Annotated in this window: 56 protein-coding genes and 1 tRNA gene (2 of these 57 cut by a window edge); 28 read left to right on the plus strand and 29 right to left on the minus strand. The window is 53.7% G+C overall.

The genetic code is table 11. The features are described from left to right. The 4 genes in view from ABJV08_RS01680 to ABJV08_RS01695 are tightly spaced (at most 24 nt apart) and all read right to left on the minus strand, a layout consistent with a single transcriptional unit that may run on beyond the window. Positions 1–759, minus strand: partial view of a class I SAM-dependent methyltransferase gene (locus ABJV08_RS01680; RefSeq protein WP_348039106.1) — the 5' portion only. 432 nt of this gene lie to the left of the window's left edge; only the first 759 of its 1,191 coding nucleotides appear in the window; it begins with the start codon at positions 757–759; its stop codon lies beyond the left edge, outside the window. A 24-nt stretch (positions 760–783) separates the two neighbouring features. Continuing rightward, positions 784–1,140, minus strand: a complete 357-nt coding sequence (locus ABJV08_RS01685) for a hypothetical protein (RefSeq protein WP_348039105.1) — start codon at positions 1,138–1,140, stop codon at positions 784–786. 4 nt (positions 1,141–1,144) lie between these two features. Next, positions 1,145–1,711 (minus strand): ureidoglycolate lyase, encoded by a 567-nt coding sequence (locus ABJV08_RS01690; protein ID WP_348039104.1) that lies wholly within the window; start codon positions 1,709–1,711, stop codon positions 1,145–1,147. Further along, positions 1,708–2,361 carry a cytochrome b gene (locus tag ABJV08_RS01695; protein ID WP_348039103.1) on the minus strand — a complete coding sequence of 218 codons (654 nt, stop codon included), beginning with the start codon at positions 2,359–2,361 and terminating at the stop codon, positions 1,708–1,710. Before ABJV08_RS01695 ends, ABJV08_RS01690 begins: the two co-directional genes overlap by 4 nt. Positions 2,362–3,461: 1,100 nt before the next feature. Here ABJV08_RS01695 and ABJV08_RS01700 point away from each other — a divergent pair. The 4 genes from ABJV08_RS01700 (at position 3,462) to ABJV08_RS01715 (ending at position 7,274) form a co-directional block, all read left to right on the plus strand. Continuing rightward, the gene (locus ABJV08_RS01700; protein ID WP_348039102.1) at positions 3,462–4,022 is read left to right on the plus strand and encodes an ATP-binding protein; all 561 of its coding nucleotides are present in this window, start codon (positions 3,462–3,464) and stop codon (positions 4,020–4,022) included. After that, complete coding sequence (locus ABJV08_RS01705) at positions 4,022–4,714, plus strand: hypothetical protein (protein WP_348039101.1); 693 nt, start codon at positions 4,022–4,024, stop codon at positions 4,712–4,714. Before ABJV08_RS01700 ends, ABJV08_RS01705 begins: the two co-directional genes overlap by 1 nt. A 475-nt stretch (positions 4,715–5,189) precedes the next feature. Continuing rightward, positions 5,190–5,381, plus strand: coding sequence for an SOS response-associated peptidase family protein (locus ABJV08_RS01710; RefSeq protein ID WP_348039100.1), 192 nt, complete (start codon positions 5,190–5,192; stop codon positions 5,379–5,381). 330 nt (positions 5,382–5,711) lie between these two features. Continuing rightward, entirely contained in the window at positions 5,712–7,274 is a 1,563-nt protein-coding gene (locus tag ABJV08_RS01715; protein ID WP_348039099.1) for a hypothetical protein, read from the plus strand. A gap of 267 nt (positions 7,275–7,541) precedes the next feature. On the opposite strand, the gene ABJV08_RS01720 is transcribed toward ABJV08_RS01715, so the two are convergent. From ABJV08_RS01720 to ABJV08_RS01755, 8 genes are all read right to left on the minus strand, one after another. Beyond that, entirely contained in the window at positions 7,542–9,704 is a 2,163-nt protein-coding gene (locus ABJV08_RS01720) for a DUF262 domain-containing protein (RefSeq protein ID WP_348039098.1), read from the minus strand. A gap of 289 nt (positions 9,705–9,993) precedes the next feature. Continuing rightward, positions 9,994–13,494: a DNA methyltransferase gene (locus ABJV08_RS01725; RefSeq protein WP_348039097.1), complete on the minus strand. Its 3,501-nt coding sequence runs from the start codon at positions 13,492–13,494 to the stop codon at positions 9,994–9,996. A 144-nt stretch (positions 13,495–13,638) separates the two neighbouring features. Continuing rightward, positions 13,639–13,848, minus strand: a complete 210-nt coding sequence (locus ABJV08_RS01730) for a hypothetical protein (protein ID WP_348039096.1) — start codon at positions 13,846–13,848, stop codon at positions 13,639–13,641. A 329-nt stretch (positions 13,849–14,177) separates the two neighbouring features. Further along, entirely contained in the window at positions 14,178–14,912 is a 735-nt protein-coding gene (locus ABJV08_RS01735; RefSeq protein ID WP_348039095.1) for a hypothetical protein, read from the minus strand. 301 nt (positions 14,913–15,213) lie between these two features. Beyond that, positions 15,214–15,408, minus strand: a complete 195-nt coding sequence (locus ABJV08_RS01740; RefSeq protein WP_348039094.1) for a helix-turn-helix domain-containing protein — start codon at positions 15,406–15,408, stop codon at positions 15,214–15,216. 118 nt (positions 15,409–15,526) lie between these two features. After that, complete coding sequence (locus ABJV08_RS01745; protein WP_348039093.1) at positions 15,527–16,648, minus strand: hypothetical protein; 1,122 nt, start codon at positions 16,646–16,648, stop codon at positions 15,527–15,529. After that, positions 16,645–17,877 (minus strand): integrase arm-type DNA-binding domain-containing protein, encoded by a 1,233-nt coding sequence (locus ABJV08_RS01750; RefSeq protein WP_348039092.1) that lies wholly within the window; start codon positions 17,875–17,877, stop codon positions 16,645–16,647. The genes ABJV08_RS01745 and ABJV08_RS01750 overlap by 4 nt, the downstream gene beginning before the upstream one ends. Positions 17,878–18,054: 177 nt before the next feature. Continuing rightward, positions 18,055–18,141: transfer RNA gene (locus tag ABJV08_RS01755), tRNA-Leu, on the minus strand. Positions 18,142–18,385: 244 nt separating this feature from the next. Here ABJV08_RS01755 and ABJV08_RS01760 point away from each other — a divergent pair. Next, positions 18,386–19,321 carry a complex I NDUFA9 subunit family protein gene (locus tag ABJV08_RS01760; RefSeq protein WP_348039091.1) on the plus strand — a complete coding sequence of 312 codons (936 nt, stop codon included), beginning with the start codon at positions 18,386–18,388 and terminating at the stop codon, positions 19,319–19,321. 21 nt (positions 19,322–19,342) lie between these two features. Here ABJV08_RS01760 and ABJV08_RS01765 read toward each other — a convergent pair whose 3' ends face one another. Further along, positions 19,343–20,137 carry an undecaprenyl-diphosphate phosphatase gene (locus ABJV08_RS01765; RefSeq protein WP_348039090.1) on the minus strand — a complete coding sequence of 265 codons (795 nt, stop codon included), beginning with the start codon at positions 20,135–20,137 and terminating at the stop codon, positions 19,343–19,345. A 265-nt stretch (positions 20,138–20,402) separates the two neighbouring features. On the opposite strand from ABJV08_RS01765, the gene ABJV08_RS01770 reads away from it, so the two are divergent. From ABJV08_RS01770 to ABJV08_RS01795, 6 genes are all read left to right on the plus strand, one after another. Continuing rightward, positions 20,403–21,869, plus strand: a complete 1,467-nt coding sequence (locus ABJV08_RS01770; RefSeq protein WP_348039089.1) for an NAD(P)-dependent oxidoreductase — start codon at positions 20,403–20,405, stop codon at positions 21,867–21,869. A gap of 26 nt (positions 21,870–21,895) precedes the next feature. Next, positions 21,896–22,876, plus strand: coding sequence for a DUF2059 domain-containing protein (locus ABJV08_RS01775; RefSeq protein ID WP_348039088.1), 981 nt, complete (start codon positions 21,896–21,898; stop codon positions 22,874–22,876). A gap of 1 nt (position 22,877) precedes the next feature. Further along, complete coding sequence (gene gltB / locus ABJV08_RS01780; protein WP_348039087.1) at positions 22,878–27,404, plus strand: glutamate synthase large subunit; 4,527 nt, start codon at positions 22,878–22,880, stop codon at positions 27,402–27,404. Between the two features lie 28 nt (positions 27,405–27,432). Continuing rightward, positions 27,433–27,768: a VOC family protein gene (locus ABJV08_RS01785; RefSeq protein WP_348039086.1), complete on the plus strand. Its 336-nt coding sequence runs from the start codon at positions 27,433–27,435 to the stop codon at positions 27,766–27,768. 110 nt (positions 27,769–27,878) lie between these two features. Continuing rightward, positions 27,879–28,313 carry a hypothetical protein gene (locus ABJV08_RS01790; protein WP_348039085.1) on the plus strand — a complete coding sequence of 145 codons (435 nt, stop codon included), beginning with the start codon at positions 27,879–27,881 and terminating at the stop codon, positions 28,311–28,313. An 87-nt stretch (positions 28,314–28,400) separates the two neighbouring features. Next, on the plus strand, positions 28,401–29,072 hold the full coding sequence (locus ABJV08_RS01795) for a glutathione S-transferase family protein (protein ID WP_348039084.1): 672 nt from the start codon (positions 28,401–28,403) through the stop codon (positions 29,070–29,072). 71 nt (positions 29,073–29,143) lie between these two features. Here ABJV08_RS01795 and ABJV08_RS01800 read toward each other — a convergent pair whose 3' ends face one another. Together ABJV08_RS01800 and ubiG are read right to left on the minus strand one after the other, a co-directional pair. Then, the gene (locus tag ABJV08_RS01800) at positions 29,144–29,584 is read right to left on the minus strand and encodes a GNAT family N-acetyltransferase (protein ID WP_348039083.1); all 441 of its coding nucleotides are present in this window, start codon (positions 29,582–29,584) and stop codon (positions 29,144–29,146) included. After that, positions 29,584–30,315: a bifunctional 2-polyprenyl-6-hydroxyphenol methylase/3-demethylubiquinol 3-O-methyltransferase UbiG gene (gene ubiG, locus ABJV08_RS01805; protein ID WP_348039082.1), complete on the minus strand. Its 732-nt coding sequence runs from the start codon at positions 30,313–30,315 to the stop codon at positions 29,584–29,586. Before ubiG ends, ABJV08_RS01800 begins: the two co-directional genes overlap by 1 nt. 68 nt (positions 30,316–30,383) lie before the next feature. Between ubiG and ABJV08_RS01810 the strand changes: the two genes are divergently transcribed. The 6 genes from ABJV08_RS01810 (at position 30,384) to ABJV08_RS01835 (ending at position 37,019) form a co-directional block, all read left to right on the plus strand. Further along, positions 30,384–31,652: an aspartate kinase gene (locus tag ABJV08_RS01810; protein ID WP_348039081.1), complete on the plus strand. Its 1,269-nt coding sequence runs from the start codon at positions 30,384–30,386 to the stop codon at positions 31,650–31,652. After that, positions 31,649–32,011: a hypothetical protein gene (locus ABJV08_RS01815; RefSeq protein ID WP_348039080.1), complete on the plus strand. Its 363-nt coding sequence runs from the start codon at positions 31,649–31,651 to the stop codon at positions 32,009–32,011. The genes ABJV08_RS01810 and ABJV08_RS01815 overlap by 4 nt, the downstream gene beginning before the upstream one ends. 1 nt (position 32,012) lies before the next feature. Beyond that, the gene (locus ABJV08_RS01820) at positions 32,013–33,017 is read left to right on the plus strand and encodes a nitronate monooxygenase (RefSeq protein ID WP_348039079.1); all 1,005 of its coding nucleotides are present in this window, start codon (positions 32,013–32,015) and stop codon (positions 33,015–33,017) included. A gap of 106 nt (positions 33,018–33,123) precedes the next feature. Further along, entirely contained in the window at positions 33,124–33,669 is a 546-nt protein-coding gene (locus tag ABJV08_RS01825; RefSeq protein WP_348039078.1) for a PH domain-containing protein, read from the plus strand. Then, on the plus strand, positions 33,666–35,180 hold the full coding sequence (locus ABJV08_RS01830) for a PH domain-containing protein (protein ID WP_348039077.1): 1,515 nt from the start codon (positions 33,666–33,668) through the stop codon (positions 35,178–35,180). The genes ABJV08_RS01825 and ABJV08_RS01830 overlap by 4 nt, the downstream gene beginning before the upstream one ends. A gap of 63 nt (positions 35,181–35,243) precedes the next feature. Beyond that, positions 35,244–37,019 (plus strand): DUF885 domain-containing protein, encoded by a 1,776-nt coding sequence (locus ABJV08_RS01835; protein ID WP_348039076.1) that lies wholly within the window; start codon positions 35,244–35,246, stop codon positions 37,017–37,019. Here the strand turns inward: ABJV08_RS01835 and ABJV08_RS01840 are convergent. The 10 genes from ABJV08_RS01840 to ABJV08_RS01885 form a co-directional block, all read right to left on the minus strand. Further along, entirely contained in the window at positions 37,016–37,636 is a 621-nt protein-coding gene (locus tag ABJV08_RS01840; protein WP_348039075.1) for a hypothetical protein, read from the minus strand. The genes ABJV08_RS01835 and ABJV08_RS01840 overlap by 4 nt on opposite strands. Positions 37,637–37,690: 54 nt before the next feature. Then, positions 37,691–38,239: a demethoxyubiquinone hydroxylase family protein gene (locus tag ABJV08_RS01845; RefSeq protein ID WP_348039074.1), complete on the minus strand. Its 549-nt coding sequence runs from the start codon at positions 38,237–38,239 to the stop codon at positions 37,691–37,693. Further along, positions 38,223–38,708, minus strand: coding sequence for a disulfide bond formation protein B (locus ABJV08_RS01850; RefSeq protein WP_348039073.1), 486 nt, complete (start codon positions 38,706–38,708; stop codon positions 38,223–38,225). Before ABJV08_RS01850 ends, ABJV08_RS01845 begins: the two co-directional genes overlap by 17 nt. A 9-nt stretch (positions 38,709–38,717) precedes the next feature. Continuing rightward, positions 38,718–40,082, minus strand: coding sequence for a S41 family peptidase (locus tag ABJV08_RS01855; RefSeq protein ID WP_348039072.1), 1,365 nt, complete (start codon positions 40,080–40,082; stop codon positions 38,718–38,720). Between the two features lie 127 nt (positions 40,083–40,209). Then, on the minus strand, positions 40,210–41,406 hold the full coding sequence (locus tag ABJV08_RS01860) for a peptidoglycan DD-metalloendopeptidase family protein (RefSeq protein ID WP_348039071.1): 1,197 nt from the start codon (positions 41,404–41,406) through the stop codon (positions 40,210–40,212). Between the two features lie 5 nt (positions 41,407–41,411). After that, complete coding sequence (locus ABJV08_RS01865; protein ID WP_348039070.1) at positions 41,412–41,834, minus strand: 23S rRNA (pseudouridine(1915)-N(3))-methyltransferase RlmH; 423 nt, start codon at positions 41,832–41,834, stop codon at positions 41,412–41,414. A 12-nt stretch (positions 41,835–41,846) separates the two neighbouring features. Continuing rightward, positions 41,847–42,170, minus strand: a complete 324-nt coding sequence (gene rsfS / locus ABJV08_RS01870; RefSeq protein WP_348039313.1) for a ribosome silencing factor — start codon at positions 42,168–42,170, stop codon at positions 41,847–41,849. A 92-nt stretch (positions 42,171–42,262) separates the two neighbouring features. Continuing rightward, entirely contained in the window at positions 42,263–42,904 is a 642-nt protein-coding gene (locus tag ABJV08_RS01875; RefSeq protein WP_348039312.1) for a nicotinate-nucleotide adenylyltransferase, read from the minus strand. Next, positions 42,901–43,344 carry a hypothetical protein gene (locus tag ABJV08_RS01880; RefSeq protein ID WP_348039069.1) on the minus strand — a complete coding sequence of 148 codons (444 nt, stop codon included), beginning with the start codon at positions 43,342–43,344 and terminating at the stop codon, positions 42,901–42,903. The genes ABJV08_RS01875 and ABJV08_RS01880 overlap by 4 nt, the downstream gene beginning before the upstream one ends. Continuing rightward, positions 43,344–44,597, minus strand: coding sequence for a glutamate-5-semialdehyde dehydrogenase (locus ABJV08_RS01885; RefSeq protein WP_348039068.1), 1,254 nt, complete (start codon positions 44,595–44,597; stop codon positions 43,344–43,346). The genes ABJV08_RS01880 and ABJV08_RS01885 overlap by 1 nt, the downstream gene beginning before the upstream one ends. 244 nt (positions 44,598–44,841) lie before the next feature. Between ABJV08_RS01885 and ABJV08_RS01890 the strand changes: the two genes are divergently transcribed. Both ABJV08_RS01890 and ABJV08_RS01895 read left to right on the plus strand, forming a co-directional pair. Then, positions 44,842–46,032, plus strand: coding sequence for a M23 family metallopeptidase (locus tag ABJV08_RS01890; protein WP_348039067.1), 1,191 nt, complete (start codon positions 44,842–44,844; stop codon positions 46,030–46,032). Further along, positions 46,025–46,447, plus strand: coding sequence for a polymer-forming cytoskeletal protein (locus ABJV08_RS01895; protein WP_348039066.1), 423 nt, complete (start codon positions 46,025–46,027; stop codon positions 46,445–46,447). The genes ABJV08_RS01890 and ABJV08_RS01895 overlap by 8 nt, the downstream gene beginning before the upstream one ends. A 35-nt stretch (positions 46,448–46,482) precedes the next feature. Here ABJV08_RS01895 and ABJV08_RS01900 read toward each other — a convergent pair whose 3' ends face one another. Continuing rightward, entirely contained in the window at positions 46,483–47,991 is a 1,509-nt protein-coding gene (locus ABJV08_RS01900) for a YifB family Mg chelatase-like AAA ATPase (RefSeq protein ID WP_348039311.1), read from the minus strand. Positions 47,992–48,170: 179 nt separating this feature from the next. On the opposite strand from ABJV08_RS01900, the gene ABJV08_RS01905 reads away from it, so the two are divergent. From ABJV08_RS01905 to dapE, 9 genes are all read left to right on the plus strand, one after another. Beyond that, positions 48,171–48,899 carry an alpha/beta hydrolase gene (locus ABJV08_RS01905; protein ID WP_348039065.1) on the plus strand — a complete coding sequence of 243 codons (729 nt, stop codon included), beginning with the start codon at positions 48,171–48,173 and terminating at the stop codon, positions 48,897–48,899. Positions 48,900–49,009: 110 nt separating this feature from the next. Then, on the plus strand, positions 49,010–49,345 hold the full coding sequence (locus ABJV08_RS01910; RefSeq protein WP_348039064.1) for a PGPGW domain-containing protein: 336 nt from the start codon (positions 49,010–49,012) through the stop codon (positions 49,343–49,345). A gap of 107 nt (positions 49,346–49,452) precedes the next feature. Next, positions 49,453–49,587 (plus strand): 50S ribosomal protein L34, encoded by a 135-nt coding sequence (gene rpmH / locus ABJV08_RS01915; RefSeq protein ID WP_082788408.1) that lies wholly within the window; start codon positions 49,453–49,455, stop codon positions 49,585–49,587. Between the two features lie 7 nt (positions 49,588–49,594). Further along, entirely contained in the window at positions 49,595–50,044 is a 450-nt protein-coding gene (rnpA, locus tag ABJV08_RS01920; RefSeq protein WP_348039063.1) for a ribonuclease P protein component, read from the plus strand. Between the two features lie 2 nt (positions 50,045–50,046). Continuing rightward, positions 50,047–50,259 carry a membrane protein insertion efficiency factor YidD gene (gene yidD, locus ABJV08_RS01925; protein WP_348039062.1) on the plus strand — a complete coding sequence of 71 codons (213 nt, stop codon included), beginning with the start codon at positions 50,047–50,049 and terminating at the stop codon, positions 50,257–50,259. A 54-nt stretch (positions 50,260–50,313) separates the two neighbouring features. Continuing rightward, positions 50,314–52,173 (plus strand): membrane protein insertase YidC, encoded by a 1,860-nt coding sequence (yidC, locus tag ABJV08_RS01930; RefSeq protein WP_348039061.1) that lies wholly within the window; start codon positions 50,314–50,316, stop codon positions 52,171–52,173. A 25-nt stretch (positions 52,174–52,198) separates the two neighbouring features. Next, positions 52,199–52,822: a ribosome biogenesis GTP-binding protein YihA/YsxC gene (gene yihA, locus ABJV08_RS01935; RefSeq protein ID WP_348039060.1), complete on the plus strand. Its 624-nt coding sequence runs from the start codon at positions 52,199–52,201 to the stop codon at positions 52,820–52,822. A 72-nt stretch (positions 52,823–52,894) separates the two neighbouring features. Continuing rightward, a complete protein-coding gene (locus tag ABJV08_RS01940) occupies positions 52,895–53,566 on the plus strand; it encodes a glutathione S-transferase family protein (RefSeq protein ID WP_348039059.1) in 672 nt (223 codons plus the stop codon). A 10-nt stretch (positions 53,567–53,576) separates the two neighbouring features. Next, a complete protein-coding gene (gene dapE / locus ABJV08_RS01945; protein ID WP_348039058.1) occupies positions 53,577–54,719 on the plus strand; it encodes a succinyl-diaminopimelate desuccinylase in 1,143 nt (380 codons plus the stop codon). On the opposite strand, the gene ABJV08_RS01950 is transcribed toward dapE, so the two are convergent. The 3 genes in view from ABJV08_RS01950 to ABJV08_RS01960 are tightly spaced (at most 25 nt apart) and all read right to left on the minus strand, a layout consistent with a single transcriptional unit that may run on beyond the window. Continuing rightward, positions 54,720–55,280 (minus strand): Smr/MutS family protein, encoded by a 561-nt coding sequence (locus ABJV08_RS01950; RefSeq protein WP_348039057.1) that lies wholly within the window; start codon positions 55,278–55,280, stop codon positions 54,720–54,722. A 3-nt stretch (positions 55,281–55,283) separates the two neighbouring features. Next, positions 55,284–56,516 carry a murein transglycosylase A gene (locus ABJV08_RS01955; protein WP_348039056.1) on the minus strand — a complete coding sequence of 411 codons (1,233 nt, stop codon included), beginning with the start codon at positions 56,514–56,516 and terminating at the stop codon, positions 55,284–55,286. 25 nt (positions 56,517–56,541) lie between these two features. Beyond that, a protein-coding gene (locus tag ABJV08_RS01960; RefSeq protein ID WP_348039055.1) for a Tim44/TimA family putative adaptor protein crosses the window boundary here: on the minus strand, positions 56,542–57,060 show its 3' portion. Its footprint extends 153 nt past the window's final position; the window shows 519 of its 672 coding nt (coding positions 154–672); the start codon falls outside the window, past its right edge; its stop codon occupies positions 56,542–56,544.

The raw sequence follows: 57,060 nt of genomic DNA on the forward strand, positions 1-57,060 counted from the left end.
GCTGAAGTGAATGGGGACACCCATGGATTCCGCTCTAGCATGACCATAGCGCAACATCGGTGCGCCCAGATCGATCGCCTGGATTTCAGCATCGGGATAGGCAGCCGCGATCGCGATGGTACTCTGTCCAATCGAACAACCGAGATCCAGGATGCGCTTGGGTTGAAAGTCGGGATAGAAATCCTTTACGTGGCTGGCCAACGTATGACCCCGGCCATCGTTTTTCCAACCGCCGTTCATATTCCGCAAATATGTGGACGAGAATCGGTCGTAAAGAGCGCCAGCCCGGAAATCATCTTCTGCCGTATCGACCGTATAGCTGCCCGGCATCCGGTGATGGTCTAATGCACCAATATAGCGCGGAATCTCGAGATCAGGATTCAGCGTAAGGCTGCCTTTCGGGGCCTTGCTATGCTGTTCAACCTTCTCCGCCAGTTCATCATATTGACGGTCAATGGAACCATCGATCGAACGCCAGATGCGGTCTTGATAATGGAGCGACAGAGTGAGCCAATATTGGTGCAATGGATGGGCTTCCAACGGCTTCCGGACTTGGGCGCTGCTGGTCAGCTCACCCCCAGTTGCCGCTTCCGCCTCGGGCACGATGACTTCATCAAGCAGCCGGCGGTCCAAAGGGTCTACATTGCGATTGGTCCACGCGCGCATCGCCAGAAAATGGTCTTCCATCGCCTGTTCGTCGTGCGTTGCCTGCGGCATAATCGCATGACCAAAATGGCTGTGGTTTAGCTGCTTCTCCATGGGTAGTTCCTTTCGTCTCTAAATCTAGTCGGATGCCACTTCGTTTAACACACCGTCATACGCCGTTTGCTCGGTGAGAGAATCAGGCATCAGACGCTCCAAGGCTGAACCCAAAACACGATCATAGATCGCTTGCCTGTATGCCCCGCGATGCTGGTTGACCTGCCCATCCGGCGAGAAGCGATCAACATCGCCCGGGCCGTGCAAACCGGCCGCCTCAAGCATCCGTTCATTAGCATCAAGCCGATCCTTGAGAACCATTACCTCGCCCAAGAGCGACAAGACCATCCCGGCCAACGCATCCTGTGTTTCATCCTCGAACACGACTGGCTGACTGCCTTTGGACCGGCTTGTGCGCTCCTGGTTTTTGCGTTCAACCATATTTCTACTCCGTCAAATCAAATTGGAACAATGTGCCCGTGCGCGCGGCGATATCCTTCTTGTCTAGATCCGGACCGAAGGCTTCTTCCGTCACCGCGTCCTTTGCTTTCAAATCATAGCCGGTCTGGCTGGACAGCAGGACGATCATCTCCGTTTCGGGTTCCATCGCAAAGGGAAATTCATGCCAGGTACCGAGATGCAATTGGAAACCTGCGGAGCCGTCGAACAGAAACGCCTTTACGGCTGACAAGTCAGGCAAATCATCGTCGCCCGGCGGGGCCATGACCGCAACAAACGGCTTTCCACCAAGCGGAATAAACGCTTGAGTATGCTGAAAGTGCCGCTCCATATAGCGCACTTCTCCGGGTCGGCGGTCAAGGTTTGCCAGAGAGACTTCCACCGGATGTTCGCAGGTGAATTTCACCGGATAGGACATCGCCACCGCGCCTTTATAAAAGTCGACCGCCATTGGCTCCACGCCGCTGGCGCTGCCGATGATCTGGCCGAACGGCGACAAAGCTTCGGCACTTGCCTTGGTCAAGGGTAGATGGATGACCGTCTGGTCGCTCATGATTGTTTTCCCAACATCCTACGCAACACATTATCATTCAGAACAAAGTGATGCCGCAAAGCAGCCAATATATGCAAGGTCAATATCCCGCCAGCACCATAGGCCAGCCAGCGATGGGCCGAAGCGATTGATGAATAGCGCAGCAAATCCGGGCCTTCATAAGACACCGCAGGCAAGAGCCGGGGAATCATGCCGCCCGTCCCAAAGCCGTCATGGCCGAAGAACCAGATCTGCGTGGGGCCAAAGGCCGGGATATCGGCCAGCGATGACAAGGCCGCCCAGCCAAGCAACGGAATGGCGATCAAGCAAATATAGAGTGCCCATTGTACTATGCGGGACATGCGTGCCTGCCACTGCGGCACGCCCGCAGGCAAAGCCGGTGCCGGGTGTTTCAGTCGCCAGAGAAAACGGACAGCCACCAAAGCGATCAGAAGCAGTCCCAATGTCTGGTGTATTTGACTAGCCAATATGTGGGTCTGGTAAACCTCTGGATCAGGATTTCCATAGCTGTTCGCCATAATATATCCGGCCGGAACAAGCACCAAGATCGCGATGGCCACCGTCCAGTGCAGCCATCGCGCGGTGGCAGTCCATCCGGCGGGTTGTTGTTCAGAAATGTCCATATCCATCAAATCTATAATATGCTTCAACGTCTAAAGCAGTCTCGCTGGATACAGCGGCTAGCAACAATCTTGTCCGCTCACCGGATAAAGGGCGTGCTGACTAGAGAGGCAGGCTATGAGGTGGTTTCTTGACCAACCGCTTTCTTTTGGCTGAAGAAGAAAGTGGCCACTCCGTATGGCGGACCATCGGTTTCAAGCTTTCGGATTTTGCGTCTCGACCGCAAAGATTTTGTTGGCGAGACAAGCCTGCAAATTCTGGCTTGGATCATCGAGGATTTGCCAGTCGTTTCCTCAATTGCAGTGTTTCGATCAAGACGAAATGCCCGGCAGCCTTTACGCAGCTCGCACCATCCAGCAATAAGCCAACCATCGGTGAACGCTTGAATGGCAAAAGGCCTAACACCTCGATCAGATTGGTTTCCGATTGCATCTTCATAAATCAGACGCAGAACGATCCGCTCACGGATCGCACGCCGGATCATTTTCGCTGACGGGGCGGCGGAGCCATCTCGCCTGCTCGCAATTATTGGCGCATTCTCGAGCATTTTCTTGTCTGGATCAGGCAACGCTGTTTGGATTTTGATTCGAACCTCAAACTGCCAAAGACCCTGACGACGGACTTTTTTAAACTCAATAGTTTATGGATATATCTGGTGCCAGAAGAGGACACGATTAAACATTATAATATATTGTAATGTAGTATAAATAGTTACACGGCAATTTGGTATGCCCCCTTATATGCCCCCAAATGCTCTCAGCGAGATTAAATTCTGGAAATTCGTGGGTCCTTCCTAGAGATTCACTGATACCATAGCGGGAGGAGACCGCTAAAGTCGTGCACTGGCGAGTAAAAAAAATCGAGACAGAGCGACGACAGGTACATTAAAACATCTCTCTTTAGGGTTATTGCAGTCCCTAGCCAGCGCCTCCCATGGGCGCAAAAACGGACAACAGATTAACTTTGAATTGATCAATGTCTGGCCCTTGCAAGTTTGAGCTACCGATCTCCAGAAAAACGGGTAGCGGTTTATTCAATCAGACGGCACTCATGATTAAAACCTCGCTTGACTTAGGAGTCTACGGTAGTCTTGAAATCAAGTTTACCATTGTAAAAGAGAATATGACCTATGACGCCAGATAGACTCGAGCTGCTTTTGGAAGGCAGGCAGGAGACCGATGCAATAGAGTTTAAGGCTGCAATTCCATGGCATAAAAACACTTTTGTTAAGGATATTCTTGCAATCGCCAATGTTATAAATGGCGGATCAATTATCGTTGGTGTTGAAGATGAAACATTTGCTCGTCAAGGCGTAGGAGAAGATTTGATGGCGACCTACAACGTTGACAAAATGAGGGATCAGATTGCTCCATTTGCCGATCCGAGAGTGATTTTCACAAAACAAATAATGGAAGACCGACAGGGCCTTAGTTACGTTGTTATCGAAGTGTCATCGTTTGATGATATTCCGGTCATTTGCGCTCGTGACGGACTCGATGTCCAGAGAGGCGTAATTTACTACAGAAGCAGAGCAAGGCGACCTGAAAGTGCACGAATCTCTAACACAGCAGATATGAGAGACGTAATTGAGGCGTCAATCGCTCGACGAACTAGACAGCTAAGGCGAATTGGATTCACAGCCGAACCAGGCGAACAATATGACTTTGATGCTGAACTAGGGGGCCTCTGATGAAAGAAGGGCTGCTTGAGCTAATATGCAACTCTGGTTATTGGAGAGTAAATTTAAGGCCATTGAATTTACCTGACGAACCGCTTTTGCTTGGACGCTGTCAGGAAGTCGTTGAAAAGGCACGAGTCTCTATAAGGGGGTGGGATTTTCCGCACATCAATTATCGAAACGATGACGCGGGCGGGTATGAACGTGGAGCAGAATTTATAGAAAATTGGACCGAATGGTCAGGATTTAATGAGTTTTGGAGAATGTACAAAAGTACGCAGTTTCTTGCTTATGTTGCGCTTAGAGAAGACACAAAACCTAATGATCATGATAATCCACAAATACCGATATTGAACATTGTAGGCACAGTGTACCAAATTACGGAAATCTTAGAATTTTGTCATCGTTTGTACAAAGCTGGCCTGTATCAAGGCGGGGTGAGTCTTGGGCTCTCTTTATATGGGGCTGAAGGTCGAATGTTGAGCGCTGGCCAAAATGGAATTCCCTTTCATGATCTTAAGCAAACTCATGCAGAACAGATTGAAATTAACAAGTCTCTTGGCCCTGAGCGCCTAGCCGAAGAACACATGAAAATTGCGATTGATATTTGTGTTGAGCTTTTTGATCATTTTGGCTGGAATCCAGATTCGACACAGTTACAATCTTATCAGGAAGGTTTCTATCGACAGGATTATAGATATTGACTGGAGCTAGTTTCGCCTAACCGGCTTTATTGCCGCCAATTTGAGCGATACAGCTAAGGTCCGCTTTCGGGATGACACAATCACAAGGCCGGCCGTTGGGACCCTGTCACTTGACCGTATTTTGAGGTCATTTCGAACAAATAGATGTACGATCGAAAATATGCCTCTGAAGAGCTTACATGGGTCGAGTATCGAGAGATGCTCGATATCACGACGCCGCTCAAACCTAACCTCCACCCGAACTACAACATAGCTCGAACACAGATCTTGCCGGTAGCCGTCAATGAAAGCAACGAGCATTTGTTGAAACCCATGCAATAGAGCTTAATCCCAACATGGTCGAAAGATCCAACTCGATCCTATTCATTGTTCAATGCCCGGGCAGAGACTCTAATAGAAAAGCCGTCGTTCAAGAACCTTCTCAAGTCATGTCGATGCGCAGTGTTTGTTTCCGGTTTTCATGAGTGGGAGCGGAGTGGCAAAGCCGAGCCGGTTCACCGTGTCCAACGCCGATGGCAGGCCGATGATCTTGGCCAGGCTATGGGCCGACATTGGATTTCTGGAAACGACAACCTATTCTATCATCACGACAGCTGCGACAAAAGCCTTTGAACCAATCCACAATCGCTTGCCAGCGATCCTAGAACGCGAACAGGTTTCGACATGACTTCACGGCGGCTGGAATGATGCTGAGCTAATGACACAATCTCATGGTTGTGATTTGGATGTTGTGCCGACTAGCAATAATGTCGGGAATTTTCGGAATAACTATGATGAACTTTTAGATGCGATTTAGTCACCTACCGTTTGGGAATCAGTTTGCGTTCGCAACATCCCGAAAGCGGAAATGCGATTTTGGTTTCTGTCTTACGTGAATTGTATCGTGATCGCTTCTCTCACCCGTCTTCGAGCAATTTGGGCGGCAAACTTGCGATGCATCCAGGAAAGATATCAAAACAATCAAGCGTGTATGCATCAAGTCTGATAGGCTTTAAAAATGACCAATACTGCTCGACAGAATGAAGATCCGGACCGGCTTAGAGCCAAATTGGCAACTTCACTTTCGTTTTCGGACGATGTCCGGTTTTTTCGCCTAATCTGGGCGTTGAATGCGCTTCAAACCGGTCGTGTCGAAGAAGCGCGCCCATTCCTAGCTTCCTATCCACAGGAGGCTGCAACCGAAGGGATAATAGGAAAGCACGCCATCTACCCTTGGGAGCTTGAAACTCTAGCAAACGAACTGCTTACAACCCCGAAACACGCCTACTACCGCTTCTTCGATTACAGCTCTTGGAATGCGATTAGTGAGACAGTTAATCTCGTGCGAGAGCTTTCAGGCGCAGAATACACCGCTAATCCCGATAAGCCGCACATCCTAGTCGAGATGGGTCGAATTGGAGCACGGCAGTTTCCTTGGCAACGTGGCTTTTTCGGCATTCCGCAGATTTATCGAAATACGTTTATTTATGGTCAAGGCGAGTGCGCAAATTACCTTAATGAAAACTTCCAACTTACAGCGTTTGACATGACGCTTGTTGGATTTGCGCTTACCAGTGTTTTCTATGCAAGCCCAGCGATCCACCCCGCCGATGATCTGCACTTGATTCATGAGTTCGGCATTGATGCCGATACGCTAGCGCGCGCTATAGCTCGTATCTCATGTCCGCTGAGTGACCTAAGGTACGACGCTACGCAACTTCGCAACACTGACGCCGAAATAGCCTACAAACCGAGTATTTTCCGACAGTATCCATGTGTCCACGTCGGCCATCGTAATCGAACAATGATCGCGCCATTGCCAGATCTAATAATGGACCGCGTAACGAATGGACTCTTCTATGATGTTATTGGCGGTGGGGGTGCTGTCCGCGAGGAGATCGGCCAACGCTTTGAAGAGTACAGCTTGACTCTTTTGCGTGGAATGCTGACAGACGCAACATTCGAACCGGAAGTCACCTACTCAACGCAACTAGGTCCGGTTGCCACGCCAGACATCCGAGTGCTCGCGGATGACGGAACAGTTCAACTAGTTATCGAGTGCAAAGCGTCTCGCATGAGCGTAAACGCGCGGTTCGGTGAAGCGCCGGAAGAGGATCGCGGTTACGAAGAAATCGCGAAAGGCGTCATGCAGCTTTGGCGATTCTTTGCCCATTGCGGAAAAGAGAATGGTCCCAATCGCCTCGTGGACAACCCTCAGGGTATGATCCTCACTTTGGACGAGTGGTTTGCGGGACGCGCAACTGTTATTCCTGAGATTATGGAGCGAGCCGGTGAACTCGCTGATGGCAGCGCACATCCTATTTCGCTGGAAGACCGACGATCTGTAGCCTTTTGCACGGTCTCAGAACTTGAAAGCGTATTGAAGACAGCAACGATTGCTTCACTGCTTGAAACGGTAGAAATCGGATCAGGTGATCGCGCTGGATGGATTTTTTCGACGCTTCATCGAGAAGCCAAAGCCGAGAAGACAGAACAGAAGGAATATCCTTTCGAGCAAGCGCTCGGCGAACTCCTTCCATGGTACGCCCTCCTCGGCGAACTGCGCGACGACGAAAATTGATTTCAAGACCGAAACACGGATTTCAAAATCACTCGCATCCCGCGATTTACTGCTCCTCTTGTGAACTTGCGGATCACGCGTTCATACTTCGCCTGTGAAAGGCATACCGAATGCGGACATCAGCTAGCTGGTGGTTTTTAAGCTCGTGAACCTATCGATTTATACAAATCAATTAGAACGGCAACGAGACAGTCACCAACAATTTCCATCCATTGCACTGCCCTTATTTCCGTTGCTCGTTACATTTTTATCGTGACGATCATCAGGTCACCGTTTCATTACCTCAAATCTTTTGGCCAAAAATGAAGGTACTTCTCTCAATGGCATTTCGGGTGAAGAATTGCCGCTACGAACATATAATTTGTCGGCCTCCACTCCTTTTTTGTCTTTTATCGAGAGGATAAGCGGCTCATCGGCGGGTCGAACATCAATTTTACAAATCTCAGTTCCATCTACTTCGGGGAAAGAGACCCTTAGTTTTGTACCCGAAAAGATTTGCCCAAATGCCTCAGAGAACAAATTCCGCAAGTGAAGCTCAAAGCGATCATTGTCAGCATCACCCAAGCAGGAAAAATCCTGGTCCAACCCAACAGCTACTCCAGCATCTGATACTCCAATTAGTAATGTCCCACCTTCATAGCTATTAGCAAACGCGGCCACAGTCTTAATGACAACAGCTTCCATCACCTTGTTGACCCGGCCTTCGGTGACATCCCAACGCAACGTCTGCTTGAATTCGAGTTCGGCACTTTCTCCTTCGGTAATCATTTCCTCGAGAGTGATTGGTGCATTAGGCACTTCGGTCTCAGTAATAGAAGAAAGAAACGAATTTAGTTCATTCGCAAGCAAAGCACGGCGAGCCCTTAAGAACCCCTCGTAGTTTTCTACAGCCCAAAGATCTGTATCGATTGGAATACACTGCTTCGACAATGCATCGGGGTTTCGATCCAGTATTTCACTTAAATACTCCTGCGCCGTCGTTGCACTCTTTGCTCGATTTGCAGTTTGCGTCAGGATCGCACGATTTGTCAGCTCCTGAGCTAACGAGTACTTAATGCGGTTTTTGACACCATATCCAGCTGCTTTGAGCTTGGAAAACGGAAAAATGTGATCGTTTTCTAATGAGTATTTTTTACCCATTGGCTGACGCAATCTGACACCTGTTGTTAGACAATAAGCGTCGCGGCTTTTAAAATACCAACGCATCATAGCGTAGAGTGGATGCGAAATAGTGCGCCCTTCGAATTCTTCAGGTAAAATTTCCAGCGATCGTTCATCTTGGATTACCCGCAGCAACTCATCAAAAGGCTGCGGTAACTCATTGACTATTCGCAAATCACGGTCCAATTTCTGCGGTAGCTGACTGATATATCTTGTACGAATTTGTGAGTAATAAAACCACTTAACAATTTTACGAATTTCTAGCTCACTAAGGTGCTCAACTCCTGTTTTTGCGTCTGCTTTTTGAAAGCAGTAGGCAATTATCGGAATCAAAGCATAGACCGAGTTTATCTCAACTGAATGGTCTACGAAAGCGTGCGATTGCATGATGTTTGCGACGTAATCGAGGATGCTGTGTTCCAGCCGTTCCCATGCATCTCGTATAGGAACATTGTTCGCATCGTCATGCAACAACGCCATATTCGAGCCCGAATGATGAACGCATGCAAGTAAGGCGTAAACAATAAAATCAAGCTTGAATACGAAGCCTCTTGCCTCAAGTTCGACAAGTTTCTTTTTGAATATATCTCGCGCTTCCGGCCAGTATCCCGAAATCTGAGCGAGGGCGAGTTCCGCTTCAGTGAGTGAAACGCCGCCAGAATTGACCTTGTAAAATATGTCGATAGCCTGACGAACGCTAGCTTTAACCGGGATCGTCTGCTCGGGGAAATCCCAGTTTAAAATACTTTCAATACGCCTAATGTTTCCTGAAACTAGGCGTGCAAAGTCTTTGGTGACGTCGGCGCCTCGTGTTTCTAGACCTTTCAGTATGTCTTGATCCCAGACTTCATCTTTAAATATCGCCGTGATGTTTTGCCAAAGTGGATCATTTTCCATCTTCAGTTTTTTGTAATATTCAAGCTCAAGTGTTTCTACATTTACATATAGTCCGCGTGTGTCATTCAAAATCTCAGGCGCGGTATAGTAAGGTGGCAAATTTCCTCTGACCAACATGTAGAGTGTCGTCAATCGCTGTTGCCCGTCTAGTAAAATACGAACCGCTCCTTGCTCCTCGGTATATTTATGCGGCCCCTTGAGTTGTGGAGGAGTGTTGGTTTCCCATGTAAGCATGGTACCGGTCGGGTATTCTTTGATCAACGAATCGATCAGCTGTTTAGCGTCGTTACGTTTCCATACATATTCACGTTGAAATGCGGGCACGAAGAGTTGGTTATCGTCAATCTTGTCTAGTGCTGTAGATATTTTCATCCATGCTCTCTCTAATTATATGAAAACGCTATGTGGTACCGGCTGGCTATTCAAACATTGGGCCCGGAGAAGTCTCAATCTTCGGTCGATGATCGCCAAGAAGCCTTTCAACTAGAGATTTTAACTCTTTGGCACGCCCGGTCTTCCTGCTACCCAGTTCGGCAAGAATCGAAGTCAATTCCGAAGCATCCGCACTGGAATTGTTAACGTACTTTTCAAGTTCTTCGATCAATATGTGCCCGAAAGGGCGCCCCGACCTACCACCACTACATTTCAACAGAAAATCCCATCACGCCGCATATCTCCCATCCTTGAGCCGCCGAGCCATTCCGATACCGGTCAGCGCATCCAGCACCGGCCGGACAGTCGCGGCGCGTTTGCCTTTGAAGCTTCGCGCGATATCTTGCGGGGCAAGCGGAGTACCGGCTTGGGTGAGAATGCCTTGCACTGCCCTGACTTGTTCGGGCAGACTTTTGGGCCAGGGGATGGTATTGTCGGGCAATACGGACGTAGCTTCGCCAAAATCCATCGCTTCGTTGAACGGCGCTTTGTAGCCGGGGTCCTGATACTCAGGGCGCGGATAGCGGATCAGCCCGCGTGCCTCCTCGGCGACCCGTTCCTTGTTGAGCGCCAACAGCCGCGAGAGGATTTCCTCATTGGTAAGCGCTCCCGCCGCATGGTCCGCACCCCAGCCATAGGCCTGCGCCACCAACGCATCGATGGCATCATGATGTTGCCGAATGAGCGTGACCAGCCCGCGGTCATGAATGTCGCGCTCGACATCGGTCAATGCCGGGCCGCCCCTTTCGGCAGCGCGGCGTGCTTCTAGCACATTATACAAATCAGTTAACGTAATGTCCTTGTTCTGTGAAAGAACACGTTTCCTCAAAACATCTAAATTTTCCGCCTCGGCACGAATTTCATCTTTGAGCTCTCTTCCAATATCAGCGGGATACGGAAACTTTCCAAAACAATGTGGGTGATTGTAAACTGGATCATTGCCTACGCCTTGACGCCCTCCAGTCGCGTCAGCCCATGCAACATGGATCGCACTCGACAATATTCCAAGATCGAATGCATCAGACAGAGCAAGAACACGTAGTTTCTGATCGGGTAGAATGGCTTCTTCTAAAAAGCTAAACAACCGAAATTTCGATGTTTCTGTAGTCGCTATATAGCGACCCAGTTCCTTCAACGCTGTTCTCATCTCAACTCGGGCCTCACCAAACCGCCACCAGAATGACCTGTGATTTTCGCGCTCCGCTGTATTTCTATCGGACTTCACATTATCGAAAAGATACTGATAAGTATGAGGGTATTTTGCCCTTAACTCGCTCTCGTCCAATGTACTTACATCAATAATAAGACTTGATGACACGTTGTCAGTTAGATCAGATCCTCCAATGTAGGCCCGCAAATATGGCGACTCATCCAACTCGTCAGCTACATCCGGATATTGTTCAGTTTCCAACCTGAAACCTAATCCAACAGGAATCACTCCCATGAAAGCCAAGCCAGCATTCGACTGCAACTTATTCGCGGTCGTTACGTCAGGTCCGACTGTTAAATCAGAATTGATGATACCACGGCGAGAGTTGAATTCAGGTATGGAAAATCCATCATTCGATCTTGGCTCTGCCGTCACTTCCATTATATTGCCAGCAGTGATCTGATTACTGACAACCGTCATTGAGACTCTAACGGAAGCGTTGGTTTCTTCATCCCGCCAAGGGTGATCGGGAATCGCAAAGTTTATAATCACCGGGTTTTTAGCACCCATGTGTCCCGCCATAACTTTACGGTTAGTAATCTGTTTTATGCTATTCGTTGATACTAGACCGAAACGTTGCATCGAGCCGTTCCTGATCAATTGCGCGCATCGATCCCACCAATACATTACTAGATCCACATTGCCCGGCACGTGTTTCCATGCAGATCTAAGGGTCTCGACATAACCGTCACCTAGCCGCACCCTCATGCGCTTGTTACCAATAAACGGAGGGTTACCGACTATGAAGTCTGCCTTGGGCCATAAGGCCGCCCGTGCATTAATGTAGCTATAGATTTCTACCCTAGAGTTTTCATCAGGTACTTGTTTTCCAGTGACGGGGTGTTTTATCTTTGCCTCCCCGTCCCATCGGGTAGTGGGCTTACCTTGTTCATCGCGAACCAACAATTTTTCATCATAGTCGATCAGAGCATCGCGGTTTTCGATTGTGCGAATATCCTTCAGGATCGGCTCGGGCGGGCTGCGGTCCTTGCCGTTCACGCGGAAGTGCCATTGGAGATAGCCGATCCACAGCACCAACTGCGCAATCGCCGCCGCGCGCGGATTGATCTCTATGCCGAGGAAGTTTTCCGGGGTGATCGTGTGGCCTGAGAGTTCGGCGAGATATTGCCGGTCGCCCAACTCCTCGAGCAATTCGAGCACCTCGCCTTCCAGTTCCTTCATCCGCGCCATGGCGACATAGAGGAAATTGCCGGTTCCGCAGGCGGGATCGAGCACCTTGGTCTGTGCCAGCTGGCTGTGGAAGCCTTCCACAACGGCGCGGGCGGCGTCGATCTTGTCTTCGCCCATCAGGCTTTCGACCGCGCCGCGCACCCCGTCCCAATCGGCGCGCAATGGCTCCATGATGGTGGGCGCGACCAGCCGCTCGACATAGGCGCGCGGCGTATAATGCGCGCCCAGCTTGGCGCGCTCTTTCGGGTTGAGCGCACGTTCGAGCAGGGTTCCGAAGATCGCGGGTTCAACCTCGGTCCAGTCTTTCCCCGCTGCCTCGATCAATACTTCCAGTTCGACCCGCTCCAGCGGCAGCGCTTCGCGCGATTTGAACAGATAGCCGTTGAAATGTTTGACCGGTATGCCGAGCGAGGGGGCAAATTCACCCTTGTCCATCGCGGTCCATAGCGCGCTCAGCTGGTGGTGTAGATGTTCGGGATGATCAAGCTGACCCTTGAGCAGTTCGCTGAACGAGCCTTTGGGTAGCAGTACACCAGTATCTTCGGCGAACATCGTGAACAGCAGCCGCATCAGGAAGCCGCTGACGCTTTCAGCATTGTGCCCGCGCGCTTCCAGCCGCTTGGAAATAGTGGCGAGGTAATCCGCAATCTCGCGCGTCGCCTTGGCCGCACGAGTCGAGGGATCGAGCGCCCTGGGATCGGTCCAGATCAGCGTCAGGCGATCGCGCACGTCCTTGTCGTGCAAATCCTCCAGCATGATACGGTAGGATGAGCGATCTGGGAACTGGGCATAAGCTTTCCCGGTGCCAGTGAAGTCTGCATAGACATCGATGCAATAGCCGATGTCGGTTACCAAAAGGATTGGGGGCCAACCATGTTCGTGAGGCAGAGCCTTCGCATAGCGCTCTGCTTGTCCTTTTGCTTGCAACATCGCGCGGGTCCAACTTGGCGTACCCCGCTTGGCCGTGCCTCGTTTAACCCTAGTGGTCGCGGTCTGACCGAAGAAATCGAGATCTTCTTCACCGCGATTCGCTGCCGCCCGGTCGCCCTCACTACCCTGCTTCGCTTCTAGGATGAAGCAATCGAGCTTATAGCAATCAATACGCCCGAAACTTTCGCTGCCATCGCCGTTATCCTGATAGACACCGCGTTCAAAAACATAATTGTTATGCTCTTCGATCTCTTTTGAGCCATCAGGTGATGGGACGTCGAGTAGAGCACAAAGGCCGTTAATGAAGCTCTGTGTATTGGCAAGCTCAGAGCCGCCAGTTTCACGCCAAGCTGCGATGAACGCATCGATTGATTCAAACGGCATCTCGGATATGGTCATACACCAGCTTTAAACATTGGATACACGCACGAGCAATCAAGAAAGCGTCATTAATTGGAATTTCGGTACATTAATACTTCAAGTATGCATGTGAAAAGACAATATTCTAGGAAACGGCAATCGAAAAATTTGGCTCCACAATAGTTATCTACTACGCTCACTATCGCTAATTGCCTTGATTACAGCGGCTGAACATCCAAACATGGCCGAAACCAAAACAAGCACGGCTACCGCAAACCAAACCGCTGAGTTCGATTCAACGGCAATAAATATCGCCAAAAGTGCCGAAGCAAAAATCAGCCATGCGTATATTGCCATTCGTTTTTCCAACGGCACCTTTTGATCTTCATCCATAGATTACTCCCAAGTTCGATTTTCCGGCTGGAGCCGGGTGGTTCGTAACGTGCGAACTCAGGTAAGCACGCCCCACGTATTCCCCGTGAGGGTATTGTATTTCGAGGGCCGCCCGACATAAGCGGACCTGAGTTCAGCACGTTTGTGCATCGCTGAGACTTACGAGATCTGAGCGATGTGCTCTGGGTAGTTGATCGTTGATATTTTGTCCATTGCAGAAGCTAACCATTGTTCTCGGTAAATCGTGAATTCACTGAACTATCCATATTTGGACAACACTCCCGTTGGCCCGTGAAAAAGCAATTGAGACAGAATTTGAGACAGAGCGATCAACTAGATTGGGCTGCTTTCGATCTTCTTCGCTGCCACCGTCCAACCCGCTTACCAATGACCGTGCCACAATCGACGTGACGACGAGTAATCCCTAGCAAGCGCAATTTGTCGTTGCTGGCGCCTTTGAGGACATATCCGACCACAATATTGAGATTGGTTCGATGTTTTGATGGATTCCTCTGAAAAGTTTTCAAGGTTCCGCCAATCCGACTGGTGTGAATTCGGCCTTTGGTTTTGCGAGGTTTATAGGTCTGGTACTTACGCGCGATTTGGTTGAGCCAGTGATATTGGCGTCTACGCAGCAATGGAGCGAATTCAGGGGGCACATGCATCAGTATATGGACATGAGTGCCGCCTCCAGCCGGGTTTTCGCGTACCCAATTCCAGACTAATCTCTCGCCTTTGCGTGCCAACCAATCCCGGTAACTTTTCATGAACTGGCCTATTGCTTGAACTGCATCTTCATCCTCAATACCCATTGCGGCAAGATTGAGAGTCTTGTGAACATTAGGTGGTCTTCCACAATCAATTGCATCTTCGATCCCTGATAGAAATGTTCTGGCTTGAGTCACCGAAATCAAGTCGCTTGTTCGATTAGCAAAATTTCGAGCCCCTCCTCTTTTGGATTTGATGACTGGTGATACAGGAGACGCTAACTCTGGTTCTATATGGGCTCGAAACCCAACAGGCCTCAAAACATCGGAACTCTCTGAATTTACAAGCTTTCTCATATATCGTCTCACAGAATTTGTAGTAAGTTTCAAAACCAATTTATTCTAGTTTTGTGCTCGCAAAAGGGTTCGGAGAATGACAATTTCACTTCCGAAACATGAGTGGTTTTTCATGTAGATGTAATTTCGCAGTCCTTAGAGAAAGGCTCCACTTGTATGGAACACGGCTCTGTCACCATTGGACCTAAACTTACTTGTCAATTTTGATGTAAATGCTAGATTCCTGACATTGGTGATGCTGGCAGGCCTCGCTTCTAATAGCCCCTCGACCGTTGCACCGGTCGAGGGGTTTCTATTTGGCCTATTGAGCACCGGCCAGCTCCCCTTCACTAGTAGGTAATGTATCTAGCCAAGCGTCCATATCATTTCTGGATATCCGGCTGGCACGCCCGATTTTTCGCAGCTTGATGCGTCCACCTGCGATTTCTCTGTAGATGGAACTGATTGAGATGCCATATTCTTCGCTGCATTGTCGCAGAGTTAGAAGTTTTGTCATGATTACTCTTCCTCGGTTGAATCAGGCGCCACGCGAAGTGGCTTGGCGCTTCAAGATTTGAGGAGAAGTATCGAACGATGAATAATGCGTCAGCCAATTTGGCCAATAACCTCAAAGATTAATGTTTGGATTTATTCTGCTTGAACATAAGTTCAGCGACGTCCACTTTCTCTTTTATCATGCCTTCCGACGGTTCTTTATGCCAATTGATTGAGCACCAATCAGCCATTTCGCGAACACAATCGGCCTTCATCCAACCACGCCCAAATCCGCCACGATGACGAATCTTGTCCGTAGCGACCTCAAGGAACTCGGACCAATTGTAACTAGGCGGACGCCCTCCTTTGTCGCCTTTGGGTAAAAATAAGTCGGTGGTTTGCGAGCGGCTGAACAAGATGCTCCCAGGTCCATTTGCGGATGAAAGGCGAAACTCTTCAAGCTTGAAACTGAGCGCGATATCGCGCTCTAGCAGACTAGAATCTTCCCTCTGCAAACAGATCAAGTCTTTCCGATCGACACTAGATATTATTTGCTCAAGTGCTTCTGACAAACAACTACATTTTTCCCAGGCTTCAAATTCAGGGAACTTTGCAGAACCGCATCCACAATGTTTTGTTGCTGTGACATGTCTTAGCCAACCCACTGCTCTGATTTGCGCATGTTTCTGTCTAGTCTTTAACCTTGCAATCCCTGCTTCATCGAGAGAATTTGCGTAGCGATAGCCTGGTCTAGCCACTTTTGCTGCAGCTATTGATCTCCAAGGATCATCGCAGGAAATTTGAACGACCTCATGATAGCTTCTTGTCGACACCCAAGCTAGCACCTGAGCTAAGTTCCACTTAGTTACTAACTTTTTAACGTTGTGAACCATTTGACCGTTCAAAACTTGATTGGTTGTCGGCCGGAGGTAGTTGGTCAACTCCTTTCGTCTCAGCAGCATGCCTCCGTTGTAGATATATTCTCGCCATCTATCGCGAAGTTCCGGATCTTGTAGATTTTCCAATACGGCTGGAGATGGTGTTCGGCCACCCTCGCCAACAATCCAAGTTTGGTCGACGTCGCTATTTTGAGAAAACTTTGGATTCGGATGATATGGTGATGGCGTTTTCGCAGCCATTTTTATGCTGGATGCCTGTATCGCTCTAATTATTGCCTCACTTGCGTTTTCATAAGATCCAAAAACGGGCTGCAAAACTTTAGCGGCACGGCGAAATGACAGTGAAGACTGTCGTCTTTTCAACGCTTGCTGTCCTTTAAAGCTCGTAAGCGCACCACTTCACCGCCATCTCTTAGCTTATCCAAATAGTCGCTCCACCATTGCGCCATTTTGACCCGCTCTTCCCAGTAGTTTCCTCTGCTATAGGCACCTCGTACCGCATCACTGTCACCATGTGCCAATGCTCGTTCGATCGCATCCGGTTGCCATTTTCCACTTTCGTTAAGTAAAGTTGAGGCTGTTGCTCTCAGGCCGTGGGCGGTAATTTCATCCTTTCCGAACCCCATACGCCGGAAGGCTACATTGATTGTATTTTCACTCATCGGTCGAGATGGTGTATAAAAGGATGGAAAAACATATCCGTCACCGCCAGTTAGTGACTTCAGTGAATTCAGATGTGCAAGAACTTGTTTGGATAACGGAACAGCATGGGCCCGCCTGGCTTTCATTTTGCCGGCCGGAATATTCCATATCGCTGAATCAAAGTCGAATTCGTGCCATTCGGCATGTCGCAATTCTCCCGGCCGGACAAAAATGTGCGGTGCGATTTTTAATGCCAACACCGTAACCGGATTACCCTCATAAACATCTATCGCTCGCAACAATTCACCGAACTTTCCGGAGTTCAAGATTGCAGCATAATGTCTAGCCTTTGGCGTCACCAATGCGCCTTGCAACGCGGCAGCGGGGTCCACTTTCCCTCTACCGGTCCATATAGCATATCGAAACACCCGGCTGGCAAAGGAACGGCACTTCTTCGCCGTTTCGTGTATGCCTTGAGCCTCAAGTTTCTTGAGCGCCGCAAGTAACATTTGAGGGTCAACATCGGAAACGGGCATGTCGCCAATCGCGGGATCGAGAAGCTTCAGGAACCAGCGTGCCTTAGAAACAGTGGTTTCAGCTCGTCCCTCTTTGACCAATTTGGTTTCGATATATTCTTGCGCGATAATTGCGAATGTATTGCCCGAACTAAGTTTCGATAGGGCTTTTAGTTTTTTCCGTTCGACGGCTGGATCTATACCATCTGCGATCTTCGCCCTTGCTTCGTCACGCAATTGCCGCGCCTGTGCCAAACTGACCAAAGGCCATGAACCCAGCGCGAGCCTCTTTTCCTTGCCTACCATACGGAATTTCAGACGCCACAGCTTCGAACCATTGGGAAACACTTCTAAGTACAGACCATGGGAGTCCGATTTTCGGTACGGTTTTTCAGATGCCCTAAAAGCTTTTATTTCTGTGGCAGTCAGACTCATTTGGGGGCATGACCTTCCCTCAAACGAGCAGAGAAGAGCCGCAATGCCCCCAAGCATGCCCCCAGAAAACCTGGATTGTTCAGATTTAACATGATCCACCCCGCCACAACCAGACACGATTAGTGACAGATTTACGAGGGTTATACAAGCTCTGAGGTGCGTCTAGCTATGTGCTAATGGTGCCCAGAAGAGGACTCGAACCTCCACATCCTTGCGAATACCAGCACCTGAAGCTGGCGCGTCTACCAATTCCGCCATCTGGGCCCATGAGGTGGCAATCATGTCATTGCCGCCTGATAGAGGCGCGCGACTAGCCGCTTGTTGGTTCCACTGTCAATGATTCATATCGGCAAAAGCCTGCTTGTTTGTGCCGCTTGCTTGCGACGCGTGCGCTACTGTGGCTCTGGCATCGCAAAAATGATGACCTGCGCCCGGAAAACACTGTTGCTTCACCCGTCTCGCTGGGGCAGAGGCTAAGCGGAAACCAAGCGACGAGTGGAAGATAGACATGGATCTCGACGGACAATTGATTTGCATATTTGGCGGCGGCGGATTTCTGGGTCGTTATATCGCCCAGACTTTGCTGGATCGCGGCGCGCGTCTGCGCATTGCCGAGCGCAGCATTAGAAATGCGATGCACATCAAACCGCTGGGTAACCTCGGACAGACGCAATTTGTCAGCGCCGATGTAACCAAGGCCGACAGCGTCGCTCGCGCGGTTCATGGCTGCGATAGCGTGATCAATCTGGTCGGCATTTTGAGCGGCGATTTTGAACGGGTCCATGTAGACGGCGCGCGCAATGTTGCCGAAGCGTCGGCGGCGGCTGGCTGCGACAACTTGCTGCACCTTTCCGCCATAGGCGCGGATAGTGAATCACCATCCCGATATGGACGGAGCAAAGGTGACGGCGAAAATGCGGTTTTGAAAGCCTTTCCCGATGCCATCATCGTCAGACCCTCCATCGTCTTTGGTCAGGAAGACCAGTTCATCAATCGCTTTGCCGCGATGATCCAATATTTGCCTGTGGTGCCAGTGATCGGCAGCGCGACAAAATTCCAGCCAGTTTTTGTTGGCGATGTTGCGGAGGCCATAGCGCAGGCGTTGACCCATCCCGACCTTCATGCGGGACAGACGTTTGAATTGGGGGGTCCGGAAGTGGTCAACATGGGCGAACTGAACCGGCGCATCGCGTCAATGACTGGGCGCGAACGGGCCTTTGTCGACGTTCCAGACATTGCAACCAAGCTATTGGCGATGATGCCTTTGAGCCCGATCACGACCGACCAGTATAAGATGTTGCAGAAAGACAATATCGTAGCCGATGGGGCCAAAGGCCTGAACAGCTTCCACGTCACCCCGACACCGATTGCGGCTGTTGCCCGGGGCTGGATGGACAAATATACCGACCATGGTCGGTTTGGCGCCCGCGCGAAAGCGAGCTAGGGCCCGGTAAAGAACGCTGGCCTAAAAGAAGGCTAGCAATGCAGCGCCCATCGCCACGCGGTAGACAACAAAGATCATCATCGACGCCTTGCGCAGAAATTGCATCAAGAAAGCCATGGTTGCCAACGCAGCAACAAATGTCAGCACGCCAGTGATGAGCGCCTCTTTTAGAAGCGCGCTGCTCGCACCCATTAGATCGGGAATGATGAGTACCCCTGCCCCGGCAACCGCGGGTATCGACAAGAGGAAGGAAAAGCGCGCCGCCTCTACTCTGGTGTAACCGAGGAACCGCGCCGCCGTCATCGTCACGCCGGAACGGCTGGTGCCCGGAATCAACGCCAGGGCTTGCGCCAAGCCAACGATAATACCGTCTTTCAGCGTCAGGTCTTCGAAGGATTTGACTTGCTTGCCAATCCGGTCAGCGACCCCCAGCAATATGCCATAGACGATCAGATTGATGCCGACGAGCGTGGTGCTACGGAAACCGTCAAGATAGCCGCCAGTCTTCAAAAATAGCCCCACGATGACAGCCGGGATCGTGCCGATGATGATCCACCAGAACAGTCGCCGTTCGGCCGGAGCGTCTCCAATTCCAATGGAAGCAAGTCCGCCCTTGCCCAGACCCCATACATCTTTGAAAAAATAGGTGATGATCGCGAGCAAGGAACCGACATGCACAGCAATGTCAATCATGGGCCCCTGATCGGCATATCCGGTGAATACCGGCAGGAGAATCAGATGGCCCGAAGACGATATCGGAAGAAATTCGGTAACGCCCTGCACGATCGCGAGGAGCAGCATTTGAATGAAGGTCATGAACAGCCTGTATTGTGGTTTGTCGCGCAATAGCGTTTCGCCATGCGGTTGTCGTGAGAAAATATAGGGCCAGTTCGGATCTTTATTGCAAACATAGGCCGGCATCCGAAGAATCTATAAGGCTTTCACATCAATTTGGGACAGAATATATGTCCTATATTGTCATTTCTGCGTGACATCCGTACCATATCTGGCTAATTCCGTCCCCGAGCTCGGGCACAGGGCTCTTGGATATCATCAAAATCACTAGAAACGAGCGTCTGGCATGGCACAAAGCCCGCAGAAATTGGAAATGCTGAAATTTGTAGAGGAAGGCCAGGCCTATCCGGAGAAGCGCCAGCCCAAATTGCGCGCGGAAGACTTTCAGGAGATTGCCGACAAATATGCCCCGCAACAAGCGGCGGAACAATCCGCGCGCTGTTCGCAATGTGGCGTGCCATATTGTTCGGTCCATTGCCCGTTGCACAATCATATCCCGGACTGGCTGCGCCTGACCGCCGAAGGCCGTTTGCGCGAAGCTTATGAAATGTCCAACTTGACGTCGACCATGCCGGAAATCTGTGGCCGTATCTGTCCGCAAGACCGCCTTTGCGAAGGCAATTGCGTGATCGAATTTTCCGGCCATGGCGCCGTTACCATTGGATCAGTCGAAAAATATATCACCGACACAGCCTGGGAAGAAGGCTGGGTCGAACCGCTGAAACCTGGAGCGCCGCGCGGACAATCCGTGGGCATCATCGGCGCTGGTCCGGCGGGTTTGACGGCAGCGGAATATTTGCGCGTCGCTGGCTATGATGTGCATATCTATGATCGCCACGATCGCGCCGGCGGGTTGCTGACCTATGGCATTCCAGGTTTCAAGCTGGAAAAAGAAGTGATCATGCGCCGGGTGCAGCGGCTGAAAGATGGCGGCATCCATTTCCATGAAAGTTTCGAGGTGGGCAAGGATGCGACGCTGGACGCGCTGCGCGACAAACATGATGCCATCCTGATCGCCACTGGCGTTTACAAAGCCCGTGAAATCAAGATGCCGGGCGTGGGCACATCGGGCGTCGAAGAGGCGCTCGATTTCCTGATTGCTTCCAACCGCAAAAGCTTTGGTGATGACGTGCCCGATTTTGGCCCTGACACAGGCGGGAGCCGCTTGAACGCAAAGGGAAAGAATGTCGTCGTGATAGGCGGCGGCGACACCGCCATGGATTGCGTCCGCACATCGGTGCGACAGGGGGCGAAATCGGTCAAATGTCTCTATCGTCGCGACCGCGCCAATATGCCGGGCTCGCAAAATGAAGTCCGCAATGCCGAGGAAGAAGGCGTCGAATTTGTCTGGCTTTCTGCGCCCAAGGCCATCGAAGGTACCGACCATGTCACGGCGGTAAAAACAACCAGGATGCGGCTCGGCGCGCCCGATGCCAGCGGTCGCCGGTCCCCCGAAGTGGAGCCAAATAGCGATTTCACCGTGGAGGCCGATCTGGTCATCAAAGCCTTGGGCTTTGACGCAGAAGATCTGCCGACGTTGTTCGATAGCAAAGATCTGTCGGTCACCCGCTGGGGCACATTGCGCGTGGATCACAAGTCAATGATGACCAATTTGGAGGGTGTCTTCGCTGCTGGCGATATTGTCCGCGGGGCCAGCCTCGTCGTTTGGGGCATCCGTGATGGGCGGGATGTGACGGAGCATATGCACCGGTTTCTGAGACAGAAAAAACTCGCCAAACAAGATGCTGCATGATGATTTGAACAATTGGAGATAATGACATGAAGAAAATTCTACTTTTGGGAGCGGCGACCTTAGCACTGAGCCTGTCCGGACCAGTCTCGGCACAGGACAATCATCAAGATGCGCCTTCGACCGTCGCAGAAGAGGGCGCGAAGGAGCTGGATGCCTTCACCAAATTGTTCGAAAATATGTTCACCAAAGACGAGACGCCTATTGATCCCGCGCTGTTGTCAAAGGGCGAACGGGTCGCTGCTGCGATTGTTCCAAAAGGCAGTTACCGCAAGATCATGGCAGAGACGTTCCAGAAAGTTATCGAGCCGATGATGGCTGGAATGGATCAAATTCCGCTTTCGACCATCGCCAGCTTTGCAGGCGTCCGCGAAGAGGATATTGCGCTTAAAGACGGGGCGACGCTGTCCGAACTTATGGCCATCTTCGATCCCTATTATAAGCAACGCAACCAAAGCATGATGTCTCAGATCACCGACATTCTCATCGACATGTCTGATGATATGGAACCACCCATTCGAGCGGGAATGGCGCAGGCCTATGCACGGCGTTTTTCGGCTGCAGAGCTGGAAACCGCAGCAAAATTCTACGAAACAGACACGGGTGCAAAAATTGCCGGCGAAAGCCTGGCCATTTTCGCAAGCCCGGAAGTCATGTCTGCCTCGATGGAAATGATGCCCAAATTCATGGAGCGACTCTTTGGCGCCATGGAAGAAATATCCAAAGGATCGGACGACATTCCGCCACCGCGCAGATTCAGTGATCTGAACGAGGAAGAGCTAAAGAAACTGAACGAATTGCTTGGCATCGAGGCGGGCTCGGCAGACGACGATGCTGATGATCCGGTTGAAGAAGATGCGGTTGACTGGACCGATCCAGCACGATGGTCAGACGAAGATCGCGCGGCCGTGCGGAAGCTCGAAGCCGATTCCGATGCTGCGTTCGATAAATATCTGGAGGCGCTGGATGCCGCCAAAGAAAACGCCAGAAAGCGTTTGCAGAAAGACTGATATGACCCACCAATACCCAACCCCCCAGCATGAACGCCTTGCGCGTGAAGGCATGTACCGGCCTGATTTCGAAAGCGATGCCTGCGGCGTCGGTCTGGTAGCGGCGACGGATGGCAAGCCGTCCCGGCGGGTTGTATCTTCGGCCATCGATGCGCTGAAGGCGGTTTGGCATCGGGGCGCGGTGGATGCCGATGGGATGACAGGGGATGGGGCCGGCTTGCACGTCGACTTACCCGCTCGTTTCTTTGACGATGCGATTGCCGACAGCGGCCACAAGGTCCGCCCGAACCGGTTGGCTGTGGGTATGATATTTCTACCGCGCACCGATCTGAACGCGCAGGAATCTTGCCGCACCATTGTCGAGGCAGAAATCATTGAATCGGGCTACACAATCTATGGTTGGCGTCAGGTGCCGGTTGATGTTTCTGTGATCGGCCAGAAGGCCCAGAATACGCGACCCGAGATCGAGCAGATCATGATTGCCGGACCGATGCCGGACAAACAGGATGCCCGTGAATTTGAAAAGAATCTCTATCTCATTCGCCGCCGGATCGAGAAGAAGGTCATCGCTGCGCAGATTCAGGATTTCTATATCTGCAGCCTGTCCTGTCAGTCGATCATCTACAAAGGGCTGTTTCTCGCGGAATCATTGTCGGTCTTCTATCCAGACCTGACCGATGATCGCTTTGAAAGCCGAGTCGCGATTTTCCATCAGCGCTATTCCACCAACACTTTCCCTCAATGGTGGCTGGCCCAGCCATTCCGCTGTCTGGCCCACAATGGTGAAATCAACACGATCCGCGGCAATAAAAACTGGATGAAGAGCCACGAGATCAAGATGGCGAGCCTCGCTTTTGAAGACCATGGCGAAGATATCAAGCCGGTCATCCCCGCCGGTTCCTCTGACACTGCGGCTCTGGATGCCGTGTTTGAAACCATTTGCCGTTCCGGCCGAGACGCGCCGACCGCAAAAATCATGCTGGTGCCGCAAGCCTGGCAAAATGACCCGGACATCGATCCGGCTCATCAGGCCATGTATGAATATATGGCCAGCGTGATGGAACCCTGGGATGGCCCAGCCGCGCTGGCGATGACCGATGGTCATTGGGCCGTCGCCGGAGTCGACCGCAACGCTCTGCGTCCACTGCGCTATTCGCTCACAACCGACAATCTGCTGATCATCGGTTCGGAGTCCGGCATGGTCGTGGTTCCTGAAAGTCAGGTCATAGAAAAAGGCCGTCTTGGCCCCGGTCAGATGATCGCGGTGGATCTCGATGAAGGCATGATGTTCAAGGACCGCGAATTGAAGGACCGGATCGCCGCCGAGGAGCCCTATGCCGATCTGGTCAAGGGGTTCCAGACCGTCGACGATCTGCCGCCCGCACCCGCAATGTCAGGCATGGGCTTTTCCAAGGAAGAATTGATCCGGCGCCAAACCGCAGCCGGCCACACGCTCGAGGACATGGAAATGATCCTCGCGCCGATGGTCGAGGATGCCAAGGAAGCCATTGGCTCAATGGGTGATGATACGCCGCTCGCGGTGATCAGCCTGAAACCGCGCCAGGTCAGTCATTTCTTCCGGCAGAATTTTTCGCAAGTCACCAATCCACCGATTGACAGTTTGCGCGAACGCCATGTCATGAGCTTGCGCACGCGCTTTTCCAATCTGGCCAATATATTAGAACAGGACAGCCAGAATGAGGATGTTCTGGTGCTCGACAGTCCGGTGCTCAGCTGTGCTCTTTGGGAACGTTTGAAGCTGGGCTTTGGTCAAGCCGTGGCCGAGATCGACTGCACCATGAGCACCACGGGAAATGCCATAGAATTGCGCGATGCGCTGGCCCGGATCCGGACAGAAGCAGAGCAGGCGGTGCGCGCCGGCAAGACCGAAATTTTCCTTACCGACGAAGATATAGACGAAGACCGGCTGGCGATCCCGATGGTGATTGCGACGGCGGCGGTGCACACGCATCTCGTTCGCAAAGGACTGCGCTCTTATGCCTCGGTCAACGTTCGGGCAGGCGAATGTCTCGACACCCACTGCTATGCCGTATTGATTGGCGTCGGTGCGACCACGGTCAACGCCTATATGTCGGAAGCCGCCATTGCCGACCGCCATATCCGCGGACTGTTTGACGGAATGACCCTCGACGCCTGTCTCGCTCGGCACAAAAAAGCGGTCGACGAAGGCTTGCTCAAGATCATGTCGAAAATGGGCATTGCGGTCATTTCCAGCTATCGTGGCGGCTATAATTTCGAAGCGGTCGGCCTGTCGCGCGCTTTGTGCAACGATCTCTTCCCGGGCATGCCGACCAAGATATCCGGCGAAGGCTATGCGTCGCTCTTCATCAACGCGCAGGAAAAGCATGAGGCCGCCTTCGAGCCAGCCATCGTGCGCCTGCCGGTCGGCGGTTTCTACAAACAGCGCGATGGCGGCGAAGCCCATGCCTATGGCGCCCATCTCATGCATCTCCTGCAATCCGCGGTCGCACAAGACAGCTATTCTACTTATCTCCAATTCTCGCAAACCGTGCGCGAAATGGAGCCGATCTATCTCCGCGATCTTTTGGAGTTCAACTACGCGAAAGAGCCTTTGCCAATCGACCAGGTCGAAGCGATCACCGAAGTGCGCAAGCGATTCAACACGCCGGGCATGTCGCTCGGCGCCTTGAGCCCCGAAGCGCATGAGACCCTGGCGATCGCCATGAACCGCATTGGCGCCAAATCGGTCTCCGGCGAAGGCGGCGAGGAAAAGCGACGCTACACACCGTTTGAAAATGGCGACAATGCCTCCAGCCCGATCAAGCAGGTGGCCTCCGGCCGCTTTGGCGTGACATCGGAATATCTCGGGGCCTGCGAAGAAATTGAAATCAAGGTCGCCCAGGGTGCCAAACCCGGCGAAGGCGGTCAGCTTCCGGGCTTCAAGGTCACCGAATTTATCGCCAAGCTGCGGCATTCGACGCCCGGCGTCACGCTCATCTCGCCACCGCCGCATCATGATATCTACTCGATCGAAGACCTCGCCCAGCTGATCTACGACCTGAAGCAGATCAATCCACGCGCGCAGGTCTGTGTGAAGCTGGTGTCCTCGGCCGGTATCGGCACGATTGCAGCGGGCGTGGCCAAAGCCCATGCCGATGTCATCCTGATCTCCGGCAATACCGGCGGCACCGGGGCCTCGCCGCAAACCTCGATCAAATTTGCCGGCACGCCTTGGGAAATGGGTCTGACCGAAGCCAATCAGGTGCTCACCCTCAACGGCCTGCGACACCGGGTGAAGCTGCGCACCGATGGCGGACTGAAGACAGGCCGCGACATTGTCATCGCCGCCATTCTCGGTGCCGAGGAATTCGGTATCGGCACGCTCAGTCTGGTCGCGATGGGCTGCATCATGGTCCGCCAATGCCATAGCAACACCTGTCCGGTCGGCGTCTGCGTGCAGGATGAAAGCCTGCGCGAAAAATTCACCGGCACGCCGGAAAAAGTGATCAATCTGATGACCTATATGGCCGAGGAAGTGCGCGAGATATTGGCGCGCTTGGGCTATCGATCACTCACCGATATTATCGGGCGCACGGAGTTGCTGCGGCAAGTCAGCCGCGGGGCAGAACATCTGGATGATCTGGATCTCAACCCGATCCTCGCCAAGGTCGACGCGAAGGACAGCGAACGCAGCTTCAATCTCGACACTCCGCGCAATGAGGTGCCCGACAGTCTGGACGCGGAAATGATCAAGGATGCCAAACCGGTATTCGACCGGCGGGAAAAAATGCAGCTCACCTATACGGTCCGCAACACGCATCGCGCCGTTGGCACGCGCTTCTCCGCCGAAGTCACCGAAAAATATGGCATGAGCAGTTTGAACGAAGACCATGTCCATATCCGCCTGCGCGGGTCCGCCGGCCAGTCGCTCGGCGCGTTCCTCTGTCAGGGTATCACACTGGAAGTGTTCGGCGATTCCAATGATTATGTGGGAAAAGGCCTGTGCGGCGGCAAGATTGTGGTCCGCCCGATGGTCAGCTCCCCGCTGATCAGCCAGGACAATACGATCATCGGCAACACCGTGCTCTATGGCGCAACCGCCGGACAGCTTTACGCTGCCGGACAGGCCGGCGAGCGTTTCGCCGTGCGCAACAGCGGAGCGGATGTTGTGGTCGAAGGCTGCGGCGCCAATGGCTGCGAATATATGACCGGCGGCAATGCCGTTATCCTGGGTCCGGTGGGCAGCAATTTCGGCGCGGGTATGACCGGCGGCATGGCCTTCATCCTCGACACCGAAGACAATTTCGAAAAACAGGCCAATGGCGAGAGCATCATCTGGCAGCGGCTCGACAGCGCTTATTGGGAGGGTCATCTCCTGTCCCTGATCCAACGGCATAGCCAGACCACGGACAGCAAATGGTCGGAGACCATATTGCGCGACTGGGACCGCTGGCGGGATCGTTTCTGGCAGGTCTGCCCGAAAGAGATGGTCGACCGGATCGAACATCCGCTATCGGACAAAGAGGCCGTTGAAGCGGCTGAGTGAGCGACGCTTATTCCAAAGGAAACCAACCATGCCCACAGTCACCCCCAATTATCTTGAAATGAAAGCCAGCGACCTGCCCGCTAGCAAGGCATTTTACGAACAGGCTTTTGGGTTTGCTTTCACCGACTATGGGCCGGAATATGCCGCGGTCGAGGGCGGACCGGTAGACATAGGACTGGCCGCAGGTCCCGAACCGATTGCCCCCATGCCAACCTTTCAAACGGATGACCTGGAAGCCTCCCTCGCACAGGTCAAAGCCGCAGGCGGGAAAATCGTACACGAAATATTTGCTTATCCCGGCGGACAGCGCTTTGAATGTCTTGATCCGGCTGGCAACCGGTTGGCAATATATAAGCCGGGCTGAATTTTCTCTCGGTTACAATTGTTTACCTAGCGGGCTTGCTGGTTCAGCATCGACTCAGAGCGAATGGTCTATCCCAAGAGCATAGACAATCCTCTAAAGGAGAACCGCTCATGCGTTATATCAGTTTGCCCATTTTCGCCGCCGCTTTGGTCTTGGCCAATCCGGCTCTTGCGGAGGATCAGCAACCGGATAGCCAGGTCATTCAAAAGCTCAATGACCCCGCGTTTCAGGACAATATGGTGTCGGTTATGTCGGGCTTCATGGTGGCAATGATGGACCTTCCCATTGGCCAATTTGCTGGCGCTATGGACAAAGCCATCCCCAAAGACATGCGCCGTGGTGACGGTTTTTCTTCGATCGACCCTGATGCAACCTTAGGCGATCTGGCGCGCCGCGATGATCCTAATTTTGAACGCAACACCGAAGAAAAGATGCGTCAGGGCACCGCGATGCTAGGGATTATGGCTTCGGAATTCGGCGCTCTGATACCCCAGCTAAAAACCATCGGCGAGAGGATGAAGCGCCGGATGGAAGAGACACAATAAGACTGCAACGACCAAAGCGCATCGCAATGCGACCATCGTGCATCAAAGCTCTTCCACAAAAGCCTATTCGCGACTAACACCATCGCCATGTGGCAGTTGTATCAATTTCCTCTTTGTCCTTTTTCCCGCAAGGTCCGCTTGCTGCTGGGCGAGAAATCGGTCGGCTATGAGTTGATCCGCGAATCGCCATGGGAACAGCGCGACGAATTTTTGTCGATGAACCCGACCGGACGGACGCCGGTGATGAAACATAGCGAGCGCGATATACATCTGGTCGATAGCGTCGCCATTTGTGAATATATTGAAGAAACGGTCGAAAAAGTCCCGATGATCAATGGCACGGCGGTAAACCGGGCAGAGATCCGGCGACTCGTCTCCTGGTTTGACGAACAATTTTACGGGGATGTCACCGCGCCCATGCTCCACGAACGCATGCACAAAAGACTCGTTCGGCGCGAACCGCCCGATGCCAAAGTCTTGCGCGAAGCTATGCGCCGCGCCAACGTCCATCTCGACTATATCGACTATCTGATCGACCACCGCAGCTGGCTGGCGGGCGCTACGATGAGCCTCGCTGACCTTGCCGCCGCGGCACAGATTTCTGTGGCGGATTATCTCGGCGCAATCGACTGGGCCGGGCATGAACAGACCAAAGCCTGGTATCAGATGTTCAAATCACGGCCTTCCTTCCGGCCCTTGCTATCCGAGCGCATGGAAGTGATCACACCGCCGGCCCATTATGAAAAAGTCGATTTTTGACGCGCGACGGATTGCGATAGCATCCCAAACCATCAATCCCGGACGCGACCCGGGATCTCGAACAACGGCCGTTAAAGCGCTTTGATCATCTGCACCTTGTCCATACCAGGTGCAAAGCCGTCTCTCTCGACCTGCCGGACCGCAAAACCCAATTTGACGAAAAACGGCGCAACAATTGGCGTGGTGAACAATTCTACTTCGGCATAATCTCCGGCATCATCGATCGCCTGCAGTCTATGCTCGGCGAGCAAACGCCCCAGACCTTCGCCGTGATGGCGGTTGCTCACCATCCCCCAGGTGAAGCGCGCCTGCCCGCGATCTTCCCTGGAATAGCCGCCGCAACCGATCACCTTGCCATCTTGCTCGAGAGAAAAATATTCCCCGTCGGGATCATCCAGAAAACCCTCAAAGTCTAATCGTTCCGTAGAATCGAAAAATTTGGGGACATTGCTGTCAAAGGCAGAGAGACAGGCCTGTTTGTCCGGCAACGCATAAGGCCGGACCCTGGCCATCAGGCTTTGACGACCGTCATCAGATAGTTGAGCGCGAGATTATCGGACAAAGAAAAGCCGTTGGCCGGACCATAAGATATGCCGGTCGTGTCCAGAACCTTCAGGCCGGCAGCGTTCAACAGAAGCTCCAGCTCTTCGGGTGTGACAAATTGATCATGATGATGCGTGCCGCGCGGGATTTGACCGGTCCGTTCAGCCAGATCGACCAGCAGAATCTTGGATAGGGCCGTGCGATTGGGCGTCGACATGATCATCAGACCATCATCCGCCAAACACCCTGCCAGGCCATCAACGAAGGCTTGCGGGTCGTCGACATGTTCCAGCACTTCCAGCGACGTCACCAGATCAAAACCTGTGTCGCCAAAATCCTCCACCGCTTCGTTGCGATAATCAATATCCAGCCGTTGCGGTTCGGCGTGCGCCTTGGCCACGGCAATATTCTCGGGCGCAGCATCCAGGCCCGTTACGCGGGCGCCCAGCCGAGCCAGTGGCTCGCACAGCAGCCCGGCGCCGCAGCCGACATCAAGCGCTTTTTTCCCGGTAAGCGGCCTAAACTGGCTGCTCTTGCAATGAAAATGCTGGTTGATCGCATCCCGAATATAGCCGAGCCGAACCGGATTCAGCTTGTGCAGCATGGCGGACGACCCCTTGGGGTCCCACCAGTCCGCTGCCAGTGCGCCAAAATGGGCTGCTTCTTCCGGGTTGATCGTGCTGCTACTTGCCTTTGTCATGCCCCCTCTTTATCAGGCTTTTCAATCCTGTTCAGGCCCTTTTTATCGAAAGTTTTACCGACAGCAGCATGGCACGCATAGTGATGAAATTTGGCGGCACTTCAATGGCCGGAATCGAACGCATCCGCCGGGTTGCGCAGATTGTGAAACAACAGGCCGATGCCGGCCATGAAGTGGCTGTGGTGGTCTCTGCCATGGCGGGCGACACGGACCGGCTGGTGAATTTCTGCCGGGAAGCCAGCTCACTTTATGACCCGGCCGAATATGATGTGGTCGTATCCTCCGGCGAGCAAGTGACGTCCGGCCTGCTGGCGATCGCGCTGCAGTCGCTTGGCGCCAAGGCGCGCAGCTGGCTCGGCTGGCAAATGCCCGTCCGCACCATCGAAGCCCATAGCAAGGCGCGGATCCAAACGATCGATGCCGAGAAACTGTCTGCATCGATGGCAAGCGGCGAAATCGCGATCATTCCTGGCTTTCAGGGCATTAGCGACGAAGGCCGGATTACGACGTTGGGACGCGGCGGGTCCGATACCAGCGCCGTTGCGATTGCCGCAGCGGTCAAGGCAGATCGCTGCGATATCTATACCGATGTGGACGGCGTCTATACCACCGATCCGCGCATTGTGACGCGGGCGCGGAAACTGAAAAAGGTCACGTTTGAGGAGATGCTCGAACTGGCCAGCGTTGGCGCAAAGGTCTTGCAGACTCGCTCGGTGGGTCTGGCGATGAAAGAGGGTGTGCGCATTCAAGTGCTCTCTTCTTTCACCGATGAAAGCACCAACTTTACCGCCGACGACCTGCCCGGCACGATGATCGTCAGCGAAGACGAAATGGAGATAGAAGATATGGAACGGAAGCTGATCACCGGCATCGCCCATGACAAGAATGAAGCAAAAATCACGCTGACCCGCGTGCCCGACAAGCCGGGCGCGGTTGCCGATATTTTTGAACCGCTGGCCGAAGCCGCCATCAACGTCGACATGATCATTCAGAACGTCGGTCGCGAAAAAGGCGAAACCGATGTGACCTTCACTGTACCCAGCGTGGATCTCGACCGCGCCATGCAAGTCTTGGAAGGCGCGCAGGAGAAAATCGGTTTCAACCGTTTGATCCCCGACACCAATGTCGCGAAAATATCGGTTGTCGGCGTCGGCATGAAGAGCCATGCTGGCGTTGCCTCGACCATGTTCAAAGCGCTGGCCGATCGCGGCGTGAACATTCAGGCGATCACCACATCGGAGATCAAGGTCAGTGTGCTGATCGAGGAAGATTATACCGAACTGGCCTTGCGCGTTCTGCACACCGCTTATGGTCTGGACGCAGAGGATGCGGCTTGAACAGAATTCCTGACATTGATGGCGCGTTAGCATTGGCCCAAGGCAGGCGTGTTTTTGATATTGATCTAGAAACCAATACTAAGCTCGCGCGGATATCCTTGAATGGACAACCCTCGTTCGTAATTCAGGTGGATACTGAGAAACTTCACATCTGGGTCGAAACGGGAAGCCTCACTTCCTTCGCCAATTCAGTCAATCATGACATCCGGCAGTTTGGTTTCGATGTTTCGGGAAACCCTGCTTCTTCCGGTCAACCGGGAATGCATTCCGGTCTGAGGCCTTTCTTCGGTACAAACGAACTAACTTGTTTCAATCCAGCTTCGCTAGATGAAGCCTGGTCTCTTATTAAGGCATTCTAAAATGACCAATTCCACATTAGCCACTCTCATGCAACGCGGCACCGATTTTCTTGGCTGCGAGACCGCGATCATGTGCGGGGCGATGTCCTGGGTATCGGAACGCAATCTGGTCAGCGCGATTTCCAACGCCGGCGGCTTTGGCGTGATTGCCTGCGGCGCGATGACGCCGGACCTACTCGACACCGAAATTGCGGAGACCAAGAAGCGCACAGACAAGCCCTTTGGTGTCAATCTGATCACGATGCATCCCGACCTTATGGCGTTGATTGCTGTCTGTGGGAAGCATGAGGTCAGCCATGTTGTGCTGGCTGGCGGCCTCCCACCCAAAGGCAGTCTGGAGGCGATCAAGGAAACCGGCGCAAAAGTCATTTGCTTTGCCCCGGCCATGGCGCTTGCCAAGAAATTCATCCGGTCCGGCGTCGATGCGATTGTTATCGAAGGCATGGAAGCCGGTGGCCATATCGGTCCGGTTTCGACGTCGGTTCTGGCGCAAGAAATATTGCCGCAGATCGCCGACCAGCTCCCGGTCTTTGTTGCCGGCGGCATTGGCACGGGCGAAATGATCGCCGCCTATCTCGAAATGGGAGCCAGCGGTGTCCAGCTCGGCACTCGTTTTGTCTGCGCCCATGAATCAATCGCTCATCCCGATTTCAAGAAAGCCTTCATCCGCGGAAATGCCCGTGACGCGATCACCAGCGTCCAGGTCGATCCCCGGCTGCCGGTCATCCCAGTGCGCGCGCTTAAGAACAAGGGCACGGAAGAATTCACCCGCAAGCAGATCGAGGTCGCCAAATTACTCGACTCCGGCGCAATCGAAATGGGTGAAGCACAGCTACAAATTGAACATTTTTGGGCAGGAGCGTTAAGAAAAGCGGTCATTGATGGCGATATTGAACATGGCAGTGTCATGGCCGGACAGTCGGTCGGCATGGTCAAGACGGAAGAATCCGTGGCCGATATTATCAAGTCGCTGACCGAGCAAGCCGAGACCGCATTGGCGCGATAGGCTGGATTCGCCTCCAACATTTGCAACCACTGATGGAAATGTTGGTCGCCGTTAGCGCCGCCGGATCTGTCTTGCCTTGATAACACAGTTTCGCCATAGCTAGCCTATGTCCGAACATGCTTCCAATCCTTCCAGTCCCGATCCGTTTGATGCACTGGAATCCGCTCTGTCCCAAAGCTATAATCAGGGCCTGACGCCGCTCCACCCGCCGCAGAAAAGCTTGATCCGGATCCATATGATTCTGCGCGCGCTGATACTGCTGATATTGGCTTCGGTCGCCGAAACCCTGCTCTATCTGCATCATGAAGTGCAGCCCGGAATGATCCTCGCCCCTGCCATATTTTTCACCGTTTTGCTGGTCTTCGTCCTGCCCAACCGCATCTATCGCCGCTGGGGCTATGACATGGGCGACGAACAATTGCGGGTGCTCCGCGGCTTTCTCTGGCGCACGGACACAATCGTACCCTTCAACCGGATCCAGCATATAGATGTCGCCCAGGGCCCGGTGCAGCGTTGGTTCGACCTCTCGACATTGATTGTCCACACGGCCGGAACCCACAACAGCATCGTCACCCTGCCCGGCCTCGCCACGGCAGAGGCCGAGGATATGCGCGAGACCATCAAAGGCCATATCCGCCAAGACATGATATGACCGAAGACACAGAAAGCACAGCACCGCTAGAGGAAGCACCCTTCCGACGACTGCACCCGCTCAGCATCATCCTGAAATCCGTCACCATGCTGGGCCGGAATCTCATCGCGATTGCTGTCTTGCATTTCAGTCTGTTTGATCAGAATGTTGCACATACACTGCTTGCCGCATCGGCCCTGATTTCTCTGGTTGTGGGGGTGACAGCCCTGATCTGGTCACGCTTTACCTACCAAGTTACAGCCCGCGAAATCCGTATCAAAAGCGGCCTGCTCAATCGCAACAACCGCTCCATCCCCTTCGACCGGATTCAGGATGTCAGCCTGGAGCAGAAGCTGCTGAGTCGCTTGCTTGGCCTTGCGACGGTCGCATTGGAAACCGGTTCCGGTGGCGGTGAAGATGGGCAATTGGATGCGCTCGCACGGACGGACGCAGAGCGGCTGCGCGATACGATCCGTGACTATAAAGCCGGGTTGCAAGAGGACCCTGCCCTTGTCGATGCCGAAAGGACAATAGAGGGTTCGCCTCCTTTATTCGCAATGGACAACCGCCGTATCTTCATTGCCGGATTGTTTAATTTTTCCTTTGTTTTGCTAGCTGTGCTTGGCGCCCTAGCGCAGAATTTCGACTTCCTGCTGCCCGATGGTTTCTTCGATCCCCGAACCTGGATCGACGCTTTGCCTGAGCAGGAAACAATCGATACTTTTGGTTCTGGAATCCGGTTTCTCGGGGCGCTGGCGGCCATTCTATCGCTAATCACGGTGGGCTTCGTCAGCGGCATTGTCAGGACGTTTGTGCGGGAATATAACTTCCGTCTCGATCAAGTAGATACCGGGCAACCGGGGTTTCGGCGGCGGCGGGGCCTGTTCACGCTCACCGACATGGTGATGCCGATCCATCGGGTGCAAGCCGCAATCCTGCAGACCGGTCCCGTTCGCGAGCGCTTCGGTTGGTATCATCTAAAATTCACATCACTGGCAGGAGATGCCAGCGGCGAAACCGACCATAGCGCAGCCCCTTGCGCTCGGCTGTCAGAAATCGACCCGATCCTCGATGAGTGCACCATCGATCAAACTTCCCCCGATCTCGCATTTCAGAGTGTCGATCCTGCTTTCTGGTGGCGCGGGGCAATTCTTATTTGGCTATTGTTGACGGCGGTCGCGGTGGGCAACGGGCTCTTCGTGCACATCGGCCTTTACGCCATCATCCTTCTGGCCATCCCGGTCAGCTGGATCCAATTCTTAAACTGGCGTCATCACCAATATGCGCTGACCGACAGTCAATTATATGTCCGGTCCGGTTGGTGGCGTCGTAAGCTCACCATCCTGCCACTCCCCAAGGTTCAAACCGTTGATATCAGCCAGACCCCATTTGACCACCCGCTGGATCTGGCAACGGTCACCATTGGCATTGCGGGTGGTTCATCAATGACCCCGCTTACCATCGCGGCGATTCCCTTTCACAATGCACTGAATTTGCGCAACGCGCTATTCGCCCAGCAAAATCAGACTTGACTAAAGCTACCGATCATTCACGATAGTTGCCAAAGTTATTATCGGGATACTCTGGGAGAAAATATGATGCGCAGAACACATTTAGCCATGCTGGCACCACTGGCAATGTTGATCAATGTGCCAGTCCTTGCGCAGTCCGATAACAGCCAAAATGCAACCGAACTCCACAATATCATCGATAGCTATTGGGCCTATCAACTGGAACAATTTCCAGAATTTGCATCCTCTCTCGGAGTCGACGATCCGACCGGCAGGGTCAGCGATGCCAGCCTTGAGGCAGAAGAGGGCCGCGTCGCAAAAGCAAAGACCTGGCTCGCACAACTCAATGCTCTCGACATCAATAGTCTGAGCGAGGATGACAAGACCAACTTTGGTATATTGCGGCGGTCTCTTGTCGAGCAAATCGAAGCGAATGGCTATGGTCAGCGCACCATCAATTTCACCAACCGTGGCGGCTGGCATCAGAATTTTGCCAGTATGCAGAACAATCTGCCATTCCGTAATGCCCAGGATTACAAAACTTATGTCAATCGACTGAAGCAATATGCCAAGGTCAATGATCAATCCATTGCCGTGGCAAATGAAGCGCTCGCAGGCGGCTATGTTCAACCCTGCGTTTCCATGGTCGGTTATGAAACCAGCATCTCCGGCCTGATCACCGAAGATCCGCGCGAATCTCGTTTTTTCGAACCGTTCAAACGCAAAGTTCCTGACGGCATGGACCCTGAAGTTTTCGAGGGCCTAGCAGGCAGCGCACTGGCAACCATTAGCGCGCTGATCAATCCAGCCCTGCAAAAGCACTATAATTGGTACACAAAGGACTATGCTCCGAATTGCGCCAAGGCACCGGGCGTCTCGGCGCAACCCGGCGGCGCCGAATATTATGATTTCCGTATCCGGCAGATGACGACGACGGAAAAGTCAGCCGATGAAATTCACAATATCGGCGTCAGCGAAGTCGCGCGGATTCGGGCTGAAATGGTCGAGGTCGCCAAAGAGGCCGGCTATGATACGCGCGAGGCTTTTATCGAGCATCTCCGCACCGATCCAAAATATTACGCCAAAACGCCGGAAGAATTGATGGAAAAAGTCGCACGGGTGACCAAAATCATCGACGGCAAAATGCCTTCGATCATCGGAAAGCTGGCGCGCTTGCCTTATGGTATTAAGAAGATCCCAGCAGAGACAGCGGAAGGCACTACCACCGCATATTATAATCCGGGGTCACCGGATGTGGGCATCGCGGGTTTCTATTACGTCAACACATCCAAACTGGATCAGCGCCCGTTTTGGGAAATTCCAGCCCTGAGCGTGCATGAAGCGGTCCCCGGCCACCATATGCAGATCGCTCTACAACAAGAGCTCGACATGCCGGATTTTCGCAAGCATGGCGCGTTTTTCACAGCCTTTGTCGAAGGCTGGGGGCTCTATTCAGAGCGACTGGGCATTGAAATGGATCTCTACGATACGCCGGCCAAGAATATGGGTCGCCTATCCTATGAAATGTGGCGAGCCTGCCGGTTGGTGGTCGACACAGGCATTCACAGCAAAGGCTGGAGCAAACAGCAGGCGATTGACTTCATGACCGACAATACTGCGCTCAGCACCGCCAATATAGAAGCAGAAGTGAATCGTTATATCAGCTGGCCCGGGCAGGCTTTGGCCTATAAAATGGGTGAACTGAAAATCCGCGAGCTACGCGCCAAAGCAACAAGCGAACTCGGCAACAAATTTGACCTGCGCGACTTTCACGATGTCGTTCTGGGGCAAGGCGCCGTGCCGCTCGATATGCTCGAAGCGCAGGTGAACCGTTGGATTGAAACCACTAAGGCCAACTAGCCTTCAGGGCCTGGCGAATCTTCCGCTCCCGGCGGCACAGCCAGGTCATTTGTCGCTTTCAAAGCTTCTGCGTCCTGGGCTTCGAGCCGTTCGCGAGCGGCTTGCGCTGCGGCATTACGCGCCTCACGCTGTGCTTCGATTTCCAACAACCGCTCTTCAACGGCATCAGAATCAGCATCGATCCGGGCCAGGCGTTTCTGACGCTCTTCTTCGATCAACTGTCCCCAGTTGACCGTGTCATCCACGCCTTTCTCCGCATAAGCCTGCTTCAACAATGCCTGTGTACATCCGGTAAAACCGCCCGGTCCGGTCGGAGAACAGCTATTGGTACCCGCCGCGCCGACATATTCGTATGATCGGACCCTTTCCGACCAGGCTTGATTCTTGGCATCGCCCAAACTACCGCCTCGCAAGGTTTCTGGAATGCGGTAACGCTCGTCCTCATCTTTGCGCGCACAAACGACGATCTCTTCTTCGCTGCTCTGCGGACAGGGGTCATCGCCATAGATAACCAATTGATTGACCCGATCGCCGGCCTGATCTTGTGCCAGAGCAGGTGACACCAACATGACCGCACCCGAAATGGCAGCGGCGGAAAATAGAAATTTCTGTATCATATCATATCCTTTGTACCCGCCGTCCTGAACAGGTGCTGAAGCCGCCGGGGCTGCCTAGATCCGTTTGGACAATCCGATCGCGAATCTGCAACCCAGTCTGATCGCAGCACTCAAAACGGGATAGCCCGGTGTGTCCTCGGCGCCTGCAGCAATTGCTGTTTCTTTATGCTCCAATTCTTCTTCCCGAAACTCCGCAATCATACGGGTCAATTCGGGATCATTCTCGGATTCGAGCGTATCCAACTGTTCTTGATAATGGTGATCAATTTCGGTTTCGACCGCAGCGGTACATGCCATGGCGGCCCGAGGGCCCAGCGCAGCGGTTGTCGCGCCAAGCGCATAGCCCGCGACTTTCCAGAAGGGTTGCAGCGCTGTAGGCCGCACGCCGCGTTCGGCTATCATCTGGTCGAAAGCATCAAGATGCCGTTGCTCCTGCTCTGCCATATGATGAATAGCGCTGCTGTGCGGAGCATCATCACCCATTACCGCAAGCTGACCCTTATAGATTTGTGCCGCACCATATTCGCCGGCCTGGTTGACCCGGATCATTGACGCAATATCGACGTCTGCTTGTCCCAATTTTGTTTCAGCCATGATTGCCATCCTTCCGGCCGGTCGCCACCATAGCCAAGATGAGTATGGCGCCAGCAACTGACAAGAGGAAATTGAAGCCAGCGAGCGAAATACCAAACAGACTCCATGGCGCGACATCGCAGCGCACCAATGGCGCATTCATGATTGAATCGAGCATATCACCACCTGCCGGAAGGTTGGTCGCACAAGCGGTTAAGCCTTCCCACCAGCCATATTCGACGCCGGCGTGAAAACCTCCAATAAGCCCGCTAACCAGCACGGCAATCGCCGCAGCAATGACCAACAAAAAAGACCAGGCTTTGGCTCGCAATATCACGGCAAGCACTGCAAGAATGATTGCTGCGATATGCGGCCATCTTTGCCACATGCACATTTCGCAGGGATAGAGGCCAAAACCATATTGGCTGATCAGCGCACCGCCATATAATGCGGTGGGCAGCAGCAAGGCTAACCAATATGCGTTGCGATTGGGGGCCATCAGAAAACCCTAGTTTTTCGCAACCACAGTTTTCTTGCCTGCCTTTTTCGCAGCCTTGTTCATCGCGATTTTCAATCCGTCCGGACCAAGCCGACCAATGGTCTCAAGGGCATAGTGGAGTTGGAAATCGGCAATGCCCAGCTCCTTCAATTCTTCTGCGGTCTGGCTAAAGCGCGGATCGTCCTTCGTATCCTCTTCGAGCACTTCATCCTTCAATTTAACTTCATTGACCAAATGGCGACGCAGATCCGATTCCCGGAACCGCGGACGGGTCTTGTAATCGGGATCGGACAATTGCGGCACGTTGATATCGGGCTCAATTCCACCCTCTTGCACCGACTTTCCTGAAGGTGTGTAATAGCGCGCAGTCGTCAGGCGCAACGCGCTATCATTGGAGAGGGGCAGCAATGTCTGCACCGAACCCTTACCGAAGCTGCGTTCGCCCATGACCAGAGCGCGATGGTGATCCTGCAGGGCGCCAGCGACAATTTCTGAAGCGGAAGCAGAACCGGCATCAATCAAAACAATGACCGGCAAACCGGCAGCAGAATCGCCAGTCTTCGCAAAATAGCGTTCGATATCCGATTTTTCACGGCCGCGCTGCGACACGATTTCTCCGCGCGAAAGGAACACATCGGAAACCGACACGGCTTCATCCAGCAAGCCGCCAGGATTGGATCGCATATCCAGGACATAGCCGAGCGGCTTCTTGCCGAGCGACTTATCGATACCAGTTATCGCTGCAGCAACATCGGCACCGGTGTCGTTCGAGAAGCTGTTGATGCTGATCACGCCAATTTTGTCCTTGATCTCCCAAGTGACTGGCTTGAGATCAATGATCGCCCGTTTCATCGAAAGATCAAACGGTTTGTCGCGACCGGGGCGGACGATTGTGATGGTGATCGGTTCGCCGGGCTTGCCGCGCATTTCTTCAACCGCTTCATCAAGCGTGCCGCCGTAGATCAGCTCTCCATCAATATGGGTGATATAATCCCCCGCCTTGACTCCAGCGTTGTCAGCAGGCGTATCCTTGAACGGGGCGATGACTTTCACAGCGCCGTCTTCCAGCGTAACCGAGAGGCCCAAGCCCCCATAATTACCATCGGTCTGGGTCCGTAGATTCTCAAAGTCGCGAACATCAAGGAAGCTGCTGTGTGGATCGAGGCTGCCCAGCATGCCTTCTATGGCGCCTTTGATCAGATCGGCATCGTCCACCTGATCCACATAGTCATTCCGCACCCGGTCAAAGACACTCATGAACTGTTCCATCTCGCGATAGGTATTGGCATCCACGGCAGAAATTGCAGAGGTCGTTGCGGGCAGAAGCGCAACGGTCAAAACAAGGGCGGCGGCTTGCAATACGGGCTTTTTCATCAATGCTGTCCTGTATGTCTAGATCTATGCCAAATATAGGCAGGAATGGTTACTAAAGCCAAGCAGCTTAACCAAAAATGACGGAAGCGTTCGACGAACTGCTATTTTCCCATCATTTTGCTGGTTTTCAGCCAATCAGCGCGGCAATATCAATCGGTCGGCCATTGCGACGCAGTTCGATGGTAACCGTGGGGTCATCGGATCCCGACCGGCCAACCGGCGCACCCTGCACAACCCCATCGCCAACATTGACGCTGCTCATGGCCATATTGGTGATCAAACTCGTCCAACCAGCATCATGTTCAATGATCAAAATATTGCCATATCCACGGTAGCGCCCCGAATAGGCAATTCGCCCCGCAGCGGGTGCAACAATCTGCGCGCCAGAGTCCACCGCAATGGTGAGGCCTCGCGAACGATAACCACTATTGGAAATTTCACCGAGGCCGGTCACGATTTCGCCAATGACGGGCAAGCGATAAGCATTGGCAACATCTTCGTTCTGCCGGGCTGCGCTGACGGCCTGATCTTTCCCCTGGCCGGGTCGCAAGATGGGGCCTTCCAGTGCCTCCAGTGCTTCGCGGACTGCGCCGCTTGCGCGAATCTGGTCCATCAGATCCAGAATGTCGCGCGCTTCTTCGCCCAACGCGAGCGCCCGCTCTTGCTCTATACCGGCATCGTCGGACAATTGAGCCGCGTCCACCCGCTCGCTGGCTTCCAGGCCAGCCAGTTGCTGTCGCCGTTCGGTCAGTTGCCGCTGGCTCATATCCAACGATGCAATGGCCCGAGTGGATTGCAGCCGCAGCCGCTCGCCCTGCTTGACTTCATCGCGTAAACTAGCGGTGCGCCGCTCGATTTCCGGCATCACCGCCGAGAGAATCGAGCGCATGTAGATAAGCTCGTCGAGCGAGCGCGGCTCCACCAATGCGAGCGCGGTCGGCTTGCGGGTCATCATCTGAAGCGCAGCGGTCAGGCGAATCATCGGCCCCTGTTTTTCCGCCAGACGCGCGCGCTGGCGCTGCTGAAGTTTGGAGACAATAGAAATTCGTGTGCGCGCCGCTTTGATATCGGCTTCTGCTGCCTGAATGCGCGCAGCAAGAGCCGCAGCTTCGCTCGCGATCCGGTCGGCGTCATTGCTAGCAGCTTCTGCTTGCCGTCGTAAGGCCTCGCTGCGCTGGCGAGCCTCCTCGGACTGCTCGCGCGCCGAGAGCAAGCTGCGTTGCTGTTCGGACAGGCTGGGGCCCGGGGTCTGCGCAGAAATAAAGGTTGAACCACCAGCCGCCAGACCGGCGATACCGATCATAAAGATTGCAGTACGCAGCATCGCCGTCACCCTTCCCTATGGTAGGGATGGCCGGCAATGATCGATGTTGCCCGGAATAGCTGTTCAGCCAACATCGCCCGCGCCATCATATGCGGCCATGTGGCCTTGCCGAATGAAAAGAAATGATCGGCGCTAGAGCGTTCTTCTAAGCTCAAACCATCCGCAGCACCGATCAGGAAACGCGACTCCCGCACACCATCATCACGCCACGCCGAGAGCAAATCCGCAAATTTCTTGGACGTCCAGTTCTCACCAGCTTCATCCATCGCGACAATTTTTGTGACGCCGTCAAGCTTGGGTGTCTTGCCGCCTTGATCGGGCAGCTCGCTGATCTTCACGTCCCAACCGATACGTTTCAGATACCGGTCCACAATTTCCGATTCCGGACTGCGGCCGATTTTCCCGCGAGCGACAATATGCAATCTCATCGCCCTGCTGAATCAGGCTTCGACGGCGTCCGCCGCGTCGCCTTCTTCGTCGACCGCCCACATCCGTTCCAGATTGTAGAAACTACGAACTTCGGGCCGGAACAGATGCACGATAACATCACCGGCATCGATCAAAACCCAATCGGCGTTGGCAAGGCCTTCGATTCGCGCGGTTCCACCAGACTGTTTAACACGCTCGGCAAGCTTTTGCGCGATAGACGCGACCTGTCTGGTCGAACGCCCTTCAGCGATCACCATATGGTCTGCGATATTGCTTTTTCCATCGAGCGGGATGGAAATGACATCCTGCGCCTGATCATCATCAAGCGATTTCATGACAAGCGCATGGAGTGCGTCCGACTCAGCCTTTCCTTCCTTGGAAGTAGCAGATTTCAGAGCTTTTACCTTCGGTTTCGTCAACTTAAATCCTAATCTTCTGGGCCAATCAACTTATGGGTCACTGCGTCACGAACGCAGCGATCATCATATTGCTGATGCCATTGGGGCCGGGCCATCCGGATTGCGGTGGCCGAGCGGGGGTCGGGACGATAGCGCAAAAAAGTCAGCGCTGGCGTACTCCAATTTGTCCAGTTACCACGCTGGCTTGCAGGGTGGACGAATCGCCGAAGCCAAGCCATTGCGGGAGCCGCAAAAGCATCCTCATCATAGCCGGGTCTGGAAATAACTGCAATCGGCAATAGCCGAGCAATTTTTCGCCAGTCTTTCCAGCGGTGAAACTGGGCCAGATTATCCGCCCCCATGATCCAGACAAACTGCCTTTTGGGGTAGCGCCCTACCAAGGCTCGCAATGTATTATATGTGTATCGAGTGCCCAATTGTTGTTCGATAGCAGTGGGTTGGATTGGGCTGCGCCGAGTCATTTTCTGCGCAGAGGCCAGTCGCGCTGAGAGTGGAGCCATATCCTTGGCCCCTTCTTTAAGCGGGTTACCCGGTGACACCAACCACCAGAATTCGTCCAGCTCCAGTTCCTGAATCGCAAAGAGACTGACCGAACGGTGCGCTCCATGGGCCGGATTAAACGATCCACCAAGGAGGCCGGTGGTTTTCATGACAGGCTGGACCATGCTTTCCACGTACCAACGGCATAAAACAGGCCATAGACCAAAACGATCATCGAACTCCAAACCGCAAAGCCGTTCACTTTATCCGGTACAAAAACCAGCAGTGGAAACAACGCCAATCCTCGTAATAGATAAATCCCGCTGATTACGATCAAACCTGTGCGCATAAGTGGCGGTTTCCAACCCAGTCCTGCGCCGGCAAAAGCGAAATAGGCCCACACGGCCAACAATAATGCGATGCCCAATGTGATAATGGCGGGGTAAACCAAGCCCTTTTCCGCCATGCGCGCCATATCCTCACCGGCTCCGAAAAACCGGTACCAATCAGGACCGCCAACAATCACGCCGATGTGCAAGAAGCTCGCTATCAAACTTAAAGTTCCGCCAATAAGCAGTAGTTTCTGACCCAAGGCGACGGATGATTCCATCAAGGCCGCACCTGCCCGGTGCCGCGCACGACCCATTTGTAAGTCGTCAGCCCTTCCAGCGCCACGGGACCACGTGCATGCAATCGCCCAGTGGAAATCCCGATTTCCGCTCCCAGCCCAAATTGCCCGCCATCGGCAAATTGGCTCGATGCATTGTGCATGACAATCGCGCTATCGGCGCGCTGGATGAATATTTCGGCTGTCGGCAAATCTTCGGTAACGATCACATCCGTGTGATGGGAGCCATGTTCGGCAATATGAGCCAACGCCTCATCAACTCCGTTCACCATCGCGACCGACACGATCGGTGCGAGATATTCCGTGCCCCAATCTGAATCATCCGCCGAGACGATTCGTTCGTCCAACTCCAGCACCGCATCATCGCCGCGCACTTCGCATCCAGCATCGATCAACGCCCGCAACAAAGGTCCGGGCGCTGGATAGTCTTGATCGATCAACAAAGTCTCCATTGCGCCGCAAATGCCGGTCCGGCGCATCTTGGCATTTACGGCAATGGCGATAGCCTTGGCCTGATCCGCGTCCTTGTCGATAAAACTGTGGCAAACCCCATCAAGATGCGCGAGCACCGGCACGCGCGCCTCATCCTGCACCCGCTTGACCAGCGATTTGCCGCCCCGCGGAATGATGATGTCGATCAGACCGCTGGCTTTGAGCATCGCGCCGACCGCCTCCCGGTCTGTGATCTGGACCAGTTGGATAGCATTTTCAGGAAGGCCCGCTTTCACCAGCCCTGCAGACATGGCTTCGAAAATCGCACGGTTACTCTCAATCGCTTCGGATCCGCCGCGCAATATAACGGCATTGCCCGAACGCAGCGTCAAAGCCGCCGCATCGGCGGTAACATTCGGCCGGCTTTCATAGATAATCCCGATAACGCCCAGCGGCACTCTGACTCGCTCCATCACCAAACCATTGGGACGCGCACCGCGATCGATAATTTGGCCTACGGGGTCTGGGAGCTTGGCCACATTTTCTACGGCCGCGGCAATCGCTTCCAGCCGGTCTTCATCGATCATCAGCCGATCGAGCATGGAATCGCTCAATTCGCGACTACGCGCGCCATCCATGTCGCGCTGATTGGCCGCTAGAATAGATGACTGAGCGGCTCGCAAATTTTGCGCAGCAGCAACCAAGGCATCCGATTTTTGAGCATCGCTAACCCCCGTTAGCTTAGCGAAAGCGGCACGCGCCTTTCGGCCCATATCGGCGATGAGTTGTGCAGGTTCATTCATAGATGGCTGCTAGCATGGCGGGTGCAGCATTTTAACCCAAAATATTCCTACAGCGCCGGCCAGAAATTTTTATCGCTAGACGATCAGAATATCGAGCGAATCGGGAATATTTGGGTTAAAATTCAATAAATATCGCAATTCACCGCACCATAGGTTCGACTCGTCACGAGTCGCGGCTCGATGATTCGCTACGCTGGAAGCCGTCTGCTAGCGGGTGGCTGGGGATAAAAAACAACGGCGGGTCATGCACAAAGAGAAAACCAGAGAGGGGCTAAAAGCCCGGCTGGACCATATGTTTACAGATCGTGAATTTTTTATGCGATCGCACGGACAGGTCCGGTTTCTAACCATTTCGGCTGTGCTGCAGAAACGCGTGGTATATTCCATCGCCGTTGCGCTGACAGTCTGGCTTTTGATCACACTCGCAATGATGATCAACCAACTGACAGTCACGGGCGAACGTATGGCTCTCGCCGCAAAAGAAGCCCAAGTGAACAGCACCGAAAGCCGTGTTGCCAGTTACAAAGAATCGATTGGCGGCGTCGCTGCAGATCTGGAGCAGCGTCAAGATGTGCTCGATCAGATCACCGAGCAATTTATCGGGGAGCAATCCGAAGTTGCAGATCCATCTCAAAGCGATCCAGACGATGCGCAGTTGTCAGAAAACACAAGAAAAATTAGCACTGCCTTCCCCGAAGCCGCGCATTTGGCTCAGTTGGAAGCGCGTCAGATTACCTTTGCCCGGCGCTTGACCAGGGCTGCCAATCAGCGCACCGCACAAGCTGCGGCAGCGATCCGCAAATTCGGCCTGAATCCTGAGAATCTCGCCAAAAACTCGGTGGATGCAATGGGCGGCCCCTTGATTCCTTTCTTCAAGGATCAAGGCCAACAACTTCATCCAACACTGGAGCGGCTGAACCTAGCTCTTCAGAGGATGGACGCCCTGGAGCGGACATTGGTCGCTATCCCATCCGGCATGCCGGCCAGCACGGAAATGCTGTCGAGCAGCTATGGCTATCGCCGTGATCCATTCACCGGCGGCGGCGCAATGCACAGCGGCATGGACTTTAAGGGCCCGCACGGCCAACCGATACTGGCGGCGGCTGGCGGCGAAGTGACCCATGCGGGATGGAAATCGGGCTATGGCAAGACTGTGGAAATCACGCATGGTAACGGATTGATGACTCGCTATGCTCATCTATCGCGCATTGGTGTGACCGCAGGTCAAAAAATCGAACAGGGGTTGCAATTGGGGGCTATGGGAAGCACGGGACGCTCGACCGGAACGCATCTGCACTTTGAGGTGCGGTTGAACGGCAAAGCAATTAACCCCCGGCCATTTTTGGAGGCGAACACAGATGTTCTCAAAGTCAAAGCCATCGCAAGGCAACGCACCGCAGCGCAACGCGTCGAGTCAGGCCCAGACCGTGGCTAGAAACAGCGGCAGCACCGGATCAAGCTTTTCTGTCATTGGTGACGGTATTCTGATTACCGGAAATATCGAATCGAAAGTTGATCTGCATATTGACGGTGAAGTGATCGGCGACGTCAAATGCTTGTCATTGGTCCAGGGACCAACGAGCAAAATAAAGGGCGCGATCGTTGCTCAAAACGCCAGTCTGTCAGGCTCGGTCGAAGGCTCTATTGATGCCGGCGATCTCGCTATCGCCTCGACCGCGCGCATCGGTGGTGATGTCACCTATGAGAATGTGACGATTGAGCAAGGCGGTCATGTAGACGGCAAGTTCAAACACCGCAGCAACAAGACGCCCAATATCGCCAAGTCGACGGTGAACAAAAGCGAATTGGCAATGCCATTGGAGCTTACCGAAGGCGATAAGGCTGCTTGATTCTGCTGGCGGCACCGGGTTTTCCGTTTCAATGACTAACTGCGGGGCACTTGCCGCCGATAGCTGAGCGATTCGGCCACATGAATGCGACCGATGGCCTCGGCACCAGCCAAATCGGCGATGGTCCGGCTGACTCTTAAAACTCGCGTATAGCCGCGCGCCGTCAACCGCATCGCTTCCGCAGCATGCGCCAACAGGATTCGTCCCGGTTCATCGGGTGTGGCATATGTCTCCAAAGCATCTCCATCGATCTCGGTATTGGTCCGCGCTTCCAGTTCGGTGTAGCGCTGGCTTTGAATTGACCGGGCCTTTGCGACCCGGGCAGCGACTGCAACGGAACCTTCTGCGGGCGGTGGCATAGTAAGATCAGCGGCCGACAACGCTTCTACTTCTATATGCAAGTCAATCCGATCGAGCAGCGGGCCTGACACTTTTGCTTGATAGTCCGCAGCGCATCTTGGCGCCCGCGAACAGGCCAGTGCCGCATCCCCGAGATGCCCGCATCGACATGGATTCATAGCGGCGATCATCTGCACGCGCGCCGGAAAGGTGACGTGGGCATTGGCACGAGCCACGCTGACTTCGCCAGTTTCCAATGGTTGGCGTAAAGAATCAAGCACCGGCCTCTGAAACTCGGGAAGCTCATCGAGGAACAAGACACCCAGATGCGCCATGCTGACTTCGCCGGGACGAACCTTTAACCCGCCGCCAACAAGCGCCGCCATCGAAGCGCTATGATGTGGAGTCCGAAATGGTCTTTGTCGGGACATTTGTCCGCCTTCTAGCGTGCCGGCCACCGAGGCCACCATGGACACTTCGAGCGCCTCGGACGGAGATAAGGGTGGCAAGATGCCGGGCAAGCAAGACGCCAAGAGCGACTTTCCCGACCCCGGTGGACCGTTCATCAATAGATTATGCCCGCCAGCTGCCGCGATTTCGAGTGCCCGTTTGGCAGTTTCTTGACCCTTTACGTCTTTCAGGTCCGGTCCGTAATCTGGTTCGGGTGCCGCACCAGTTTTCGGTGGAGTCAAGATCGACTGGCCCTTGAAATGGTTGAGCAGGGCGAGCAGATCACCGGGCGCCAGTATCTCGACGTCACCGGCCCAGGCCGCCTCGGAGCCTTGCAATTCCGGGCAAATCAGACCGAGATTTCGACCTGATGCGTGAAGTGCGGCTAGCAAAACACCCGGGGTAACAGCCAGTCGACCGTCTAAGGACAATTCCCCAACCACAACATAGCTGACCAGAGTCTCGGCATCGATAATACCCATAGCACCAAGCAAGGCCAGCGCGATCGGAAGATCATAATGCGAGCCGGCTTTCGGCAGATCGGCGGGCGACAGATTGACCGTGATGCGTTTTGGTGGAAGCGAAAGCCCCATCGCAGCAATGGCCGCACGCACCCGTTCACGGCTTTCTGCGACCGCCTTGTCCGGCAAACCGACAACGTTGAACGCAGGCAATCCCGGCGCAACCTGGCACTGCACTTCAACACCTCGCGCTTCCAGTCCGAGATATGCCACGGTCTGAACCAGCGCCACCATCATGACCACCCCATTTTCATAGTCAAAACATTGGCGCTGCCCGGACGGCGAGTCGAGCGTCAACAGCCACTTGGCCGTAACCGTCAAAAATCCCGAAAGTCTGGGCACAAAGCAGGTTAATATCGCTGCAACCACGCGCCCTTACGCTTTGGCAAGCGATTTGCCCCCAAAAGCGACAAATGGAACAGGGCAGATCACTAGATATAGCGGGCAATCGTAGAAGCTCAGAAGGCTTCGGCGGCCTTTTCGTCGGCGCATTTCTTTTGGTCGCCTTTCTATTGCTGCCTGCCGTTCCGGCTCACAGCGCCAGTAGCTATGTGGTCACAGAGACCATCGAAACGCTGGAATATGAGATATATGAGCCAGTAGCGCCGGTCGCAGCAGCCACTAGCACGCTCGGCCAATATGGCCCATTTCGGGTAGTTGCTCATGACGCCGTTGAAATGACCGGTACGGTGGATAGCTATACACCGGCAGCTTTCCGCCAGATGCTCGGTCAATTTCCCGGGATCAAACGGATCGAAATGATCGATTGCGACGGATCTGTAGATGAAGAAGCAAATCTGAACCTCGCCCGGATGATTCGCCGCGCAGGAATCAGCACCCATGTGCCTGCCCACGGCTCTGTCCGTTCCGGTGCCGTGGAACTTTTTCTAGCCGGGCTTAACAGGACAGCACACCAGAATGCTGAATTTATCGTGCACAGCTGGATGGATGAAGATGGCCGCGAAGCGAATGACTATCCGGCCAATGATCCGGTACATGCCGAATATCTCGACTATTATGCCGAAATGGGTGTGCCAGTGCCGACAGCCAAAGCATTTTACGCACTGACCAACAGCGTCCCCTTCTCGGATCAGCTCCGGTTATCGCGCAGCGACATGGCACGCTTTCAACTTCTGCACTAATCCACCCCCGTTCACCTCTCGTGCATCTGCAGCAACAATAATCACTTGCGCACGCTTTAGTTGCGATAGCGGGCTTGCGAGTCTGGTCGCCAAGCACCAAGTGAGATGTAATGAACGATAAACTAACAAAGAAGCGGTGGAAATATACCTCGGGATCGCGATTCTTGCTCGCGGTCATCGGATTCATGCTGATCATTGTCTCACCGATTATTGGCGCGATTCCAGGCCCCGGCTTTATCATTGTTTTCCCGATCGGCCTTGCCCTGGTGCTGCAAAACTCCCGCTGGGCCAAAAAACGCTATGTCGATTTCAAACGGCGATTCCCCCATTATGGCAAATGGACTGACTGGGCGATGCGCAGAAGGCACCACAAAGCCCTTCCCGATGATTTTGAACTGCCGATTTTCGGTAAGGTGAAGGCAGGCAATCGAGACAAGAAAGTCTAGCGCAAATGCTTGACTTTCCGCGCCTGTCTGCCTAATCGCAGCCTCAACGTATCGGCCGCAGCTTATGGCGGCCTTTTTTATCGAAATTTTGACGTAGGATAATCGCGATGAAGCGTACTTTTCAACCAAGCCGCCTGGTCCGCAAACGGCGCCATGGTTTCCGCGCCCGCAAAGCCACTGTTGGAGGCCGCAAAGTGTTGGCAGCCCGCCGTAGCCGTGGCCGCAAGAAGCTCTCTGCCTAACAGCCATATGACCGTCAGTGCTACGCCCGTCGAAGCACGACCATCGCCGGATCATCTGGACTTGAAGTCCTCTGCGTCCGATTCGCATTCCGCTGATTCAAACCAGCCTGTGGAAGTGATTCGCAAGCGTGCGGATTTTCTCGCTGCCAATCGCGGCAAGCGATTTGTCACACCCAGCTTTGTTCTGCTTGCGCATCGCCGCAGCAGCGATCATCCGATCCCAGCCGGAACGATCCGCCAGGGCATCACAGTTACCAAGAAAATCGGCAACGCAGTGGCGCGCAATCGCATGAAAAGAAGATTCAGAGCATTGCTCGCCAATATATTGCCGAGCAACGGCATCACAGGCGTTGACCACATCATGATCGGCCGCAAAGCCAACAAAGAAGTGGATTTTGCAACTTTAACAACCGAATTGGAAAAGGGCCTCAAATATCTGGCCAAAAAGCTGGGTTAGAGATGCTCAGAAAAATTTTTATCTTCTGCGTTCGGCTCTGGCAATGGGGGCCTTCGCGGATATTGCCACCGACTTGCCGCTTTCAACCCACTTGCAGCGCCTATGCGATTGAAGCGATCGAGGAACATGGTGCAATTAAGGGTAGCTGGCTAGGAGCGAAACGGCTATTGCGCTGCCATCCTTGGGGAGGCTCGGGTTATGACCCCGTTCCTTGATACCTTCATACACCGATCCTATTTGCAACAAATGGCCGAAAACAGGACGACATAGTGGACGATAAACGTAATATTATCATGGCGGTGCTTCTCACCGGGATCATCCTATTTGGCTGGCCCGTACTGATGGAGCAGCTTTTCCCAGAAATGGCCAACAAGACCGAAGTCACGGCACCGGCCGTTGATCCGGCGGCGGCTACCGTGGCTGGCGACACTGCGGCCCAGACTGGCGCGCTTGTCGACGGCGGAGCGGAAATCGCTACCGGGGCAGCTTCGGACAAAATTCGTCCGCTGGCGACAGTTTTGCGCGAAAACCCGCGTGTCCTGATCGAAACACCACGCGTCAAAGGTTCTATCAACCTCAAAGGCGGACGCATTGATGACCTGACACTGACGGATCATACAGTGGACATGAGCAAAGATAGCGACCCTGTCCGGCTCTTCTCGCCTTCTGGAACCAAAGATGCCTATTTCAGCCGCGTCGGCTGGGCCGGTGAAGGCGTTGCTGTCCCGGACGACAATACTGTCTGGACACCTGATCAAAGCAAGTTGACCCCCAGCACACCGGTAACCCTCAGTTGGGCCAACGAGACGGGGCAAACTTATACGATCACGCTCTCGATCGATGAAGACTATCTGATCACATCTGAACAGAGCGTCACGAATCGCGGTGAAAATGCAATCGCGCTCAAACCATATGGCTTGATTAACCGGAAACGGGACCTGGCCAATGTTGCGCCAAGCGAAGCCAGCACATGGACCATCCACTCCGGTCCTGTTGGGGTATATGAAGGCGCCGCAAACTACGATGTAGACTATGAGAATGTAGCTGGCGAAGAACCTGGCTTTTTCTCAAGCATGTTCGGCACCTCAGCGGTCGCCGGAACCAATAGCTATGACAAAGAGGTCAGTTGGCTGGGCTTTACCGACAAATATTGGCTGGGCGCATTGATCCCGGAGGATATTAATCAGGTCGACGCCAAGTTCCGCTCGGGCGGCAGTGATATATTTCAGGCCGAGATCGCGAAAAAGACGGCACAGATCATCGCGCCTGGCAAAGAGCTAAAAACCACGACCCGTTTGTTTGCCGGCGCCAAAGAGAATGCCGTTCTGGAAAAATATGAAGCAGACTTCGGTATCCAGAACCTGGATCGCGCGATCGACTGGGGCTGGTTCTACTGGTTTGAAAAACCGCTTTTCTATCTGCTCAACTGGTTGTTCAAAATTGTTGGCAACTTCGGCGTAGCCATTGTCCTGATGACCTTTGTTGTGCGGGGAGTCATGTTCCCGATCGCGCAGAAACAATTTGCGTCCATGGCACAGATGCGGGCCGTTCAACCGAAGATGAAAGCGCTTCAGGAAAAGCACAAGGACGACAAACAGGCACAGCAACAAGCCATTATGAAGCTGTACAAGGAAGAGAAGGTCAATCCGCTCTCCGGCTGTCTTCCGATCTTCTTGCAGATTCCAATCTTCTTCGCCCTCTACAAAGTGCTGATGCTTTCCATCGAAATGCGCCATCAACCCTTTGTGCTTTGGATCAAGGATTTGAGTGCTCCGGACCCATTGACCCCGGTCAACCTGTTCGGTCTGCTGCCATTCGATCCGCCAAGCTTCCTGGCGGTCGGCATCTTGCCGATCCTAATGGGCTTCACCATGCACTTGCAATTCAAATTGAACCCGGCACCGATGGACGCGATGCAGAAACAGATATTCGCCATCATGCCATGGATTCTGGTGTTCATCATGGCACCATTTGCCGCCGGCCTGCAGCTCTATTGGACTGTATCCAACATTCTCACCATCGCGCAACAAAAGTGGCTCTATTCGCGCCACCCGCAGATGAAGGAAATGATGGCGAAGGAAGCAGAAGAGAAGGCGAAAAAAGCGGCTGCTGACAAGGCCGAGGCATGACCCTGGCCAGCAGAAAGAGCAGCCAATGGTGACCCCACTTCACCCAAAGCTGTTCTCTGGCCCGATCAGCTTTCTGAAAAGTGCGCCGCAGTTGCAGTTCCTGCCCGACCCGAAGGTGCCGGAAATTGCCTTTGCGGGGCGGTCGAATGTCGGCAAATCTTCGCTGATCAATGCGCTGACCAACCGCAATGGTCTGGCGCGGACGTCAAACACGCCCGGGCGAACCCAAGAACTGAATTTCTTCGATATCGGCGATCCGCTGATTTTTCGTATCTGCGACATGCCGGGCTATGGCTTTGCAAAAGCACCGCCGAAAGTCGTCCAGAAATGGCGCTTTCTTATCAACGACTATCTTCGTGGGCGAGCCGTGCTGAAACGCACATTCGTCCTGATCGATTCGCGACATGGCATCAAGCCGGTTGACGAAGAAGTGATGGAAATGCTCGACAAGGCGGCAGTCAGTTACCGGGTGGTGCTTACCAAGGCAGACAAAGTGAAGCAGGAAGCTCTGGATGTCACAGCCGAGCAGGTTGCGGCAATTGCCAAGAAGCATCCGGCAGCCCATCCTGACCTATTGCTCACCTCTTCAGAAAAGAAACAGGGTATAAACGAGTTGCGGCTTGCCGTTCTCGAAGCCGTACAAAGCTAATTTCCCCAAAACTATTCTCCCGGACGTCGGTTTTCTATACATTGGTTTCCATATTTGGTTATGGGACAGAATATGAAACTGATAATTGGAAACAAAGCCTATTCTAGCTGGTCGATGCGCGGCTGGCTCGCCTGCAAACAATCGGGCTTGTCCTTCGAAGAATTGACCGTGCCCCTATTCGGCGACGATTGGGACCATGTCCGGGAAAGTGAAAATTTCGCACCTTCAGGCGGGAAGGTTCCGATATTGTGGGATGGTGAGACGGTGGTCTGGGACAGCCTGGCAATCGTCGACTGGCTCGCCGACAAGACCCACCGAGACCGGTTTTGGCCGAAAGATGAAATCGCACGCGGCATGGCCCGGTCGATGGTGGCAGAAATGCACTCGAGCTTCATGGCTCTGCGCCGCCAATGCCCCATGAATACCCGAAAAATATACGAAGGCCTTACCTTAAGCGACGAGGTCAACGCCGATGCCGCGCGGATCATCGAATTATGGGCACAGGCGCGAGCACGCTTTGGCGGCGGCGGACCATTTTTGTTCGGCACCTATGGCGCGGCAGATATCATGTATGCGCCCGTCGTCTCCCGATTCCAGACCTACGGATTCCGCCTGCCCGGCTTTGCCACCAGTTATATGCAGACCATTCTCGATCATGAATGGACCGCGCAATGGATGGAAGCCGCAGAAGATGAGCCATGGGTGATCCAACGCCTAGAGCAGCCAGAAACGGCAGAAAGCTGATCAATCACCCATGACCCTCGCAACAGTAATTGACCTTGCAAAAAAGCTGATCGCCCAGCCCAGCATCACCCCCGCGACCGGCAGCGTGTTTGACGAGATGGAAGCCATGCTGGAACCTCTGGGGTTTGAGATATCACGTTTCATTGCCGGTGATGCGCCCGAAGATGCGGACCAGGGGGGTCCCGTCGAAAACCTCTTTGCCATTCGCAAAGGAGCAGCCGGAGCACGGCATTTTTCGTATGCAGGTCATCTCGATGTTGTTCCTCCAGGCCAGGGTTGGCAAACCGATCCCTTCGTGCCGGAAATCCAAGGTGAATTGCTCTACGGACGCGGCGCGGTCGACATGAAAGGCAGCATTGCCGCCTTTGTCAGCGCGCTCCATGATTTGCCCAAAGACCTGGGCACGATAAGCCTGATCATCACCGGCGACGAAGAAGGGCCAGCCCGCTTTGGCACCGTGGCACTGATGGACCTTATGGCCGAGCGGGGCATTGTCCCTGATCTCTGCCTTGTCGGAGAGCCAACATCGGTCCACAAACTTGGCGACATGATGAAGATCGGGCGGCGAGGTTCGGTCAACATGTGGATCACAGTGAATGGCATGCAGGGCCATGTTGCCTATCCGCATAATGCCGACAATCCAATCACCAAGCTAGGCAAGATTTTGAGTGAAATTGATGCCCTGCAACTGGATCAAGGGACCGACTGGTTTCAGCCGAGCAATATTGAATTTACCGATCTCCATGTTGGCAATCCTGCGCATAACGTCATTCCTGCCAAGGCGGAAGGCCGGCTGTCCATCCGGTTCAACGACCGACACAGCGGCGAAAGCCTGAGCGCCATGGTTCGGGAGATTGTCGAACGGCATGGCGGAGCATTGAAGCCGATCATTTCCGGCGAACCATTTTTGACACCACCGGGCGAATTTTCTGACATCGTGGCCGGCGCCATTCATAACGTCACCGGCGTGGAACCGGAATTGTCAACCTCTGGGGGAACCTCCGATGCGCGCTTTCTAGCCAAGATCATGCCGGTGGTCGAATTCGGCCTCTGCAACGCGACGATGCACAAGCTGGATGAAGCTGTGGCGATTGATGATCTGGAACAATTGTCCAAAATTTTCGCGCTGATTGTCGAGCGGGCGTTGCGCTGACTAGCGCGGTCGCCGCAAAATAATATAAAGCGCGCCAGCACCCCCATGGCGGGGATGGGCGCGACGCACTGTCGCAATGCGCGATGCATGGCGGGATGCAGCCAGCCAATCAGAAATAGCAGAACGAATCGCGCCGCGGCCGCCGGATCGACTGCGTTCTTCTTCGCTTCGCGCTTTGCCCGTAATCAACAACATTGCCCTGTGGCCTGCGGCGAGGCTCAATTCCAATGCGCTGTCGAGGCGTCCGTGCGCAGATGACAATGTATAGCCATGCAAATCGACGGTGACATCCGGCTGGACCATGCCTTTCGCCAGTCGCCGATCCCAGCCACCATCCAGACCATGCCGGGTCGGCACCGGTTTCTGATCGCGCAAGGGAACCGCCTTGGTTGTTTGCCCGCCAAAAGATTCAGCTGTAATCGGTCCGTTGATATCGCGCGGCCTCTTGGCTGTAGGAAGCGATTCCACACGCTTGACCCGCCCGTGATCGAGTGGCTTCACAGTCTCTATAAATTTCTGCCAGAGCGCCTTTTCGCCGGCGGTTAGAGGCCGGTCGGACATGGTTTAATTGCCTCGGGGCTGTTGGGAATCGAGAAGCCGGGATATTGTGCCCTTCGGCAGGAAAATCAGCGCCTGTCCCCGCGAAGCCATGCCGCCTGCTATTCTGGCCGCTTCTTCGCCTGCGCCCCAGAAAGTATCAAAACGGTTGGGACCTTTAATGGCGCCGCCACTATCCTGGGCCACCCAGATGCCGTCGGCAATATCATGTTCCATGTCGAGATAGACCGGAGCGCCCAAAGGCACGAACATCCGGTCAGCGGCAACCGATGTCCGGGCTACAACAGGATGACCCATGGCTCCCAAAGGTCCTGCACCGGTGAGCTCCTGAAAAAAGACATAGCTTTTATTCTCACGCATGATCCGCATGCCTTGCTCTGGATTGGCGCGCAGCCATTCGACAATGCCTTGCATATTGGTCTTGCCATCGGCCAGCAGGCCACGTTCCCGCATCACCCGTCCGATACCGGTATAATCATGACCATTTTGCCCGGCATAGCCAATGCGCATGACCGAGCCATCGGGCATCGCTAGACGGCCGCTGCCTTGAATTTGCAGAAAGAAAAAATCGACATAGTCCTGCGCCCAGGCAATCTCGAGGCCTTGATCAGCAATGGCTCCGTCATCAATGGCGCCGCGATCTTCAAAGGGCACCAGCTTGGTTCCAACAGCCTTGCCGCGAACACGCTTGTCTTTGAGACTTTCAGAAAATTGGCCCAAATCGACATCAATCAAATTCGGCGGTCGGCGATAGACGGGGACCGTATATTTGCTATTTCTAACCCTCGACCCACGAATCTGTGGTTCAAAATAGCCGGTGGCGAAGGCCTCGCCATTACCGACCTGGACGGTTTCAAAATAGGATTGGAAGAAGCGCGCCGCATCGTTCGTCGCCCAACTCTGCGCTGCCTGGCAAGACGCTTGCCAGTCTGCCCCATTGGTCAACCCGCTATTGTCTTCGCGGCGAACCAGGGAACCGCAACTGGTGCGATAAGATTGCAAGGCTGAGCTGGCTTTGGTTGGCGACAAGTTCAACGCAGCAACATCTGGTCCGGCGGCAATGCCGGTGCCCAGAGCGCGTGTGGTATCTTCGCCGATTATCGTCGGCGTACGAACGGAACCGGATGGAGCCCCCGTTGTCCAGCCGCTATCCTGCTGGGCAGAAACCCCTTGGGGCACAAGCGTCATGGAGCAAGCGCTAAACAGCAATGCCGCTCCGAAAAGCGTTCCGATTTTCATAATAATGCCCCCCGGCGACTGAGGGTCAGGCCTCATCGGTCTCGTCAAGCAACCAATTCGGGTCGGCGCTCGAAAGATCACGGCTAAAGGTCCAAACATCGTGGGTTTCGGCGGCGTCAGAGAGCGATCCGCCAATGAGCTTGCCCTTTTTGTCTTTTACCACAGCGGCAATATCGGCATCAAATTGCACCGTGATGCGGGCCACAGGCCGACTATATTCGGCCGCAGAAATCCGTGCATCGTCAATGCGAACAAGCTGGTTTTCGAGGACTTCACCACGTTGTTCACGCGCGTCGATGACTTCTTCGAAACTCTGATAGACATCGTCGTCACAGAGCAATTTCAACTCTTCCTTATCGCCCTTCCAAAAGGCTTCAAGAATCATACCGTAAGCCGCTTTCGAGCCTTCGACGAACCGACCGACATCAAAATTGCGGTCCGCGCTCAGAATTTCACGCATCCCGGCTTCCGCACTGCTGTCATAGATCATGGTTGGCGTGCCCGCAGGAGCAGGAGCGGGAACAATATCTGGAATATGCGGTTT

This window comes from Parasphingorhabdus sp. (assembly GCF_039982395.1).
Taxonomy (GTDB): Bacteria; Pseudomonadota; Alphaproteobacteria; order Sphingomonadales; family Sphingomonadaceae; genus Parasphingorhabdus.

What these genes read in the sequence shown, in the direction of transcription:
- ABJV08_RS01685 (WP_348039105.1), bottom strand. Translation starts at nt 1,140, where the DNA reads ATGGTTGAACGCAAAAACCAGGAGCGCACAAGCCGGTCCAAAGGCAGT.
- ABJV08_RS01690 (WP_348039104.1), bottom strand. Translation starts at nt 1,711, where the DNA reads ATGAGCGACCAGACGGTCATCCATCTACCCTTGACCAAGGCAAGTGCC.
- ABJV08_RS01700 (WP_348039102.1), top strand. Translation starts at nt 3,462, where the DNA reads ATGACGCCAGATAGACTCGAGCTGCTTTTGGAAGGCAGGCAGGAGACC.
- ABJV08_RS01705 (WP_348039101.1), top strand. Translation starts at nt 4,022, where the DNA reads ATGAAAGAAGGGCTGCTTGAGCTAATATGCAACTCTGGTTATTGGAGA.
- ABJV08_RS01715 (WP_348039099.1), top strand. Translation starts at nt 5,712, where the DNA reads ATGACCAATACTGCTCGACAGAATGAAGATCCGGACCGGCTTAGAGCC.
- ABJV08_RS01720 (WP_348039098.1), bottom strand. Translation starts at nt 9,704, where the DNA reads ATGAAAATATCTACAGCACTAGACAAGATTGACGATAACCAACTCTTC.
- ABJV08_RS01725 (WP_348039097.1), bottom strand. Translation starts at nt 13,494, where the DNA reads ATGACCATATCCGAGATGCCGTTTGAATCAATCGATGCGTTCATCGCA.
- ABJV08_RS01730 (WP_348039096.1), bottom strand. Translation starts at nt 13,848, where the DNA reads ATGGATGAAGATCAAAAGGTGCCGTTGGAAAAACGAATGGCAATATAC.
- ABJV08_RS01735 (WP_348039095.1), bottom strand. Translation starts at nt 14,912, where the DNA reads ATGAGAAAGCTTGTAAATTCAGAGAGTTCCGATGTTTTGAGGCCTGTT.
- ABJV08_RS01740 (WP_348039094.1), bottom strand. Translation starts at nt 15,408, where the DNA reads ATGACAAAACTTCTAACTCTGCGACAATGCAGCGAAGAATATGGCATC.
- ABJV08_RS01750 (WP_348039092.1), bottom strand. Translation starts at nt 17,877, where the DNA reads ATGAGTCTGACTGCCACAGAAATAAAAGCTTTTAGGGCATCTGAAAAA.
- ABJV08_RS01760 (WP_348039091.1), top strand. Translation starts at nt 18,386, where the DNA reads ATGGATCTCGACGGACAATTGATTTGCATATTTGGCGGCGGCGGATTT.
- ABJV08_RS01765 (WP_348039090.1), bottom strand. Translation starts at nt 20,137, where the DNA reads ATGACCTTCATTCAAATGCTGCTCCTCGCGATCGTGCAGGGCGTTACC.
- ABJV08_RS01770 (WP_348039089.1), top strand. Translation starts at nt 20,403, where the DNA reads ATGGCACAAAGCCCGCAGAAATTGGAAATGCTGAAATTTGTAGAGGAA.
- ABJV08_RS01775 (WP_348039088.1), top strand. Translation starts at nt 21,896, where the DNA reads ATGAAGAAAATTCTACTTTTGGGAGCGGCGACCTTAGCACTGAGCCTG.
- gltB (WP_348039087.1), top strand. Translation starts at nt 22,878, where the DNA reads ATGACCCACCAATACCCAACCCCCCAGCATGAACGCCTTGCGCGTGAA.
- ABJV08_RS01785 (WP_348039086.1), top strand. Translation starts at nt 27,433, where the DNA reads ATGCCCACAGTCACCCCCAATTATCTTGAAATGAAAGCCAGCGACCTG.
- ABJV08_RS01790 (WP_348039085.1), top strand. Translation starts at nt 27,879, where the DNA reads ATGCGTTATATCAGTTTGCCCATTTTCGCCGCCGCTTTGGTCTTGGCC.
- ABJV08_RS01795 (WP_348039084.1), top strand. Translation starts at nt 28,401, where the DNA reads ATGTGGCAGTTGTATCAATTTCCTCTTTGTCCTTTTTCCCGCAAGGTC.
- ABJV08_RS01800 (WP_348039083.1), bottom strand. Translation starts at nt 29,584, where the DNA reads ATGGCCAGGGTCCGGCCTTATGCGTTGCCGGACAAACAGGCCTGTCTC.
- ubiG (WP_348039082.1), bottom strand. Translation starts at nt 30,315, where the DNA reads ATGACAAAGGCAAGTAGCAGCACGATCAACCCGGAAGAAGCAGCCCAT.
- ABJV08_RS01810 (WP_348039081.1), top strand. Translation starts at nt 30,384, where the DNA reads ATGGCACGCATAGTGATGAAATTTGGCGGCACTTCAATGGCCGGAATC.
- ABJV08_RS01820 (WP_348039079.1), top strand. Translation starts at nt 32,013, where the DNA reads ATGACCAATTCCACATTAGCCACTCTCATGCAACGCGGCACCGATTTT.
- ABJV08_RS01825 (WP_348039078.1), top strand. Translation starts at nt 33,124, where the DNA reads ATGTCCGAACATGCTTCCAATCCTTCCAGTCCCGATCCGTTTGATGCA.
- ABJV08_RS01830 (WP_348039077.1), top strand. Translation starts at nt 33,666, where the DNA reads ATGACCGAAGACACAGAAAGCACAGCACCGCTAGAGGAAGCACCCTTC.
- ABJV08_RS01835 (WP_348039076.1), top strand. Translation starts at nt 35,244, where the DNA reads ATGATGCGCAGAACACATTTAGCCATGCTGGCACCACTGGCAATGTTG.
- ABJV08_RS01840 (WP_348039075.1), bottom strand. Translation starts at nt 37,636, where the DNA reads ATGATACAGAAATTTCTATTTTCCGCCGCTGCCATTTCGGGTGCGGTC.
- ABJV08_RS01845 (WP_348039074.1), bottom strand. Translation starts at nt 38,239, where the DNA reads ATGGCAATCATGGCTGAAACAAAATTGGGACAAGCAGACGTCGATATT.
- ABJV08_RS01850 (WP_348039073.1), bottom strand. Translation starts at nt 38,708, where the DNA reads ATGGCCCCCAATCGCAACGCATATTGGTTAGCCTTGCTGCTGCCCACC.
- ABJV08_RS01855 (WP_348039072.1), bottom strand. Translation starts at nt 40,082, where the DNA reads ATGAAAAAGCCCGTATTGCAAGCCGCCGCCCTTGTTTTGACCGTTGCG.
- ABJV08_RS01860 (WP_348039071.1), bottom strand. Translation starts at nt 41,406, where the DNA reads ATGCTGCGTACTGCAATCTTTATGATCGGTATCGCCGGTCTGGCGGCT.
- ABJV08_RS01865 (WP_348039070.1), bottom strand. Translation starts at nt 41,834, where the DNA reads ATGAGATTGCATATTGTCGCTCGCGGGAAAATCGGCCGCAGTCCGGAA.
- rsfS (WP_348039313.1), bottom strand. Translation starts at nt 42,170, where the DNA reads ATGAAATCGCTTGATGATGATCAGGCGCAGGATGTCATTTCCATCCCG.
- ABJV08_RS01875 (WP_348039312.1), bottom strand. Translation starts at nt 42,904, where the DNA reads ATGAAAACCACCGGCCTCCTTGGTGGATCGTTTAATCCGGCCCATGGA.
- ABJV08_RS01880 (WP_348039069.1), bottom strand. Translation starts at nt 43,344, where the DNA reads ATGGAATCATCCGTCGCCTTGGGTCAGAAACTACTGCTTATTGGCGGA.
- ABJV08_RS01885 (WP_348039068.1), bottom strand. Translation starts at nt 44,597, where the DNA reads ATGAATGAACCTGCACAACTCATCGCCGATATGGGCCGAAAGGCGCGT.
- ABJV08_RS01890 (WP_348039067.1), top strand. Translation starts at nt 44,842, where the DNA reads ATGCACAAAGAGAAAACCAGAGAGGGGCTAAAAGCCCGGCTGGACCAT.
- ABJV08_RS01900 (WP_348039311.1), bottom strand. Translation starts at nt 47,991, where the DNA reads ATGGTGGCGCTGGTTCAGACCGTGGCATATCTCGGACTGGAAGCGCGA.
- ABJV08_RS01905 (WP_348039065.1), top strand. Translation starts at nt 48,171, where the DNA reads ATGGAACAGGGCAGATCACTAGATATAGCGGGCAATCGTAGAAGCTCA.
- ABJV08_RS01910 (WP_348039064.1), top strand. Translation starts at nt 49,010, where the DNA reads ATGAACGATAAACTAACAAAGAAGCGGTGGAAATATACCTCGGGATCG.
- rpmH (WP_082788408.1), top strand. Translation starts at nt 49,453, where the DNA reads ATGAAGCGTACTTTTCAACCAAGCCGCCTGGTCCGCAAACGGCGCCAT.
- rnpA (WP_348039063.1), top strand. Translation starts at nt 49,595, where the DNA reads ATGACCGTCAGTGCTACGCCCGTCGAAGCACGACCATCGCCGGATCAT.
- yidD (WP_348039062.1), top strand. Translation starts at nt 50,047, where the DNA reads ATGCTCAGAAAAATTTTTATCTTCTGCGTTCGGCTCTGGCAATGGGGG.
- yihA (WP_348039060.1), top strand. Translation starts at nt 52,199, where the DNA reads ATGGTGACCCCACTTCACCCAAAGCTGTTCTCTGGCCCGATCAGCTTT.
- ABJV08_RS01940 (WP_348039059.1), top strand. Translation starts at nt 52,895, where the DNA reads ATGAAACTGATAATTGGAAACAAAGCCTATTCTAGCTGGTCGATGCGC.
- dapE (WP_348039058.1), top strand. Translation starts at nt 53,577, where the DNA reads ATGACCCTCGCAACAGTAATTGACCTTGCAAAAAAGCTGATCGCCCAG.
- ABJV08_RS01950 (WP_348039057.1), bottom strand. Translation starts at nt 55,280, where the DNA reads ATGTCCGACCGGCCTCTAACCGCCGGCGAAAAGGCGCTCTGGCAGAAA.
- ABJV08_RS01955 (WP_348039056.1), bottom strand. Translation starts at nt 56,516, where the DNA reads ATGAAAATCGGAACGCTTTTCGGAGCGGCATTGCTGTTTAGCGCTTGC.